Genomic DNA, 57,671 nt, shown 5'->3' on the forward strand with positions numbered 1-57,671 from the left:
GTAACCCAAAGCAACCTGCCCGACGAAGACAGCCTGTATGCAGCGATTCCGCATACCCCCGAAGCGCAACAAAAAGCCCGCTCCAGGGTGGAAGAAGGCCTGTTTAGTCTCGGTAAGGCCTATTACACTTACCTTGAGGATTATGGCAATGCGGTTAAGACTTTCGATACGCTCGAACGGCGGTTCCCCGAACATAAACACCAGGCGGAGGTACTGTATACCCGTTACCTGATGGCTATGCGTCAGAACCATCCGAGCGCCGCACAGGAATTGAATAATACCCTGCAGAGCCGCTACCCCGATTCGGAATGGGCCAGGCTGCTGAAGGGCGCTGCGGCCTCGCGGGAAGACGATAAGCATTCGGCCTGGGCCAATGCTTCCACTTCGGGCCAAACTATTTCGGGACATTACGACGAGACCTATAACCTGCTGATGCAACGGCAGTACAACGATGTGCTGAACCGGGTGGATGAGGCCGATAAGACCTTTAAAGACCAGGGCGCCTATAAAAAGAAATATACCCTGATGAAGGCGATTGCCGTGGCCGGTATGGGCCGTTACCCCGAGGCCGATACCATGCTGCGCCAGTTTATTGCATCTAACCCTAACGACAGCCTGACGGGTTGGGCCAATACGGTGCTGGATTATATCGGTAAAAACAAACCGGCTGTAACACAGGCGCCGCCTGCGGCAGGCGTACAGCCATCGGTTCCGGCGACCAATGCGGCAGATACCGCTGCAGCGGCCCAATACACCTATCAGCCGGGCGGTGTACACTATGTTATTCTTTCCGGGCAGCAGGACGCCCGCTTCTCCGGTCTGAAATCGGGACTGTCGGATTATAACCTGATGAAAGAAGGCAATGGCGCCCTGACGGTTACCATGACCTCGCTGGATGCGGGCCGCAGCCTCATTATCTGCAAGGAGTTCCCGACGGCCGCGGCCGCACGCAAATATGTGAACGAGATCCGGAATGTAAAACTGCTGTTCAGGGAGTATAATAATCCTGCCGATTACGATATCCTGCTGATCTCGGCCGATAACTTCCCCAAATTATTTATGAAGAAAGATTATGCCCGTTACAAGGCATTCTACAGTAAAAATTATAAATAACAACTCCGGGCATTTGCTGCAAATTTCTGTACTGAAACAATACCCCGGCCACGAGGCCGGGGTATTGTTTTATGAAGCGGTTAAATATAACCGGTTGGTGCATGTCCTATGTTTTGGATACACATAAATTTAGTTATCTTCAAATCCTCATTTTTAAGCATCACTATGGAAACACCCCGCTATCACCAGCTGAAGGAAAAGTATGAACTGGCCGCGACGGAAAAAGAAAAGATAGACCTGCTGGTGGATATGACGCTCGAGATCCGTAACGACGATGCGGAACGGGCTATGGTTATGGCCGAAGAGATTATCGAACGGTCCGAGACGATCCATTACTCGGCAGGTATCGGTAACGGGTTTAACCATAAAGGTGCCTGCTATTGGCTGATGGGCGAATACGAAGACGGGCTGGACGAGCTTACCGCGGCCTATTCCATTGCCGAAGAGATCGGTGATCGTAACCTGAAGGCCAAAGTGCTGAACAACTTTGGCCGTATCTACCGCAGTCTTGGCGACCTCTCGAACGCCCTGCGCGATTTCGAAGCGGCCCTGGAGATCAACGAAGCCATGGGCAACGAGATCAACCAGACGATCAACCTCATGAACATTTCCAACCTGTATTATGATCTCGGCGATTATGATACCGCCCTGGAATATGCCTTAAAATGCCAGCCTATTTTCGAAAAGTACGACGATATAAGCCGGCTGATCACCATTTATTACAGCCTGGGCGATATCTATTTTAAGAAAGGTTATTTTGACGAAGCCCTTAAATATTTCCAGAAAAACCAGAAACTGACCGAAGAAGATACCCATGGCCGCTCGATGGCCGATAGCGGGGTAGGTAAGGTGTATTACAAACTGAACGACTTTGAGAATGCAAAAAAATACCTCGACAAGGCATTGATCCAGGCCAAGCTGCTGAACAATCCCGAAGCCGAGATCGTTGCGGAGTTCTACATTGGTCGCCTGTACCTTAACCAGGGCAATTACCGCGATGCGCTCGATTCGCTGGAGCATGCTTACGAGCTGGCCAAAGACTCGCTGCGCCGCCACGACCTGATGAGCATACACGAATTCCTGTCTGATCTCTACGACAGGATGGGTAATATTCCCAAAGCATTCTATCACCTGAAAGCTTATGAAAAGCTGAAGGAAGCCATATTCCAGCAGGCTACGCTCAACAAGCTGCGCAACCTGCAGATCAAGAACCAGATCGAGGTAGCTAAAAAAGAAAAGGAAGTAGCCGAACGTACGGCCCGCCTGAAACAACAGTTTATGGCCAATATGAGCCATGAGATCCGCACGCCGATGAATGCCATTACCGGCATTACCCGCCTGCTGCTCGATAAAGATCCCAAACCCGAACAGGTAAAATACCTGAACGTGATCCGCCAGGCTTCAGACAACCTGCTGGTGATCATCAACGATATCCTCGACCTGTCGAAGATCGAAGCCGGTAAGATCATTATCGAACATATCGACTTTTCGCTGCGCGAGCTGATCCAGGGCATATACGAGGTAATGGTACTGAAAGCGGAGCAGAAGAGCCTGGAATTTAAAGTGTCGATCGAGGAAGGCTTGCCCGACAAACTGGTCGGCGATCCTACGCGCCTCAACCAGATCCTGATCAACCTTATCGGCAACGCGGTCAAGTTTACCGACCGGGGGTATATAGCGCTCAGCTGCAAAGCCATTAAAATGGAAGCAGAACAACTGGAACTCGAATTTACCGTATCCGATACCGGTATCGGTATTTCGAAAGATTATGTAGGTCGCATATTTGAAAGCTTTACACAAGCCGGTACCGATACGGCCCGCAGATTTGGTGGCACCGGCCTGGGGCTTACGATATCCAAACAACTGGTAGACCTGATGCATGGCGAGATCGGTGTGGAAAGCGAACCGGATATGGGTACTACCTTTAAGGTGATCGTACCGCTGGCCATAGCCCGGGAGCAAACGGTGCAGCTCCGCAAGAGCCTCATTACGCCGGAGATTACCGAAAGACTGAACAAACTCTCCATACTGCTCGTGGAAGACAACGAGTTTAACCAGCTGGTGGCCGAAGATACGCTGAAGAGCCTGCTGCCCGGTATCCGTATTGCCATTGCCGGTAACGGCGCCATTGCTATCGATATGCTAGCGCAAAACGATTATGACCTGGTCCTTATGGACATACAGATGCCGGTAATGAACGGGGTAGAGGCCACCATGCATATACGGCGCAAAATGCCGCCCGGTAAAAGCGATATCCGCATTATTGCCATGACGGCCAATGTGCTGCAGGAGGATGTGCTGGGTTACCTGGCGGCCGGTATGGATGGCTATATTTCCAAACCTTTCCAGACCGACGAATTATTGCTTAAAATGAATGCCGTGCTGGACCGGGATCATTCGGCCGCTGCCGCAACGCAACCTCCCGAAGCCGCCGAAGCTCAGTTGATGACCTTGCCCGACCAGGTAACGGATATGAATTTCCTCGACCAGTTTACCAAAGGCAGTGCCGAGAAAAAGAACAAATACATCGGTATGTTCCTGGAAAACGGACCGAAACTCTTGCATACGATCATAAGCTCCCTGAGAGATAAAGATTACGAGCGGCTTAAGGTGGCTGCCCATTCTATGAAGCCGCAGCTGTCGTATATGGGCGTAAAGGAAGAGGTCAGCAATATCTTCCTGATCGAGCAGACTGCGGGAGAAGTGGCGCACCGCGACCGACTGCCGGCCCTGGTGGCCCAGCTGGAACATTTGTGTACCAAGGCTTTCGAAGAGCTCCGGCAGGGAATTAGCTGACATTGCTTTGACAAATCAAAAACAATTGTTATCTTTCGCTCATAATTAATAAACTGCAATTTTAATATGGCTAGATCCTCCAAACGTTACTTATTTCTGGTTGACGACGAACCGATTCAGAACGAAATGTTGAAAGACTATCTGAACGAACGTTTTCTTTATGACGTAAAAATATTCGACAACGGGGAGGAAGCTTTGAAAAATATGTCGCTGAACCCGGAGATCGTTGTGCTGGACTACCACCTGAGTGCCCATAACCCGGATGCTAAAAACGGTGTGGAAATCCTCCGGCAGATCAAAGACGGCTACCCGGCTACCCAGGTGATCGTACTGTCCGGCCAGGACAAGATCGATGTAGCGGTAGATACGATGAAGTACGGGGCCTACGACTATGTTGTAAAAGGAGAGAGTGCCTTTTCCCGTATCGAAAATGTGATCAATAATGCCAGCGAGCTGCACAAAATGCGTACCATCAACAAGGGCTACCGCAATACCATCCTGATGCTGAGTATTGTTATCGCCCTGATTACGCTGGGCGCCATTTATTTTATCCTCGTAAAACCCAGGCTGGGCGCATAATTCCCCGCTTTTTCCATAAGCGGCAGGTTGCTCCGGCAGCCTGCCGCTTCTTTATTGCCATTCCATTCGTCCTCCTTGTTCGGCCGGCTAATTGATGAACTCCTTCGCTGGCTGCCCGTTTAATACGGCCAGCTAACGGATAAGCTCCTTCGCTGCGCTCAGGATGACAGGCTTCCTTCGGTGCTTGATGCTTTGCACGCTGATACGGCCGGCTAAGGGATAAGCTCCTTCGCTGTTTATCCCTTTAATACGGCCAGCTAACCGGTGAGATCCTTCGCGATGCTCAGGATGACAGGCTCCCTTCGGTGCTTGATGCTTTACCCTTTAATACGGCCAGCTAACCGGTGAGATCCTTCGCTGCGCTCAGGATGACATCTAACATCTAATATCTAACATCCAATATCTAATATCTCAATACTAACATCTAAATACTAATATCTAACATCTATAAAATATTTTACCATAAATATTGTAATAATTAATATAGATTTATTAATTTCATGCGAACCAAATTCAGATTGCACATGAAAAAGTTATTAACGATTGCCATGCTTTGTTTTATGGCCACCACCGTAATGGGACAGGCCAGGAGTCTTCGTGTCGATAATACGACCAGTTGTACCACCTACTATCGCATATGGGTAAGGTCTTCGCCTTGTCCTTTTGCCGGTGCGATCAGTAGTGCGCTCATCTCCTTTCCCCCGGGCACTACGGTGTACGCCAATTCGGGCGCATTAGGTCTGCCGCCCAATATGTTCTTTATTGCAGCCTATACGTATAACCAGCCGCCTACTTGTACGACACCGCTTACAACCTGGATGATCGGCGATCCCTGTACCACCTATCCGCTCGTGGTACCCATGTATTCGTTGAACACGGCTTGTGTATTATGCCAGCAGCACTTTGCCCGTTGGATACCGGCGCCGACTGCAGGCGGCCAGGCCCGGCTTATATTTCATTTATGATCATTACTTTTTTGTATGTACCCAAGGCCACCGGTGGTGGCCTTTTTTTATGTGCTCCCGGATAATGCCCCGCCTATTGCCGGGTGGCATATTATGCCACCCGGTACTGCGACCTTCGGACTTCAATTGTTCTATTTTAATTCACCGTTTTCCCGGTTAAAGGGAAGACATAAAACCAACACGCCTTTCCGATGAAGAAATTATGTTTATCACTTGCCTTTGTTGCCGGCTTTGCCGCAGTATCCTCTGCCAATACCCTGCGGATTCTGAACCTGAGCAGTTGCCCGTTTTTTGTAGGTACTATAGGTAATGGTTATGTATACGCAACACCGGGTTTCAATAACCTCTATTCCGACCCCTCAGCAGTACCCTCGTCTACAGCGCCGGCTACGGCCATCTTCTCCGAGGCTTCGGTACAGCGCGATTATTTTCCCGATGGCTTTGGGGTAAGTATTGCGCAGCCGTATCGCAGCAGTACCGACATCAATGATTATCCTGCATGTCATGGCGGCACGGCTTATGATGTTTATTGGAATTACAACCCAATAACGCTCGATGCAGTATTGCTCATCATGTAATGCATACCGGCAGCCCTGGTCGTAAAACGACCGGGGCTGTTTTGTGTCCGGCCGGTCGCTTACTGGCCGGAGATTGGCAAGGGAAGCAGGTAAAGTAGCCGGACCCGCCTTTGAATTATATAACGACTTTTATGAATTGTTTGGCTGGCCTGATAAAAAAGGGGCATACAACCAGGATAAAAAAGGGCAAATTTGGTGCTTACCAAACATTTAATCCTTTTTGTTATGAAGAAAATCCTGATGTGCGCTGCGCTGGCCGTGGCTACGGTTCATGCCCATGCAGCGCTGTTTGTAAACAATAATACCAATTGCGACGTCAGCCTGGAAGTATATGCCAGTGACGCTAACGATCCCCAGGTTTGTGCTTACTTTACCTGGTTTAAAGTGCCTTCTCATTCATCGCAGGCTTACAATAACCCTGCTGCGCTGAACTGGGCGGGCTGGCTCAAAACCGCCAATGGGCTCAATACACCGGTCGGTCCGATGCTGGCCAGCGGTACCTGGGATGCGGCCAGTGCCAACCGTTTCCCTGCTCCTCCGGAAGTGGGCAGGCCGGGCTCCTGCGCCCCGGGTACTTTGCTTACCGTGCCGGCAGGCAGTTGTGGGTACACCATTAGCTGGATCAATGTCGGCGGCGGTAACGTGCTTGTCGATATCAATTAATAAGGACGAAAAAATGATGCTTCAATAGTAACAAAGCCATCCCCCGGGATGGCTTTGTCGTGTATGGCGGGACTGGCGCCTGAATAATATAGCGGCTTTTATAAACTGTTTAGCCGGGTTGATAAAAAAGTATCCTTTAACCGGGATAAAAAAAGCATATTTGACTTTTACCAACCACTAAATCTCCTTTTTGTTATGAAGAAAATCCTGATGTGCGCAGCACTGGCGGTAGCCGCCTTTAATGCCCAGGCCGGCCTGTTTGTAAACAATAATCTTGCCTGCGATATCAGTCTTGATGTATATGCGTCTGAGCCGGGTGCGCCTACCTGTACCCACTATGTATGGTTTAAAGTACCTGCGGGTAACTCTGTTGCGTACAATAATACAGGTTCGCTTACAGCGGCCGGTTTTGTATGGCGCGATGCTGCACTGGGACCATTGACCCCCTTGCCTATTTCCAATGCCGGTATCTGGGATGCCGCCAGCCTGGATCATTATCCGACCACACCAGAAGTGGGCAGGCCCGGCGCTTGTGCACCTGGCATAATCAGCACCGGTACCTGGGCGTCTTGTCCTTCCTATACGCTTACCTGGACTGCCCTGGGTGGCAATAACGTATTGGTAGAAGTTAATCCATAAGACAACTTATTAACCTTCTTTGCCTGCAAAGCCACCCGCTAAGGGTGGCTTTGTTGTTAGCACAGGCGCGTTGCATCCTTTGCTGCGATGGGAACGGGCTGAACCGTATACCCGCTTTTATAAATTGTTTGACGCGGTTAATGAAAAAGCGCAATGCCATCAGGATATAAAATGGCATATTTGGATATTACCAACACTTAAACCGTTTTCCAATGAAAAAAATCCTGATGTGCGCAGCCCTGGCTGTAGCCACGATACCCGCTAATGCCGGGCTCTTTGTAAACAATAATCTTAGCTGTGACATCAGCCTCGATGTATATGCTTCCGAACCGGGCAGCGGCGCCAGCTGTACGCACGTGGTATGGTTTAAATTAGCTGCAAACAACTCGGTAGCGTACAACAACACGAACGCGCCCCAGTTGGTGTTTAACGTATGGCGTGACGCCGCGTTGGGACCTTTGGTGCCGCTTCCTATTTCTGCCAATGGTATCTGGGACGCTGCCAGCCTGGTACAATATCCCGGTGGTCCGGAGGTGGGCCGGTCTGGCGCTTGTGCACCTGGTACGTTCAGTAGCGGCTACTGGACAGGCACTTGTCCTACCTATACGCTTAACTGGACCAGCCTGGGTGGCAATAACGTATTAATAGACATTAATCCTTAAGACGGAGTTTTAGCGTTCTCTGTCTTTAAGCCATCCCTTGGGATGGCTTTTTTGATGCAGGCCATAGCAGCAGGCTGCCGGAGGCGGAGCTGGAGCGCCGGTGTTGAATAATATATTGACTTTTATAAACTGTTTTGCCCGCTTGATAAAAAAATGACAGGCAACCGGGATAAAAAGACCACATTTGATGTTCACCAACATTAAAACCTTTTTTATGAAAAAAATCCTGATGGTCGCCCTTGTACTCGTGGCGACGCTTAGTGCCCATGCTGCATTGTTTATAAACAATAACACGGCCTGCGACAGGAGCCTGTATATCTATGCCAGCGATGCCAACCTGCCCGGGCCCTGCTCTTATTACATCTGGCTTAAAGTACCCGCAGGTACCTCACAGGCTTACAATAATACCGGCGCGCTTAATGCCCCTGGCTATGTATGGCGCGACGCCAGTGTAGGGCCTGCCGGTTATATCACCATGCAGGCTAATGGCTCCTGGGATGCGGCCAGCTTAACGCCTTATCCCGCTACCCCGGAGGTGGGCAGGGCGGGTTCCTGTGCGCCGGGTAATATGGTTACCGTGACGGCAGGTTGTCCTTATATACTTACCTGGACCAGCCTGGGCGGCGGTAATGTATTGGTCGATATCAATTAACCACGCCTGTCTTTGCCTCCGGGCTCCATTGCGCAACAGAGGTTGCTGTGTGCCGATAGGTACCCGTTGGTGTTCATTCGTAAGACAGCGTCTTTAGCAGCTTTGTATATAAAGCCATCCCCTTGGATGGCTTTATTCATAAATCAAGCAGCATTGCTGAGGGAGGGGAGGACCGGTTTATTGCTATTCTCGGCCTTATTTAAAACCTGTAGGCAACAACATATTGGTGGATATCAATTAGGACAAAGTTTGCAGGCTTTTTATGGCCACGGGCGCAGTACCGCTGTGAGGTAAAAGAAACGGCAGCTCCTGCTGATACCGGATCAAGCGGAATTGCTGAGGGAGCCTGCTGATGTGTTCTTATGCTTATTTATTCAAGGAAAATTAATAGGGAGCACTTAAGCTATCCTGGATAGATAAATATACTGCAATACCAGGTCCTGGCGGGCGAATGTGATCCGGCGAATTTCATTTTTTCTCGCAGCGAGAAAAAAATAGAGTTAGATTAACCGAATCGCTTTGTCGGCCCCCTATGCTTCTTTGTCTTGTTGTATGATCGGATGTGTCAGTAAAAAGTGCTCTTCCCCCCGGCGTATCCTGCAAAGGACGTCGCGCTCAGCATGACGGACATGAATCTCGGCTTTAATCCATTCCTTGCTCCTGTTGCCACAGGTTATCGGCTGTTCTATTCTTTAGGGGTCAAATTTGTGAAACGTTCCCATTGTAGAAGAAATAAGATGAAATACAAGACATCTTTGATCTGCCCTCCGGCTGCTCTGCCTGATCCATGATACTTACGACAAGACTACAGCCAGCGCAATAAAAAAAGCGACAACGTTACCGTTATCGCTTTTTCCGTAGTCCAACCAGGATTCGAACCTAGACAAACAGAACCAAAATCTGTTGTGCTACCATTACACCATTGGACTGAAACCCTTGCGGGGTGCAAAGGTAATTACGATTTTTTTCAAAAACAAGAAAATGCCGGAAAAAATCAGAAATTTTATTGCCATACAAACTTGTACAATACAATCAGTACGCAAAACAATACGGAGGCCATCAATATACCCCTTACCGTAAGGTATTTCTTCCTGTTCAGGAAGAAATAAAAAGGAATAAGGTTGGAGATCATCGCCAGTGATATCGCTTTGGAAGCATTGTTCATCATGAACGAATTATTGATGCCCGTAAACATACTGATATAATTGGCGAAGGTATAATCGCCAAACCAGAAGAAATAAAGCAAAATGAGCGCCAGCAGCGGGAAAAGCAGGCCCACCAGGAAGCCTACAACGGCAACATCCGGGCCTTTTTTCTTTTTGTTTACTACCGGGTTATACGGATTCTGATCCGGGGTATGAGCCATAAAGGAATAAAAATTGAACCTCGTTAATTATAAAAGCCTACTTCTTCATTGCGGCTTCAATCTCCTCTACGGTGATCGGGATACCTTTAAAGAGGTCTTTGCTGCCGGTTTTGGTCAGCCAGTAGTTGTTTTCGATACGGATGCCCATCTGCTCTTCCTCGATATAGATACCGGGTTCGATGGTAAAGAGCATGCCTTCTTTTACCGGCTCGTTGCGTGTTCCGATGTCGTGCACATCCAGGCCCAGGTGGTGACCGATGCCATGATAGAAATATTTGCGGTAAGCCGGGTTGGCAGGATCCTGGTTTTTAAGGTCGGTCTTGGATATCAGGCCGATCGCAACCAGTTGCTTTTCCATTTCTTTATTCACCATATCGATATAGGCAGCATAGTTGATGCCGGGTTTCAGGATCGACTTGCAATAGTTGTGCACGTTCAGGCAGGCATTGTATACCTCTTTTTGCCTTTTGGTAAATTTGCCGCTTACGGGTATAGTACGGCTCAGGTCTGCATTATAATTGCCGTATTCGGCGCCAAAGTCCATCAGCAGCAGTTCGCCGGCTTTACACTCCTGGTTGTTGTCTACATAGTGCAGGGTGCGGGCACGGTCGCCGCTGGCGATAATGGCGCCGTAAGCATGACGGGTAGCGCGGTTGCGGATAAACTCATGCGTGATTTCAGCTTCGATCTCGTATTCCATTACGCCGGGCTGCACAAAACCACATACGCGCAGGAAGGCTTTATGCGTAATGTCTACAGCACGTTGTACCTGTTCCACTTCTTCCTTGGTTTTGATGGCGCGCAGTTCTTTCATGATGCGTGCGGCACGCTCGTAGCGGTGCAGCGGGTATTGCTTCATAAACGTGTGTACAAACAGCAGGTCGGTGCGGAAGGTATCGCCGCCGATGCGGTCGTTCTCATTGGTATCGAGGTATACATGGTCGGCATGGTGCATCCAGAGCTGGATTTGGGCATCGATGCTGTCTACGAACTGTATGTTGCCGATACCGCTGATCGCGGTAGCCTCGTCCTTACGCAGCAGGTGCCCGTTCCATTTTTCCAGCATTTCATCCGGGCGCTGTACCACCAGTACTTCCCTGGCCGAGGTATCGGCATTGTCGGGATACAGGATCACCATAGTCTTTTCCTGCGTTACACCCGAAAGCCAGGTCACGTCGGAGTTGGCTTTATAGGCATATACGGCATCCGAGTTTTCGGACAATACCGGGTTGGCAACGAATATAGCGATGGAATTGGGCTTCATTTGTTTGGCAAACCGGGCCCGGTTCTGTGTATATAATTTTGAACTGATGGGTTCGTATTTCATTGTTGTTCTTATTTATTGAAGGAGATCGGCAAAGTAACGAAATTTTGCAGGATTACCGTTGTACGGTATGCAGCTGCTTCATGTCGACGCGCTTCCATTGGTCGCCCACCTGGAACAGGATTGCCGTATGTTCGCCCGGTTGTTCTTTAAACGTAAGGATATAACTCCGGTCATTATCCGTATAGGTTACTTTATACAATTCGTTTTCGTAATCCGTAGCCTTCAGCACCGGGTTGGCGTAACACCACCAGGCATCAGCTTCGTTAAGTGTTACCTTCAGTTGCAGGGAATCGAGTACGGTAACATGCGCCCCGCCGTCGATATCGGCCAGGTTGTAAGCGGCCACATCATACACTTGCCCTTTTACCGATGTGCCGGTAAATACCTGCAGGTGCGGGTTAAAGTCATCTTCCGTATTGGCGATCATCATACCCACACCTTTGTAAACCGAAGGTATATTGAGCAAGACTACCGGGTCGGAATCCTGCCAGTGGAAATGGTCCAGCACGCCGTAAAAAAGTTTTGTGGTGATCCGTACATTGTGCACGGCATATAAAGTACAGCCCAGGTATACCAGGCCAAAGGCGGCTATGAGTGTACGGCGAAGCGCGCGTAACCTTGCGGGCAGGCTGTACAGGCAAGCGGCCAGGAAGATAAAGAAGAACGCGCTGGGCAGGTAAAAGTAGCGGCTGCCCCGGTAGGGGTAACCTTCGAAATACCAGCTGGGCAGGATAATCACGCAACTGGCCAGCCCAAGGGCAAACAGGGTATAAAGCAGTTGCATCCTGGCAGAGCCTTTGCGGTATTTGATAAACCCGGTAAGCGATACCACGAACAGGATGATGGCATTGATGGCTACGATTACGGGATGTGCCGCAAACGCATAGATGCGCTGCCGGATATCGAGCGGGAGGTAGTGCCCGGCAAAGAAAATATCGAAAGGATATTTAAACAGTTTACTCATCACGATGATGGGCGTCTTACCCATCACATAGGCGGCATTCACTTTCTTCGTATCTGAATTCTGGTAGCGGATCAGCACATTTCTTGAGAAGAAATATTGGGTTACAAAGTAGACGATGATCAGCAGCACCAGGGGCACTACCAGGCGAAACACTGCTTTGCTGGCGGTTTTGAGGTCGATACGCTTGGCATACCACAGGGCAAATACGACCAGGAAGATAAAGACCGGTATAAGCAGGAACAACTCCAGCATAAAGGTAGACAGGTAGAAGAGCCCGATACTCATCCAGATATACTTCGTACGGGAAGTATCGGCGAGGTAACGGAGCGACCAGTCCAGGATGGTGAAGATGATAAACGTCGCGGTCAGGTAATGAATACAGGATTTCCAGATCACAATCTCCGAAGCCTGCGGACTGATCAGGAAAAAACAGGTGGCGGTAAATACGGCCCATTGGTTGTTCTTCCAGTCGAACCAGGCCAGCAGCCGGCTGAAAAAGCGGAACACCATACCGGCATTGATCGCATGCAGGGCGGTAAACAACAACAACCAGGGCAGGGGCGCCCTGCCGAATAACGACAGCAGCCCATACAGCAGGATATGGGTGCCCTGGTACAGGTGCTTATTGATATTGCCATGAATATTGGAGAACCCGATAAAGTCGTTGTCCCGGTAATATTGGAGGATGCCATGGAAGTCTTCATAAAATCCGCCCTGGTAAGCCGGCAGGTAGATCAGTGTGGCTACGATCCAAAACAAGAAAAAACGGGCCGTTTTATGCGCCAGTAGCGGAGGAAAATTCATGGGGACGAAAATACAAGCTTATATCAAAAAAAAGCAAATGGACCGGCCTGTTTTACCGGATCAACAACGCTTTTTTTCATTTTTAGCAAAAAAAGTTGTTTATTGCAGACTCTGCATATCAATTGATTCAAGTTTAATGCGCTCCTTTTGTCTGTTCATTTTTTGCCTGCTCGGTACTGCCTTGATCTATGCACAGGGAATCCTGGGCAACTCGGGTCAGCGGCTCTACGATAAAGGGCAGGAGTACCTGAGGCGGCACAACAACGAAAAAGCAGAATCCTGTTTCCTGAAAAGTATTAAAGAAGCGCCGCAAAATATAGATGCCTATACGGCATTGAGTACTTTGTATTGCTCCCAGGCACAGTATGCCAAAGCTGCCGGTATATTCGAAAGCGCCGCACAGGCCTGCCCTAAATGTACCCATGCCTTTGCCTTACCGCTTGCTACCGCGCTTTGCCGCGCGCAGCAGTTCGACCGTGCAGGCGAGGTGCTGGCCCGCTGGCAAAAGCCCGCAGTGCTTAATCCCCGCATCAAACAGCAATACGAACAGCTACGCGCCAATATACAGTTTGGCAAATACGCGATGGCGGCCCGGCATACCGATACGCCCCGCAATATGGGCCCGATGATCAACTCCCGTTACGACGAATACTTTCCTTCGGTGAGCCGCGACGACAGCACCCTGGTCTTTACGCGGAAAACAAATGGCGTGGATGAAGATTTTTACAGCGCCCGACGCGACTCCTGCGGTGGCTGGTTTACGGCCCGCGATATGGGCACACCGCCCAATTCGCCCCAGCAGGAAGGTGCGCAGATGCTTTCGGCCGACGGGCACTACCTGTTCTTTATGCGTTGCGGCAACCGCAGTCTGAACGGCTGGGAGGCCGGTGGCTGCGATCTTTATTTTTCCTATACCGAAAAAGAGGGCTGGTCCCAGCCGGTACCTTTCGGCGCTACGATCAATACGCCGGGATACGAAGGCATGCCTTCTTTGTCGTCCGATAATAAAGAACTGTTTTTTGTAAGCGAACGCGAAGGGGGATATGGCGGTAAGGATATTTATGTGTCGCGTTTTGCAGACGGGTTGTGGCAGGTGCCCGAAAACCTGGGCCCAGAGATCAATACGCCTTACGACGAAACTGCGCCTTTTATCAGCCCGGATAATAAAACCCTGTACTTCACGTCCAACGGGCATCCCGGCCTTGGGGGCAACGACGTGTTCTTCAGCCGCCGCAGGCCCGGCGATAAATGGGAGCAACCGCAAAACCCGGGGTATCCCTTCAATACTGCATTTGACGAGGTAAGCGCCTGTATCAGCTCCGATGGTAAAAAGGCCTACCTGGCTTCCGACCGCAGCGGCGGCGAGGGCGGTATGGACCTGTACGAGGTAACCCTGCCCGAAGAGGCCCGTGCCGAACCCTTTACCTATGTACATGGCGTGGTATACGACAGTCTGGATAATACAAGGGTAACCTATGCACAGCTCGAATGGCTGGATGCCGCTACCGGTGAGCCGGTATACCATTACCAGAGCAACAGGGGCGATGGCAGTTATATGGGCGCTATTGCGCTGAGCCGGAAGTATGTGCTGCATACCTATCGTGCAGGCTTCCTGGATCGTAACGATACGCTTGAATTTACGCAAACCAATAACCTCTATCCCGATACGCTGAATATAGCCTTGCTGCCACGCGATTACCGGCCACCTCTATACGATACGATGATCCTTAAGGTATACTTTGCCAAAAGTACCGTTGCGGGCAGCGATTCGGACAAAGTGCTGCTGCAGCACCTTGCCACACCCTATATCGGGCGGGAATACACCCAATATTTTATCAATGGTTATACCGACGATTCCGGATCGCCGGTGATCAACGACGATCTTTCCTTTGCCCGGGCGCGGGGCGTGGCCGACTGGTTGCGGGAAATCGGCGTGCCGGATGAGCAGATCCATGTGCAGGGCTGGGCCGATGCCAATCCTGCGGCGCCCAACGATTCGGAGCCAAACCGCTATCTTAACCGGCGTGTGGAGGTAACCCTGCGCAAGCCCTAGGCTCAGACCATTTTGGTCTGGCTGTAGCCCCAGTCTTTAAGCCATTCGGTAACTTTGAGTTTATAGTCGCCCTGGATCAGGATCAGGCCGTCTTTAGCGCTGCCACCGGCGCCACATTTGGTTTTCAGCTTTTTGCCCAGTTCTTCAAGCGCTTCCTCGCTACCCGAGAAGCCTTCTACCAGGGTTACGGTTTTACCGGCCCGCTGTTTCCGGTCCAGTTTTACTTTCAGTTTCTGTTGCGCAGGCGGCAGGGTTTCCTGTGCTTCCGGCTCTTCTTCCCGCATCATTTCGGGGTTGGTCGAAAACACAAGCCCGCTGAAGCTGTTCAATTTTTTCTTGGTCATAAGGGTACTGATTTAAAATGCAGGGCAGGATGCCGGTATTATCCCAGCAAAGTTCTTTTAATTTTCCAGATAAGCGACCGGTGGTGGATACAATACAGGTAATACTGCCGGCTGCCGCCAAAACGCCTGAAGAAGGGTTCGATACCGGGATCCATACTGCCTTCGAAATCGAAAATGCGCAGGCCCATGCGTCGTGCCAGGCATATGGCTTCCCAGATCAGCAGGCGCACGACGCCGGGGTGGGCCGTATCTTTAGCCACGGCACTGATCAGCAGGTACATGGTATGCCCGTCCCAGAGCAGCAGCAGGCCGGCAACTACTTGCTGGTTACCGTCTTTGGCTACCAGTATCTTGCCTTGCCCTGCCCGCAGGCTGGCTTCGATCATCCGTACCAGGAATTCCCGGCTATAGGTATATTTTTTCTTTTTCCGGCTGAATGTGCCGTAATGCAGTTCCAGCAGCTCCTCCAGGTAATCCGGGCCTTCGTCGGTAGTATGCAGGGGTTGCGCCTGTTTGATCAGGTAACGGTGGTTACGGTGTACGGCCGCATAGAGCTTGGCCTCGGGTTGCCCCAGGTCGATATGATAGGTGAGCAGGCTGGTATACTTAAACCCGCGCTGGTAAAAGCTGAGGAAGTTGTCCTGGCCCGGCAGGCCCAGCACATTACAACTGTCGTAGCGGGGCAACTGGCCCAGCAGGTCTTTCAGCACGCGGTCTTCCCAGGTCGTTTTTTCCTGCGCATCCAGCTTTTCGGGATAAAAGAAAAAAGGACCGAGATAAGGGGTCATGTCCGGGTTGCGGATAATAACCAGGCCCGACTTCTTTTCCAATTGGTAAGGCATTACACCGGTTATCACGCCCTTTTCCTCCGTAAGGGCTACATCCCAGGCGCTGCATACGGTATCCAGCCACCAGGGCTGGAAAAAAAGCGGTAGCTCCTGTAGCTTTTCGAAGTTGCGGTATTGCTCTTTAGGGGTCATGGGTAAGCCTCGATCTTTGGAAAGACCGGCAATAATACAAAAAATACAGGCAAGGCGGGGCATTGGCCTTTGTTACTGTGCCTTATATTAACCCAGGAATTTCACGATCGCCTTTACCACATGTACCGCGTTAGCGCCGTAGAGCATCGTCTGGTGGTTACCGTCCACGCCCACATAATAGCAATCCTGCATCATTGCCACGGTTTCTTTGGCTTTAAAATCGGGCAGCAGGGGTTCGCCCAGGGTATACTCGTCGCAGGCGTTGATCAGTACTGCGGGTTGTTTTACCGCGGCAAAGTCCTCTTTCCAGGGTTCGCTGGCCACACCCATCGATACCTCGATAATATTGGTATAATTGGGGTAAGGGTTTACCGTGCCGTCTTCCCGGATATGACCGTCGGCGGCATAATAACTTTCCATGTCTTCATCCCAGAAGGTGTTTTGCGGCGCGGCTTTCATCGCATCCAGGTATACTTCGTACGAGGGGAAAGTCTTATCGAGGCGGCTTAGCGAAGGCATCAGCATGGCCGGTGCATTGGGGTTCATTTCGGCGGCGGCATCCAGGATCACGATCCTGCCCACCCTGCCGGGATAGTGGCTGGCCAGGTAAATGCTCAGCAGGGCGCCATACGAGTGGCCGGCCAGCCAGGCCTGTTCGATACCCAGGTGGTCGAGCAGGCCCAGTATATCGCGGGCATGCTCTTCGAGGGTATAACAAAAGGCGGGCTTGTCGCTGAGACCGCGGCCGCGCAGGTCGGGCGCAATAATGCGGTAATGGTTGTTCAGTCCTTTGGATACGAGACCGTCGAAGGCATGTGCATTGGCGGTAAGGCCGTGCAGCATGACCAGGGTAGGTTTATCTGCCGCCGGGTACTCGATATAATGGAGGTTGATGCTGTTTGTAGTAATGAAATGATCGGTCATGAAAGCTGTTTTAAAAAAAGCACCGGCGGCTCCCCCCGATGCCTGCCGGTGTTATAGGTATAAAATTCTAGTGGGCGGTCCAGCCGGCGTCCAGCGGCATGGCAATACCGGTAATAGTGGCTGCGGCTTCGCTGTCGGCCAGGTACAGGATCGTTTGTGCGATGGTGTCGGTGGTAATAAATTCCTTGATGGCATGTTCGGCCAGGAATACCTTTTCGATCACTTCTTCGCGGGTCATATTGTGGGCCTTCATCTGGTCGGGTATCTGTTTGTCCACGATGGGGGTATGTACATAACCCGGGCAGATGGCATTGGCCGTAATGCCAAACTCACCGCCTTCGAGCGCCAGTACTTTGGTAAAGCCGATAATGCCGTGTTTGGCGGCTACATAAGCGCTTTTGAACGGCGAGGCGATAAGCCCGTGCGCCGAAGAAATATTGACGATCCTGCCATATTTCTGTTCTTTCATTTTAGGCCATACGGCTTTGGTGGCGTGGAAGGCTGCGGTAAGATTGATGGCGATGATGGCATCCCATTTGTCTTCCGGGAAGTCTTCTACCGGTGCTACAAACTGGATGCCGGCATTATTGACCAGTACCTCGATGGTACCGAACTGATCGAAGGCTTGCTGTACCATCGCCCGGATCTCTTCGGGCTGCAGCATATTGGCCGGCGAAAAAATATGCCCTACATTATAAGTCTGGGCTACCTCTGCGGCTATCTCCGCGCCGTTTTCTTCCAGCCCGTTAAATACGATGTTATAACCTTTGGCTGCAAAGGCTTTGGCTGTGGCCAGGCCTATGCCGCTGGTACTGCCGGTAATTAAAGCTGTTTTTGACATAGATTATATGTTTGATGATACCCTGTAAAATTGGGATAATAAAGCTGTCGGTGCGTCCGTAACAATGTTAAGTCCTCGTCAATTAAGATTCCTAAAAGGGACTGTCGAAAGCGCTCAGCGGCGGGAACTCCTGGTCGCGGGCCGACATAACGGGCGCAGCACAGGCCCAGTCCATACCGAAGCTGTCGTACATAATACCGGCATCGTGGTCGCGGCTGTGTTCGGAAGATACCAGGTAGTAGGTTATAGTATCGTTCTCCAGGGTTTTAAAACCATGGGCAAAGCCCGGCGGTATATAAAAGGCCTGGTGATTGGCGGCGGAGAGCTCGGCGGCAAAGTATTGCCCGTAAGTGGGGCTCTGGCGGCGCAGGTCTACCAGCACATCCAGTATAGCGCCATGCGGACAGAATACGATCTTGGCATGATCGTGCGGTGGCAACTGGAAATGCATGCCCCGGATCACATCTTTATGGGAAACGGAAAAATAGCTTTCCTTCAGTTCGAAACCGATATCGCCCTGGCGGAAAAAGCTGTCCTGGAAAGTCTTTACAAAACTGCCCCGGTTATCGGCAAAGGCGGGTAGGGTGATCAGCGCAGCGCCGGTTAAAGGCAGGGATTCGAAAGCAAACATAAGGGCTTGATTTTGTTTTGGTACTTCAAAAGTACAATATCTCTTAACACATTTTTGGGAAGCCTGGTTTTAATTCCGGCTAAACTTCGGGAAGCGGTTGTCGTCTTAATAACTGTAAGCAGGTTACGAAAGCACAATGCAAAGCCGCTTGCCAGACAGGAATTCCCCGGCGCCGGAACCAGTGAATAACAGCATCTAAATTCAAACTTATGAAAAAGCACATTTTTTTTACGGCCCTGTTCGTATTATTCGGATTATTTTTTACCACAGCGGCCAATGCGCAGGGGCACGGCTGGGGACGTAACAAACATTATTACAAAGAACAGCGGCGCATGGACCGGGCCTATGCTAAAGGCTACCGGGATGGCTACCATGAGGATCGCAGGTATGTAAGAAGGCACCGCAGGGTGGCTTACTACCCGCCCGTATACCGTCCGCGTCCAAGGTATTACCGCCCGGCCCCGGTATATGCACCACCGCCACCAAGGCCATATTACCGCGGAGGCGTTTCGATCAATATCCCGCTGCCACCCTTACCACCGCATCCATAGGATTTAGTATAGTATTGTCTTTTTTAAGTGTGTATAAATTGAAAGTGTGAAAAGGGAGTGTTCCGGTGTTTTATACGCCGGAACATTTTTTTTGCAGCAAAGCAGGATGCCGGTTTTATACGGCAAAAGGTAATACCTTTCTCTATATCCCTATTACTATTTTGTTAAGCCGTATTTTCCGAATTTCTAAAAATCAGCGTAACTTTGCGTCCACATGTCAGACGCTCTAAAACACGAATGCGGGCTTGCCTACATTCGCCTGCTCAAACCGATTTCCTACTATCACCGTAAGTACGGTACCGCCTTCTACGCATTAAATAAACTGTATCTCCTGATGGAGAAGCAACACAACCGGGGCCAGGATGGCGCGGGTATTGCTACCCTTAAGCTCAATGTAGAGCCGGGCTACCAGTTTATGCACCGCCTGCGTATTGCAGGTCCGGGTGCGATCAAAGAAATTTTTGCCTCCGTACAGGATGAGGTCAAAGAGATCGAACGGATGTATCCCAACCTGCGGGAGTACCCCGGGCTTATGAAAGGCTACCTGCGTTTTATGGGTGAGGCCATGCTGGGGCACCTGCGTTACGGTACCCAGGGTAAAAACAGTGTAAAATTCTGCCATCCCTTCGTAAAATCAGATATCAATCCTGCCCGTAACCTTACGATGGCCGGTAACTTTAACCTGGTGAATACGGACGAGCTGTTTGAAATGCTGCACGAAACACCCGGTGAGACCATGCGCGAGAGCGATCTTGGCGCTATGATCGAGACCGTATATCACTTTCTCTGTGAAGAAGAAGCCAAAGCACCCGAAAATCCCGATATCGCCGAAGTACTGCGTAAAGCTACTTCCCGTTTCGACGGCGGTTATGTATGCGGCGGCCTGATCGGTAACGGCGATAGCTTCGTGATGCGGGACAAGCACGGCATCCGCCCGGCTTATTACTACAAGGACGATGAGATCGTCGTAGTCGCTTCCGAGCGTCCCGCCATCATTACCAGCTTTAACGTACCACAGGAAGAAGTAAGAGAACTGCAGCCCGGTTGTGCCGTAATTGTAAAGGCCGACGGTACCTTCAGCGAAGAACAGATCCTGGAACCTGCCGAAAAAACGGCTTGTAGCTTCGAACGGATCTACTTCAGCCGGGGCAGCGATGCCGATATCTACCGCGAACGTATCCGCCTGGGCACCAACCTGGCGCCCAAAGTACTGGAATCGCTGGATCACGACCTGAAAAATACCATCGTTTCCTTTATTCCCAATACCGCTGAGATCGCTTTCTACGGCCTGATCAAAGGCCTGGAGGATTACCTGAAGAGTATCAAGATCCAGCGGATAATCAAGAACCGGGCGGTACTTACCGATGCCGAAATCGAAGAACTGATCCACCGCAGGGTAAGGATCGAGAAGATCGCTATTAAAGATGTGAAACTGCGCACCTTCATTACCGCCGATACGGCCAGGGATGAAATGGTACAGCACGTATACGATATTACCTACGGCACTGTAAAGCCTTACCAGGACAGCCTGGTGGTGATCGACGACAGTATCGTAAGGGGCACCACGCTGCGCCAGAGCATTATCAAAATGCTCGACCGCCTGCATCCTAAAAAGATCATCGTGGTATCTTCTGCACCGCAGATCCGCTATCCCGATTGTTATGGCATCGATATGAGCCGCATGGGCGACTTTATCGCATTCCAGGCAGCCGTAGAACTGCTGAAAGACCGGGGCATGACCGATGTGATGCAGCAGGCTTATGACCGTTGCAGCGCTGCGCGCGAGCAGGACAAACTGCATGAAGAAAACTTTGTAAAAGAGATCTATGCACCGTTTACGCCCGAAGAGATCAGTAAAAAGATCGGCGAAATGTTGCGCCCCGAAGATGTGGAAGCGGAAGTAGAGATCATTTACCAGTCTATCGAAGGCCTGCACGAAGCTTGTCCGGGCAATAAGGGCGACTGGTACTTTACCGGTAACTACCCTACACCGGGTGGTAACAAGGTAGCGAACCGTGCCTTTATGAATTATATGGAAAATAAAGTGGGCAGGGGTTATTAAACACCTGCCGCCAAAATAGAACAGGGCCCCGGAATGCTTCCGGGGCCCTGTTTGCGTATGATTTATTTCGTGGTTTTGAGTGGGGCGGGCGGTGTGTCGCTGCTATCGGCCTCTTCCTGCAGTACCGGGAGGCTGGGTATGGAGTCGGGGCGGATCTTGCGGATAGAGTCTACCTTAGGTTTGATCTCGATCGGCAGGCGTTTGTCCAGGTCTTCCCTGGCCTGTTGTTCCATCTGGCCTACCTTGCGGGCTACGATGCTGTCTGCCTTCGCCTCTATTTCTTTGGGGCTCAGTTCCTTCTCTTTTTTGCCACAGGAACCGAGGGTGAGGACGCAGCCCAAAAGCACCGGGGCTATCATTTTTACTAAAGGTTTCATAACAATTTTAATCGGCGCAAAGATACAGAATGCACAGGGCATTGCCTTACCTTTGTGTTCGATTTAAGAAAATTCACGTCCGGGCGCCCGCCCATCTTCAATATTGGCCTGTGCGATCATTAGCTGTTCTCAATAAGTACTTTATAAAATACAAATGGCGGTTGTTGTCCGGCATTTTGTTTGTCAGTATTTCCAACGTTTTTGCCGTATTGCCGCCGGTTGTAGTACGTAATGTACTCGACCAGGTGTACAACAATATCAGCAAATACCACCAGCTTGCAGGTACGCCTGCCGGCACGCTCCTGCGTTCGGAAGTGATGAAGCTGGTTATGCTCAATGGCTTGTTGCTGCTGGGTTTTGCCTTGTTGCGTGGCATTTTTATGTTCTTTATGCGGCAAACCATTATCGTAATGTCGCGGCATATCGAATATGACCAGAAGAACGAAGTATTCGGCCACTACCAGGGCCTAAGTACCGCTTTTTACAAGACCCATGCTACGGGCGATCTGATGAGCCGCATCTCGGAAGACGTGTCGCGGGTGCGCATGTATACCGGCCCCGCCATCATGTATGGCATCAACCTGGTGGTGCTCGTGATCATGAGTTTTTACGGCATGTTGCGGGTAAGTCCTTCGCTCACCCTGTATGTGGTAATCCCCTTGCCTTTCCTGGCCTGGTCTATTTTTTACGTCAATAAAATTGTAAACCGCAAAAGCGAACATATCCAGGCCCAGTTGTCCGATCTGACCTCGCAGGCCCAGGAATCCTATTCCGGTATCCGGGTGATCAAATCGTTTGTGCAGGAGCAGAACGCGATCCGTAATTTTTCGAAAGTTTCCGAAACCTACCGCAAAAGCGCAACCAACCTGTCGCTTACCGAATCGATCTATTTTCCGGCCATGAACCTGTTCATAGGCCTGAGTATGCTGAGCACCGTGCTGATCGGCGGCTGGCAGGCTATACAGGGCCATGTAACGCCGGGTAACATCGCCGAATTCGTGATCTACATTAACCTGCTGATGTTCCCGATATCGGCCATAGGCTGGACGGCCAATATGATACAACGTGCCGCCGTGTCGCAACGCCGTATCAACGAATTCCTGCAGACCCAACCCGATATTACCAATGCGGCCGATGCCCGCGACCTGAAACTGAGCGGCCGTATCGAGTTTAAAGATGTTTCCTTTACCTACCCGCATACCGGCATCAAGGCGCTGAGCAACTTCTCGCTGGTAATCGAACCCGGCGACCGTGTTGCTGTAATCGGTAAAACCGGCTCCGGCAAATCGACCCTGGCCCACCTGTTATTGCGCATGTACGATGTGGATAGCGGCGAGATCCTGGTGGATGGCGTGCCGATCCGGTCGCTGAACCTGCAGCGCCTGCGCGACCAGATCAGTTATGTGCCCCAGGATGTGTTCCTCTTTTCCGATACCGTGGCCAACAATATCGGGCTCGGGCAGGAGCACAAGGACGAAGCAGCGATCGTGGATGCTGCACGGATGGCGGTAGTCGATAATGATATCCGGCAGTTGGCCGAAGGCTACGAAACCATTACCGGCGAACGGGGCGTGATGCTTTCCGGTGGCCAGAAACAGCGGATCTCTATTGCCCGTGCCCTGATCAAATCGCCGGCAGTATTGATCATGGACGAGAGCCTTTCGGCGGTTGATACGCGTACCGAAAATGCCATACAGCATAACCTGGATGAATACCTGGTCGACAGGACGGCCATCGTGATTACCCACCGTATTTTCAAGACCTGGAATTTTGATAAGATCGTGGTACTGGATGATGGCCGCATACTGGAACAAGGCACCCACGATTCGCTGATGAAACTCGATGGCAGTTATGCCAAATCCTATATTTACCAGACCCGCGTCGAAGAATAAAAAGTACTAGATTTGCTATACACTTTTTTTGTGAATTAATGTTAATCAATGTTATTTTAAATAGTTAATATTAAGTTAAAAAATAGAATATTTCCCATTTTATTAGCTTAAATTTTAACTTAAAAAGACTTGATTACATGATCATGTAGGTTTTTTGTGCCTGCCTGGTACGATCAGCCTGCCATTTATATCCCACTTTGTCAGGTATTTGTTGAATAGTCGTTCCTCTATATTTGGATCGAACAAAAGATTATTCAACATGAAGAAACTCGTACTCACGTGTGCAGCGCTCGTATCGCTGGGTTTGCATCACGTAATGGCGCAAAGCAGGCCCGTTAAAGGCCAGGTTTTAGACGATAGGGGGGAAGGAGTACCCGGTGCCAGCATCCAGGTGAAAGGAACCAAAACAGGGACCATTACCGATGCGGAAGGAAATTTTATACTTGACGTACCCGACGAAAGCAATGTATTGCTGATCAAATCGGTAGGATTCGGCGACAAGGAAGTGTCGGCCGGCGACGGCGACAAACAACTGGTCGTGACCATGAGCTCCTCCTCGCAGGCTCTCGACGACGTTATGGTCGTAGCTTACGGAACCACCAGGAAAGAGTCCTATACGGGTTCGGCCGGGGTGATTACCAGCAAGCAGATCGAGAAAATGCCGGTAACCGATGTAACCAAGGCCCTGGAAGGCTCGGTGCCCGGCCTGCAGGTAACCAACGGCGGCGGCCAGCCCGGATCGGGCGCGGCGTTGCGGATACGGGGCTTTGGCTCGATCAATGCCAGCAGCTCCCCGCTTATCGTGCTGGACGGCGCTCCCTATGATGGCGATATTACCTCGATCAACCCCATGGACATCGGGTCCATTACGCTGTTGAAAGATGCCACTGCCACTTCGTTGTATGGTGCACGCGGCGCCAATGGCGTATTGATGATTACCACCAAGAAAGGCAAGAAAGGAGAAAAACCGCAGATCTCGGTCGATGCCCGGGTGGGTATCGTAACCAGGGCCCTGCCTGAATATGACCGGGTAACCGATGAAAAGCAATACTATGAAACCGCCTGGGAATATTACCGCAATGGCCTGGTGGCCGGTGGTATGACCAAGGAGCAGGCCGGCAGGGTAGCTTCGGGGCTTACCACATCGCCCGGTATCGTAAGGGCGCTGGGGGGATATAACTCCTACAACGTACCCGATAACCAACTGATCGACCCTGTAACGGGTAAACTGAACCCGGCTGCTACGCTGAAATACCACGACGACTGGCAGAAGGAACTGATGCGTACCGGCGTGCGCCAGGACTATAACCTCAATGTGTCCGGCGGAAGCGACAAGACCGACTACTTCTTTTCTGCCGGTTACCTGAAAGAGCAGGGTTTTATCAAGTATTCCAACTACGACAGGCTGCAGGCAAGGATGAACGTGAATTCGCAGGTGACCGACTGGCTGAAAGCCGGCCTGAATATGTCGGGCGCCCTGAGCAACCAGCGTTACTTCAGCAATACCGAAGACGGATCTACCGCACCCGGCGGCAACCCCTTTTATACCTCCAGGATGATCGCCCCCATCTACCCGGTCTACTGGCGGGATAGCCTTAACCGGATGGCCATAGATCCTGCTACCGGCGAGAACAAGCTCGATTGGAGCGATGCTAAAAAAGATCCCGACTTCAGTATGGGTACCCGTCCTTTTGGCCCGGGTTCTAATATACTGGGCTCCATGGCCATGGACGACGATTCCCGTAAAATGACGAATGTAACGGCCAACAGCTACCTGGAAGCCACGTTCCTTAAAGATTTTACGTTCAGGACCAGTCTCTCCGGCAGCTATTACAATAGCAACAGCAATTCGTACCGGAATATGCTGCACGGGCAGTTTTTGAACAAAGGCGCGGGCAGCAAATCGACCAATAATATCTATTCTTATACCTTCAACCAGATACTGACCTGGCAGCACGCTTTCGACAAACACCACGTCGAAATCATGGCCGGGCACGAAAACTACCAGTTCCAGCAGAAAATGGTTTTTGCATCCAGGAGTAACTTCCCGGTGCCGGGTATCCAGGACCTGTCTATTGCTACAACGGCCGATGGATCGGGCTCGGAAACCAACCTGCAGCGTATAGAAAGTTACCTGTCAAGAGCCAATTATGATTACGACAGCAAGTACTACCTGTCTGCCAGTTTCAGAAGGGACGGTTCTTCCCGGTTCTACCGCGATGCGCGCTGGGGTAATTTCTGGTCGGTAGGCGGCGCCTGGAGGATAAGCCAGGAACGCTTTATGGCGGGTTCCAAAAACTGGCTGGATGATCTCAAGCTTAAAGTAAGTTATGGTGAGCAGGGTAACGACGCCCTTATCGATCGCGACGGCCTGTCGCCTTTCTATTACGCCTGGCAGTCGTTTTACGATGTAACCTACGCCAACGGGCAGATCCCGGGTGGCGTAGTGGCCTCGCTCGAAAACAAGGCCCTGCGTTGGGAAACCAGCAAGAACTTCAATACCGGTATCGAGTTCGGTTTGTTTAACCGCATTACCGGTTCGATCGAGTACTTTACCAAAGGCTCCAGCAACCTGTTGTTCCAGGTGCCGATGCCGGCCTCTTCGGGAGTTACTTACCGCTGGCAGAATATAGGCAGCATGGTCAACAAAGGCATAGAGGTGCAACTAAACGCCGATGTGGTAAGACAGCGGAACCTGACCTGGAATGTAGGCCTGAACGTTTCTCATTTTACCAACGAAATTACAAAGCTGCCCCCTGACCAGGACAAGATCATCGTGGGCAACAAACAGTTGATGGTCGGTAAATCGATTTACGACTTCTTCCTGCTCGACTATGCCGGCGTAGATCCCGGCAATGGCGATGCCCTGTATTATTACGATAACCCGGCCAACGGCAAAAGAGAAACCACCAACGATGCCATCGTGGCCAGGAATAACGGCGGGCGTGTATATGCCGGCTCCTCTATCCCGGATCTGTATGGCGGTATCAACAGCAGCCTGAATTATAAAGGCTTCGACTTTTCCTTCCTGTTGTCATTCGGATTGGGCGGTAAGTTTTATGATGGTACCTATGCAAGCCTCATGTCTTCCGACTTCGGGCAAACCTGGAGTAAGGATATAGAAAAGCGCTGGCAGCAACCCGGCGACGTTACCGATGTGCCCCGGTTGGAGCGCGGCAACGTGAACCTGAATGCAGCCAGCACGCGTTTCCTGACCAGCGCCAGCTACCTCAATATCCGCAATGTGAGCCTGGGTTACACCCTGCCTTCGAAATTGATGTCCCGCGCCGGTTTCAAATCGCTGAGGGCCTATGTTTCCTGTGATAACCTGTGGCTGTTTTCCAAGCGTAAGGGTATGGATCCGCAAGGTGCATTCGATGGCAATGCCGCCTATTCCTATTCCCCGGTACGGACCCTTGTGTTCGGTGTAAACGTTAAGTTGTAACCCTAAAATCAATTATTATGTTTAATAAGAAAATAGCTGTGGTATGCCTCGCCTTATCCGCTCTTACGGTGGGCTGCCAGAAAAAATACCTCGATACCAATCCTACCGACAAAATAGCGCCCGACGTCATTTTTGAAACGACGCAAAATGCCCGGGTGGCCTTGAACGGGATGCATCGCTTTATGAATACCGTGCCCTGTGTATTCGCCAATACGGACAACCACTACGACTTTGGAGAAAAGACCATCGATATCATATCGGATGTGATGGGCAACGATATGGTGAACCTGGATATCGGTTATAACTGGTACCGCTGGCTCTATAAATACCAGAACAGCCGTAACCCTACCGCAGGCGAGCCGATCCTGGTCTGGAATTTCTATTACAAGATCATCAACAATGCCAATAATATCCTGGCCCATATAGACGGCGCCCAGGGCGCCCAGGCCGATAAGGATGATATTAAGGGGCAGGCCTATGTATACCGTGCCTGGGCCTACTTCGGGCTGATCCAGTTTTACCAGTTTACTTATAAGGGGCATGAAAGCGCTCCCGGCCTGCCCATCAGTACGGTGGCCACCACCTCCACCACGCCATCCAACAAGCGTTCTACGGTGCAGGAAGTATACACCCAGATTACGAGCGACCTGGATGCTGCCCTGCTGCTGCTGCCCGGGGGCGGGTTGCGCGGCGATAAGTCGCAGCTCGACGGTTCTGTGGCCAAAGGCGTTTACGCCAGGGTAGCCCTGGTTATGAACGATTGGGAGAAAGCAGCAACCATGGCCCGCGAAGCGCGGACCGGCTATAAACTGATGAGTGCATCGGAATATGGCGCGGGCTTTAAGCTAACCAACAACGAATGGATGTGGAACTCGAATATATCGGAGGAGCAATCCAACGGCATGAATATCAGCTCGTTTTTCTCGCATATGGATATTACCGCTGCCGGTTATGCCGGTGCCGGTGCATTCCGGTGTATCACCAAGGAGCTCTACGATAAGATACCGGACGGCGACGTGCGTAAAACGCTTTTCGCAGACGAGGAGACGGCAACGGCCAACGAGATCCCGGAATACACCCAGTTGAAGTTCCGGTTGGAATCGACCTCTTCCTGGTTCTCGAACCTGCTGTACATGCGTGCTGGAGAGATGTACCTGATAGAAGCCGAAGCACAGGCGCATGGTGCGTCGGGTAATGCTGTGGCGACGCTCGAAGAGCTGGTTAAGTCCCGGTTCCCGGCCTATACGGCGCCCGCCGGTGGCCAGGCCCTGCTGGATGAAATCTACCTGCAGCGCCGTATAGAGCTCTGGGGCGAAGGTTTCAGCTTTACCGACATCCATCGCCTCAAAACCGGTCTGAACCGGCCCACCGGCCCCGGTAACCATGAACCGGCCGCCACGGGTGGGGTTTTGAAGCTCGATGCCAATTCGCCTTCATTGTTATTTAAGATACCGCAATCTGAAATGGACGCCAACAAGGCCTTTACGGCTGCCGATCAGAATCCCTAAGCGGTAACTCCCAGCCCTTTTATACTTTATCACCAACCGGGAAAGCGATCTGTGCCTCGTGCACAGGTCGCTTTTTTTGTTTTTTATGCGGCTGAGGCCTATATGGTTGATAGGTCAGCTATTTTTTCCGGTGCGCAACCAGCCCCGACTACCGATAAATGTAACTGTTAATAAGAACGAATTGATTTTAAATATTATGCTAAATAAAACATATGCTATTGTCAATTAGCACAGTATTTATTTTCTATGCAGATAAATTTATGTAATTTAAATTATGCATTGTCATAATGTTCATGTGTTTAGTTTTGATAAAAAAATGTTATCTCCGGTTGTGTTCCGCGGGGCGGAATAGCAGTTATCCGTGTAAAATCTATAGATTTTGCTGATAATTGTTAACGATAGATTTTCATTAACTTTATTATAAGTTAAAATTATAACTGTTTATGGGCCTTTGTGCACGTATAAAATGTTGATTTTCTGTTTTAATGTGCATTTTATGGATTTGTAATAATTATTATTCGTACTTGCGATCAATTATTTGAATAGTTTTTGTAGAAAATAATAAAGCGTTTTCTATATTTGGTAAACTAAATATATTCAATGCATGAAAAAACTATTACTTACGTGTGCGGCCCTGCTATCGCTGGGGCTGCATGTAGCCATGGGCCAGACCAGGCCGGTTAGAGGACAGGTATTGGATGATAAGGGCGAAGGTGTTCCCGGGGCCAGCGTACAGGTTAAGGGTTCCAAAACCGGGACCATAACCGATGCGGACGGCAACTTCTCGCTCGATGTCCCGGATGATGATAATACGCTTGTGATTAAAGCAGTTGGCTTTGCTGCGCAGGAAGTTGCAGCGGGCGATGGCGATAACGCGATCAATGTTAAATTAAACGCTTCAGCCCAATTGCTCGGCGAAACGGTAGTGACCGCATTGGGTATCAAAAAAGAGAAAAAAGCACTCGGTTATTCCGTGAGCGAAGTAGGAGCCGACCAGATCGAAAGGTCCGGGGAGCGTAATGCCATCCAGTCGCTGGCTGCAAAAGCCCCCGGTGTACAGGTGGTGTCCAGCGCAGGTACGCCCGGCGCTTCTACCAAAATATTGCTCAGGGGCAACTCTACCTTTACGGGTAACAATGCTCCCCTGATCATTGTGGACGGAATTCCCATCGATAACGGTTCTACCAATGTTTCCAACCAGTCGTCGCCGGCCGATAATCCCTTTAACCAGAACCTGCAGGGTGTTAACGAATCCAACAGGGCCCTCGACATCAACCCCGACGATATCGAATCGGTGTCTGTACTGAAAGGACCTGCCGCCGCTGCCCTGTACGGCGCCAACGGTGGTAACGGCGCTATCGTTATTACGACCAAAAAAGGGAAATATGGCCAGGGCAAGACCCTCGGTATTACCTTTAATTCTTCTTTAGAGATCAACAAAGTAAGCAAGCTGCCTAAAACCCAGAGCATCTATGCGCAGGGTAACAACGGCAAGTTTATTACCGGCACTACGCCCCTGAGCTGGGGGCCTAAGATCGGTACCGACCCGAATGCAATGACCGCTTACGATAACTTTGCTAACTTTTTCCAGACCGGCGTGGGTTACAACAACTCCCTGTCGCTGAATGGTGGTAATGATAATGCGATCTTCCGCGTAAGTATCGGTAACTATAACACCAAGGGTATTATTCCCAACTCCAAGCTGAACCGTACCAACCTGACGGCGAACGGCGAAGCCAAACTGTCGAGCTGGTTGACTATGGGCGCTACCGCCAACTATGTCCATACCGAAACCCGCATGGTGCAGAATGGTAGTAACGTATCCGGGCCGATGCTGTCGCTGTTCCGTATGCCGGTCTCCTATGATGTAACGAAAAACTACTTCGACCCCATTACCAATACCGGCGAGAATTATATTAACGCCTACGATAACCCGCTGTTTTCCGTATACCGCAACCCTTACAACAGTTATATCGACAGGGTATACGGTAATACCTACTTTACCGCCAATATTCTTAAGGAGCTGGTGCTGACTTATAAGATCGGTGTGGATGCCTATGGCAAACAGGATGTCCAGATCTTCGATATCAACTCTAAGGGTAACAATACCAACGGCTTGGGCCAGGTCAATAAATCTTCGACCAATTACCTGCAGGTCTATTCCGACCTTATCCTGCGCTATAATAAGAAATTCGGCGACTTCGATTTCGGCGCTATGGCCGGTTACAACTATTGGTATACCGAAAGCCGTACCAGCTTTATCAGGGGTACCAACCTGTATGTACCTAACTTTTATAACCTGGACAACGCTGCCGATCTATATGCCAGTAATGCCGACGCTTATCAGCGTTCGCAGGCCATTTACGGGGAGCTTAACTTTGGCTACCGCTCTTTCCTGTACCTGAACCTTACCGGAAGAAACGAATGGAATACAGCATTTGGTAAAGGAGGTCCTTCCTTCTTCTATCCTACGGCTAACGTGTCGTGGATCTTCTCGGAGCATATCCCGCAGAACGATATCCTCTCTTATGGTAAGTTGAGGCTGGCGATATCCAAAGCCGGTATCCCGCCGATCCAGTATGTAGACATGAACTATTATGCCCGGCCGTTCCTTACCGATGGTTCTACCAATGGTAACGGATTCCCTTATCTTGGCCAGGGCGGTTATATGCCGCTTAACGTAAACCACCCCGGTGGGCTGAAGCCTGAAACCGTTACGGGTAAAGAGATCGGCCTGGAATTCAGGTTCTGGAGAAACAAGATCAGCTTTGAAGCGACCTACTATCATCAAACCAGTAACAGCCTGTTGCTTTTCCGCCCGGTTGCACCGAGCTCCGGTTATGTATCTGAATACGTAAATGCAGGTAAAATGCAGAACCAGGGTGTGGAACTGGCCTTAAATTTTGAGATATTCAAAAACAAAGACTGGAATATCAGCGTAGGTGGTAACTGGGCCAAGAACGTATCCAAAGTACTGGAGCTGGCGCCCGGCGTTACCGAACTGTCGCTCGAATCGGGCTTTACCGCAATGGGATCTTATGCCATCGTGGGCCAGCCTTATGGCGCATTTTACGGAACCGTATGGGAGCGCAATGCATCCGGTCAGTTGATTATCGACCAGGACGGTTACCCGATCGTTGCCCAGAAAAGCGGCAACCTGGGTAATCCGAATCCCGATTGGCTGATGGGCCTGAATGGCAATTTCTCCTGGAAAGGGCTGACCCTGTCTATGCTTTGGGATATCCGCCATGGCGGTAAGGTTTGGAACGGTACCTGGGCCAGGTTGAACAACGTGGGCCGTACCGACGAATCTGCAGACAGGGAGCATGACTACGTAGTTGCCGGTGTGCATGAAGATGGTACGCCCAATACCACCGCGATCCCGGCTAAGGATTATTTCCAGTATGTTCAGGGCGACGCGGGTGGCGCAGCTGAAAACTCCATCCAGGATGGTGGCTGGATCAGGCTGCGTTCTATCGGCTTAAGCTACCGGTATACGTTCCAGAAAACAGGAAAATCTTCCAACCCGTTCCAGTATGTGGAAGTGGGCTTTACCGGAAGGAACCTGTTCCTGCACACCAATTACAAAGGTGTAGATCCTGAAACCAGCCTTACCGGCTCCGGTTCCAATATTGGTGGCTGGGATTACTTCAATAACCCCGGTTCCAAATCTTACATCTTCAATCTTAAATTCGGTCTCTAAAAATATTCTTGTATGAAATCTAATATAAAACTACTTATCATAGCGATGGCTACCCTGTCTATGGGGGTCATGACAGGCTGTAAGCGGGGAGACGATTTTTTTATCAGTCCTAATAATCCGTCAAAGGTTACGCCTGCACTGTTGCTGACGGCTATCGAAGTCTCTACCTACAACTCTTACGAAGGCATGCTGGTAAAAAACGCCTCGGTACTCGTTCAGCAGAATGCCGGAGTAGACGGGCAGATGCTGCCGATCAATAACTACCTGCTTGCCGAAAATGAATTCGACAACCAATGGGGCCAGAACTACCAGGCCTTGTTTTCCTGCAAACAACTGCAGGACCAGTTCGGAGCGGCAAACCCTTATTATTCCGGCATAGCCGATGTATTGGCTGCCATGAACTGGGGTATCGTATCCGATCTTTGGGGCGACATACCTTTCTCCGAAGCCTTACAGGGACAAGACAACTATACGGCAAAATACGACGGGCAGGAGCAGGTGTTCAAAGGCATCATCGCCTTGCTGGACGATGCCATTACCAAGTTGAGCATGAATGCGAGTGCCAATGAGTTGTTGCCAGGCGCCGACGATATTACCTTTGGCGGCGATGTTACCCTTTGGACGAAAACGGCCTATGCGCTGAAAGCGCGTTACCTGAACCGGTTAAGCAACAAAGCATCCTATAGCCCCTCCGATATCCTGGCCAGCCTGCAAAAAGGTATGCAGAGCTCCGGTGATGACTTTATCACCAAACACGGCGATGCAGCGACTGAGCGCAACCAGTGGTACGATTTCCAGCAGGGCAGGGCTAACTATGCGCTGGCCAGCCAACCCTTCGTAGATTCGATCAAGCTGCGCCCAACCGATAAAAGGTTAACCGCCTACTTCAACACCTTCGATACTACAGGCCAGGTAATCGGCAGTCCTATTGCCACGCCTTCGTCCGAAGCTTCCGATTGGGGCCCTTATCTTGCAGGTGGTAATACTACCGGCGTAAGGCTGATCTCCTTTACCGAAGCCAAATTTATCGAAGCAGAAGTGAAAGCACGCCAGGGAGATGCCCCAGGTGCCGCCGCCGCATTGAACGCCGCGATTAAAGAGTCTTGCTCTACCGTTACCAATGGCGCATACGATGGCGCCGACATCGCCATCTATACCGCAGCCAATGTGGACCTGAGTCGCGTGATCTACGAAAAATGGATCGCCATGTTCGGAAGTGTGGAACCTTATAACGACTATCGCAAGACCGGTTTCCCCAAATTGGTGGTAAATCCTAACGGCCGTCTGCCCGTTATTCCTACCCGCTTCCCAACACCTCAGGCCGAAAGGGTTTCCAATCCTAACGCCCCCGTGCCAACCCTGACCACCCCGGTTTGGTTTGCCCAGAATTAAGACAGCATCCTATTCCAGTATACAAGTACAAAAGGAACCACATCGATGTGGTTCCTTTTGTTTATAAATTATAGTTACTTTCGCTGCCGCTTACTATATCCTATGAAAAAAATTATGTACCTCCTTTGCTGCCTGGCGGCGGGGGCTGCGCATGCGCAAAGCAATTACCAGCCAAGTACCGTGGTCACTACCGGTAGCGATACCCTCCGGGGCTGGATCGACTATAAAGAATGGGATCAGAACCCCGTGTCCTTCAAATTTGCAGATAATCCCGAAGGGCGCAATCCCAGGGTGTATACGGTAAAAGAGGTGGCTGCATTTACGATCAAAGACAAAGACTACTTTGAAAGAGCCGTGGTCAGCAAAAGCATGGATAAAACGGAACCGCTGGAAGAACTGTCGCTGGGGGCAGACCGCAGTACCGTACAGGATACCCTCTGGCTGCGCCTGGAATATACCGGTCGCAGGCTGCGGCTTTACGGCTACCAGGACAGGCTAAAGACCCGTTATTATATGCGGGAAAAGGAAAGCCCGGTATACACCGAGTTGGCATACCGGCGATATTATACAGACGGGGCTTCCGGGGCCCGCAAACTGGTTACCGACTACCACTACCGCGAGCAACTGATGACGATAGCCGGTAAAATAAGAGGACTGAATACCGCGACATTGTCTGAAATGCTGTATACCACCGAATATTCAGAGAAAAGCCTGGGCAGGGTCATTGCTTTTATCAACGGCAATGAAAAGCCCGTACGGGCTTCGCGGGCAAAATCAAAATGGGAGTATTATGCCGGGCTGGCGCTTACGGGAAGCCGGGCCAGCTATAGCGGTACGCACGAATTGGCGAACAATGCTTCGAGCCGGTTGTCCTGCCTGCCCGGGGTATCGGCAGGTGTCGATTTCCTGGCCAATCCTTATGTCAAAAAAGTGCTGGTACGCCTCGACCTGTCGCTGTCGATGGCACAGGCCGACATCTCCAAGCCGATGGGTATCGATGGCAATGGTTATATAAAGCACCGTTTCGACCAGTACAACATTGCGCTCAGCCCCATGTTTATTTATAACCTGTATAATAAAGAACAGCTGAAATTAAACCTGGGAGCGGGTCTTAGCTTTAACTACGCGATATACAGTAATAATGTATACGAACAGAAATATAACCTTGGCGGACCGGGCGGAAGTTATAACTACAAGGAATCAGTGAAAATGGAACCTGCCTGGCTGGGTATACCCGTAAGGGCCGGGCTTATCCTGCGGCGGCATATCGATATCTATGTGCAATATCATGTGATTACCTCCACGGTCGCAAGTTTTGCCGATCATTCGATCGGGATACAGAGTTTCAGGGTAGGGGTCAATTATCTTTTGCCCTGAGTGCTCTATCATAATTTTGTAAAAAGGCCGGCCATAAACCGGCCTTTTTCTATTTACTTGCCGGTGAGATATTACCTTTGTCCTTCAATACAGCATATGCCCCAGTCCTACAGTCAGTTTAAAGCCTTTGGCGCGATCACCAAAGCGGCCTTCCGGTCTATCGCCAAGAGTCCGTCTTCCGTTGTTTTTACCATCGCGTTCCCGCTTATTTTTATCCTTGTATTCGGCTTCCTGGGTGGTGGCGGCGCCAAGGCCGTTAAGGTAACCCTGGCGCCCGGCGCCGACACGGCCAACGCGCTCTATGCCGCCCTGCAACATATCGACCTCGTAAAAATACAGCCGCAGGCGCCCGGCAAGACCCTGGAGCAACGCTTGTCGAAAGGAGAGGTCAATGCCGTGCTCGATATCCGTAAAACCGGGGGCACGCCGGCTTACCGGATCGGTATCCGCACCATGACTGCCGATGCCGATAAGGCAGCCCAACTGGCAGCTGTGCTGGAAAGGGTCGCACTGAGCCAGGATGCCGATGCCGCGCGGCGTATCAGCGAGCTGATCGCTGTCGAAAAAACCACGATACAAAGCCGTAAGTTCAATACCATAGACTTTATCCTGCCCGGGCAATTGGGCTTTTCCCTGCTGGCCTCGAGCGTGTTCGGTACCGCCTTCGTGTTTTTTAACCTGCGCCAGTCGCTGGTGCTGAAGCGCTTTTTTGCCACACCGGTACGCCGCGAATTCATTATCCTGGCCGAGGGCTGCGCCCGTATGATCTTCCAATTGCTGGGCGCGGCTTTGATTATCCTCGTCGGCCGTTTTTTCCTGGGCTTTACCCTGGTGCACGAGGTAGTTACCGTTATCAATATGCTGCTCATCTGTGCGCTGGGCCTGCTGGTGTTTATGAGTTTCGGTTTTATCATCAGCGGTATTGCCCGCAGCGAGGCTACTATCCCGCCTTTGTCTAACCTCATCACCTTGCCGCAGTTCCTGCTTGCCGGCACCTTTTTCTCCATCGATGCCTTCCCCGCATGGATGCAGCCGGTTTCCAGGGCTTTGCCGCTTACCTATCTCAATGATGCCTTGCGCCAGGTGGCCTTCGACGGGGCTTCGCTCTGGGATGTAAAAATGGATATCGGTATCCTGCTGCTTTGGGGTGTTATCGGTTACTTCGCGGCATCGCGGGTGTTTAAATGGGAATAATACACCGGTTTATGGGATCAAGCGAAAAAGTTGGGGGACTCCGGTATACTTACCCTGTTTTTTTATTCTTCTTTGTCTTGATACAAAGAAGCAAAAATCAAGACTGTAGAAAAAGTGCTAAAAATGCCTTGTAAGCCTAAAAGAAATAAGCCCGGGCAGTAGTAAAAATTGGACACAGGAATGACGAATGAACTAAAGTACAGGGCCAGACTGTGGGAACTGTATTTCTTTCTATACGGCGTCCTGCAGCATTTATTCGCTGTGTTTTTTATTTTCCTATTGGTGCTCATGAGCGCTACGCGGTTTATTAACGCCCTTTTTCTAAAGGTCGATATGTTTGGTTGTTTCCTGGTTTGACGTCCCGGCAGTGTATGTAACGGGTGTTGAGCAAAGCATGCCTACGCGATTGGTGGCCAGATGTTACGACCAATATGCACCCGTTCGCTGCGTCGCCGTATCGCTGCGAGAAAAAATGAAATTCGCGGGATCCTATTCGCCGCCAGGGCCTGGTATTGCAGTATATTTATCTATCCTGGATAGCTTAAGTGCTCCCTATTAATTTACCTTGAATAAATAATAGAGGAACAGATCTGCAGGTTCGATTTTTAATCCCCCCCAGAAATTCTGCCTGATCCGGTTTATGTTGTCCATCATTATGCTAAAAAAAGGGTTATAAAAAAGAAGAGAGCAGCTTTACAAGCTGCTCTCTTTCGTTGAAGGGGATTCCGTAATTTATTTAGATCACCAGCATGGCATCGCCATAGCTGAAGAAATTGTATTTCTCTTTAATCGCTACCTGGTAAGCTTCCATCGTAAGATCGTAACCGGCAAAGGCCGCTACCATGATCAGCAGGCTGGTCTTAGGCAAGTGGAAATTCGTTACCAGCGAATTGGCAATCGAAAAGTTATGGGGCGGGTGGATAAACAGGTTGGTCCAGCCGTCTTTGGGTTTCAGCAGGCCACGTGCGGTAACAGAGCTTTCCAGGGCGCGGATGGTAGTGGTACCTACCGAGCAGATACGCCTTTTTTCCTCGATACCTTTATTCACGATATCGCAGGCATACTCGCCTACTTCGAAGAACTCCGCATCCATTTTATGCTTGCTCAGGTCTTCTACCTCGATAGGGCGGAAGGTACCCAGGCCGGTGTGCAGGGTTACCTCGGCAAACTTAACGCCTTTGATCTCCATGCGTTTGATCAGCTCGCGGCTGAAGTGCATACCGGCTGTAGGAGCAGCTACCGCACCTTCATACTTGGCGTATACGGTCTGGTACCTTTCTTTATCCTCTTCGTCGGGTTTGCGTTTAATGTATTTGGGCAGTGGCGTTTCGCCCATGCTGTCCAGTACGGCTTTAAATTCTGTTTCCGTGCCATCGAAGAGGAAACGGATCGTACGGCCGCGGGAGGTGGTGTTGTCGATTACTTCCGCTACCAGCTCGTCATTATCGCCAAAGTACAACTTGTTACCTACCCTTATCTTACGGGCAGGATCTACGATCACGTCCCAGAGCCTGTTCTGCCTGCTCAGTTCGCGCAGCAGGAACACTTCGATACGGGCGCCGGTTTTTTCCTTGCGGCCATACAGGCGTGCAGGAAATACTTTTGTGTTATTCACGACCATCACATCCTTGTCATCGAAATAGCTCATGATGTCCTTAAACACTTTGTGTTCGATTTTACCGGTGTCGCGGTGTACGACCATCAGGCGGCTCTCGTCACGTTGTTTGGAAGGATGCTGGGCAATCAGGTTAATAGGGAGGTCAAACTTAAATTGGGATAATTTCATATCTTACAGGATATGGGGATTGAATTTTGTGAGTAAAAAAGTGTGCAAAGATAAGACAAAATAAATAAATGCCGTTTTATTTGTTCCCTAAATTATATGTACTAAATTAAACGCGCCGCCCGGGCTGTTACGTATCCGATATCCCTAAAAAAAATATACCTGTTTTTTCTGAAATTGAATTACTTTTGTGCCTTCTTGAAATGATGCTTTTTTCCATGGAAAATCAACACCACCAACTTACAGAGAACGAACTGGACATTAAAACTTCCAAACCTTCTACCTCCAGGTTTTTCTTTTTACTGGGCTTTTTCGGCATTTTCATCTTTGCCTGGGCCGGTTGTTTTAACCTGTATCAGCACTCCTACAAAGGCGCCGAAGATGTTCCGGTAAACGAAAGTTCCCTGATCACCGGTCCTAAATATAAATAAGCCGTACCGCTTCCGCCAATGATGGTCTGCCAACAGGATACTGCAGTCGTTATACTCAGTTATAACAGCAGGAAATGGCATGAGTTATTCTTGCCGGAGATCGTAGCCCAGGCTGCCGCCGGCTACGAAGTCTACGTGGTCGACCACGCTTCCCCTGACGATACTTACAAATATGTATCCCGGAATTACCCCGGGGTGCACCTTATACGGCTTACCGAAAATCATGGTTTTGCCTGGGGATATGCCGAGGCGCTGAAACAGATCAGCGCCAAATATTATGTCCTGCTCAGCTCCGATTTCGAAGTAACCGAGGGCTGGTTTCCGCCTATCTACAAGGCTATGGAAGCCAATCCAGTCATGTCGGCTTGCCAACCCAAGATCCGCTACTACCGCGATAAAGCCTATTTCGAATATGCCGGCGCAGCCGGTGGCTTCATGGACAAGTGGGGCTACCTGTTTTGCCGCGGCCGTATTTTCTCCACGCTCGAACAGGACCAGGGACAATACGACCAACCTGCCGAATTGTTCTGGGCCTCGGGTGGTTGTTTCGTAGTAAGGGCAGAGGTATACCATCGCCTGGGCGGCCTCGACCCCGACCTGTTTGCCCATATGGAAGAGATCGACGTATGCTGGCGTATGAAAAACGCCGGGTATACCATCGGTTATGTGCCGGACAGTACGGTATTCCACGTTGGTGGCAGTGTCATCACTTATGGCAGCCCGCAAAAAACATTCTATAATTTCCGGAACAGTCTTGTGCTCCTGTTGAAGAACGAGCAGGCGGGTAAACTGGTTTGGCTGATGCCGCTGCGCCTGTTGCTCGATGGGCTGGCCGCCCTGCAATTCCTGGCCTCCGGGCAGTTCCGCAATATCTGGGCCATTGTAAGGGCGCACTGGAGTTTCTTCCTGGCCTTCGGCAAATGGTATAAAAAGCGAAAGGCCGTACAACCTTTGGCTACCAACCGCAACCGTAAGGGTATTTACAGGAAAAGCATTATTTTCCAGTATTTCCTCGGTGGCAAAAAGAAATTCAGCGACCTGGCTCCCGGCGATTTCATAACCTGATCCCGCTCCTTCCCCCTGTACATTGTTATTTTAGATACTGGTATAAGCCGGTGCTGCTGCTATTTTGCTACCTTTGCATTTTGCAAATCAATTTTTTTAAAGGAGTATGAGCCGCAAGGGTAGAGTTTTAGTAGCCATGAGTGGCGGTATCGATAGCACGGTTACCGCTTTGATGCTGCATGAGCAGGGATATGAAGTTGTGGGCATTACCATGAAGACCTGGGACTATGCCGCTGCCGGTGGCAGCAAAAAAGAAACCGGCTGCTGTAACCTGGATTCTTTTAATGATGCGCGCCAGGCCGCCGTACAGCACGGTTTCCCGCATTATGTGCTGGATATCCGCGAGGAGTTCGGCGGAGCAGTAATCGAAAATTTTGTTGAAGAATATATTGCAGGCCGTACGCCTAATCCCTGTGTATTGTGTAATACGCACATTAAATGGTCGGCCCTGCTGAAACGTGCCGATGCGCTGGATTGCGAGTTTATATCGACCGGGCACTATGTAAAAGTGCGCGAGGAAAACGGCCGTCATGTATTGTCAAAAGCCAAAGACCTGACTAAAGACCAGAGTTATGTGTTGTGGGGCCTGGGCCAGGACGCCCTGAGCCGCAGCATATACCCGCTGGGTGATTACCTGAAAACCGAAGTACGCCAGATCGCACTCGATATGGGTTATCCCGAACTGTCTAAAAAAGCCGAAAGCTACGAAATCTGCTTTGTGCCCGATAACGACTACCGCAGCTTCCTGAAAAGGAATGTAGACGGCCTGGAAGAAAGGGTGAACGGCGGTAATTTTGTACTGGCCGATGGCAGTATTGTGGGTAAACATAAAGGTTACCCCTTCTATACGATCGGGCAGCGCAAAGGGCTCGATATCGCTATGGGGCGCCCGGTGTTTGTAACTAAGATCATACCCGAAACCAATACCGTAGTGCTGGGCGATGCCGACGAGCTCGAACAGAACATTATGACGGTAGGCGGGCTGAATATGGTAAAGTATGCCGCTATTCCCGAAGGCTTCGAAGCCACCACCAAAATCCGGTACAAAGACGCCGGTACTTTAAGCCATTTACACAACGATGGCGATAAGGTGGATGTGCATTTCTACGAGCACGTTAAAGGTATTGCACCGGGCCAGTCGGCCGTGTTTTACGAAGGCGACGATGTGGTTGCCGGCGGCATTATCCGCTCTTCGGCAAAGGTGCCCGGACTGTAATCGTAACAATAATTTTATGCCCCGGATTGCCCCTTTTTGAAAAGGGGCAATTTTTTTTATAAAATGGTGGCAAATATGCTTAAATGAGAAAATAATTTCTATCTTACGTCCGTTTTAATGCACCAACGGGCATTGGAACCTTCTGTAAAAATACCCAGTTACTTTATGCGTAAACTTTTATTCCCATTACTCGCGGTAGCAGCGTTTTCGGCCACATTGGTGTCTTGTAAAAAAGACAAGGAAGATCTTTCTGAAATTGCACAGGGGCACAAATACGGCGGTGTCTATGTAGATGGCGGAGCCTATAGCCTTGGTAAGTATATCCTGTATAACGTCGATTCCACTTATTGGGACGATTTCCTGGGCGTATCTGTTCCTACGCACTGCCAGCTGCGTTACAACGTTGTAGACACTTTCCGCGACGATCAGAACCGCCTGTCTTACGTGATCGATATCCTGTACCGCAAAACCTCCCAGGATCCTTTTGTTCCGGCTGATGTAGCGTATGTTACCCCAACGGCTACGGGACTGGAATTCTCCCAGCGTAATATCAAATTCCTGAAACTGGTCTTCCCGGTATCCGAAGGCAAGAGCTGGAACGGCAATACCTTTATCCCGCTGGGTGATGAAGATTACGCTGAATACGATAATAACAAATGGAATTATACCTATGCCAATGTAGACCAGCCTTTCGATCCGGGCAATAACCTGTACGAGCATACCGTAACTGTAAACCAGATCGACGATGCGCTCAATAATCCGGATGTGGATTCTACGGTATACGCCTATCGTAACTACTCCCAGGAGATTTATGCCTATAACGTGGGTATGGTTTACCGGGAGCGTATTTACTGGGTATACCAGCCTACTATCGGCGCCCGTAAAGGATATGAAGTCGTTATGAAAGCGGTAGAAAGCAACTAAGCCGGTACCGTTCTGAACATAGTAAACAGGCATTGCTGCAAAGCGATGCCTGTTTTTTTGTGTATTGTTTTTACAGGTTCAGGTAGAACGGCTGTAATAAGTTGTGCAGGGAAGCAGTGTAGACCCCGGGAGCCTTATAGATAACCAGCTCTTCTGTTGCCGGCTGTGTTTGTGGCTGTTGGCTATACCAGCCGATCACCCGGTTGCAGGCTTTGCTGGGCATGGGTATTACCCGCAGCGTACGTTGTGCATACAGGTTATAGCGGCCTGCGGTTTCGTGCCAGGCTTCCCATTCGCTTGCCGGGTACATAATACAGGCGGCGCCTGTAGCTGTCAGCAGGCGGTACAGGTTTTGCGCCAGTGTTTCCTTGTCGAGGGTAATGCTGTGCCTCGCCTGGTTGCGTTGTTGCTGCGGCGCCTGTAACTGGTTGTGAAAAAAAGGAGGATTACACACAATGAAGTCGTACAACGCGTCAGCGGGGGGGACAAAATCCTGCAGGGAAGTATGCCATAGTCGGATGTTCGCTGCCCAGGGGCTTTGCCGGCAATTGTCGCCCGCCTGTTGCCAGGCATCAGCATCCAGTTCCAGCGCGTCTATGTAGAGCTGTGGGTTTTGCTGGGCCATCATGAGCGAAAGCAGGCCGGTGCCCGCGCCTATATCCAGGGCCCGGCCGGTAGCACAGCTGCCGGCGGCAAGCGCGCCTTGTATACAGGCATCGGTCGATACCTTCATGGCGCAGCGGTCCTGGTAGATCGTAAACTGCTTGAACCGGAACCAGTCGTTAGCCATTCTGGTCCCATTGTGTGCGGGCAGAAGGTACAGCGCTGAGGTCTGTAAACTGCTGCAACAGCATTTTGTAATAAGCCGTAATGCCGATCATGGCGGCATTGTCGGTGCAGTATTCAAACTTGGGCAGGTATACCTTCCAGCCATTTTTAGCGCCATAGGCTTCCAGTGCGGCGCGTAAGCCGCTATTGGCCGATACGCCGCCCGCGATGCCTATTTCTTTGATCTTCAGGTGGCGGGCCGCTTTCTCCAGTTTTTTCATCAGGGTCTTTACGATCGTATGCTGTACCGAGGCACAGATATCGGCCAGGTTTTCGGCTACGAATTCCGGGTTTTCTTTTACCTGTTTCTGCAGGAAGTACAATACGGAGGTTTTGATACCGCTGAAGCTGAAGTCATATTCCCGGATCTCCGGTATGGGGAAGGCAAACCGTTCGGGGTTACCTGTTTTGGCATATTTGTCGACCAGCGGACCTCCGGGGTAGGGCAGTTGCAGCATTTTGGCTATCTTGTCGAAAGCCTCGCCAGCAGCATCGTCCAGGGTTTCGCCGATAATTTCCATGTCCAGGTGGGAGCGGCAAAGCACAATCTGGGTATGGCCACCGGATACGGTAAGACAGAGAAAGGGAAATGCGGGTTTCGGATCTTCGATCCAGTGGGCCAGTACATGCGCCTGCATATGATGCACGGCAATGAGCGGTACGTTAAGCGATTGCGCAAAGGCTTTGGCAAAACCACTGCCGACCAATAAGGAACCGATGAGGCCCGGCGCCTGGGTAAAGGCAACGGCGGTAATCGCATCTTTAGCGATACCGGCGGTTTTGATGGCCTGGTCCACTACGGGTACAATATGCTGCAGGTGGGCCCTGGAGGCCAGCTCCGGCACCACGCCGCCGTATTGTTCGTGTACTTTCTGGGTCGCAATAATATTACTCTGTACCTGGCCGTCGCAGACTATGGCAGCCGAGGTTTCATCGCAGGACGATTCTATGGCAAGAATCACGTTTGGGGCATTATTCATAAACAGGATGCAAAAATATAAGAATTTCTACACTTCATTTTGCTGAATTGAAAAATATATCTATCTTTGCAGTCCCAAATAAAGAAAAAAAGGGGGTATCATACTATGCTTATTTTAGATGCAAAAGATTGCGAAAACATAGACAAAGCGCTTAAGAAGTACAAGAAGAAATTCGAAAAATCACGTACTCTGAATCAATTACGTGCTCGTCAGGCTTTCACAAAACCTTCCGTATCACGCCGTAAAGAAATCTTGAAAGCGGCTTACCGTCAGCAGATTCTTGCAGGTAAAGTAGAGCTTTAAGGATTAAAGCACTGATCCGGCAACGCAATGTTATAACATTTGTGGCTGGTTCGCTTATCATATTTTTACCGAAAGGGAATGTAATCACATTACATTCCCTTTTTGTGCTGCCCGGTGATGTAGCCAACCCTGCTCGTAGCGTCCCGATACGAGCAGGGTTTACTTTTATGGCGGATCAAGTAGAATTTCTGGGCGATTAATAAAAGCCTTGTTCTTAAATCGAATCATCATTTGCCAAACCCGTATTTATTTGCTTAGCTATTCGTAGTGTCTCGCTACGAATTTACCTGGCCTGGAAGCTACTACTATTTGCAACAGTAGAATACGCGTTTTTTTTCTCGCGGCGACGCAGCGAAGGGGTGTATATTGGTCGTAACATCTGGTTACCAACCGCGTAGGAATGCTTTGCCCAACGCCCATTACATGCACTGCCGGGACATCAAGCCAGGAAACAACCAAACATACCGGCCTTTAGAAAAAGGGCGTTAATAAACCGCGTAGCGCTCATGAGCACCAATAGGAAAATAAAAAACACAGCGAATAAATGCTGCAGGACGCCGTATAGAAAGAAATACAGTTCCCACAGTCTGGAACTGTACTTTAGTTCGTTCGTCATTCCTTGTCCATTTTTTTACTACCGCCCGGAATATTTCTTTTAGGCGTACAAGGCATTTTTAGCAATTTTCTACAGTCTTGATTTTTGCTTCTTTGTATCAAGACAAAGAAGAATAAAAAATCAGGGTAAGTATACCGGAGCCCCCAGTATTCCGCTTGATCCTTTATGGTCCCGCCTCTTTTGTCCCATTTTAAATTTATTTTTTAAACTGCGGTTGTATTTGCTAATTGTTTTTTCATTAAATTTGAATCAACAAAACAATCCCGCAGTACGGTTTGGTATTCGCTGAAATTATACCCGAATTCTTACGCTATATACGCTTCGAAAAGCGCATGTCGGATCATACTTTTTTAGCCTATCAAAACGATCTCACTTCCTTTTTTACTTTCCTGGAGTCCCAGTACGAACTAACCGGTATCGGGGAGGTAAAACATACGCATATCCGGTCCTGGCTGGCCGGGCTTAAGGAGGCGCAATGCAGCGAACGTACCCTGCAACGCAAGATATCGGCTGTGAAATCGCTGTATAAATACCTGTTGCGTACCGGTGCGGTTACCGTTAATCCGACACGGCTGGTACTCACGCCCAAAGCGCCGGCCCGTTTGCCGGTGTTCCTGGAAGAACAGCAGACCGAACTGATCGGTGGCGGGGCAACCGCTTTTGCCGAAGGCTTTGAAGGGGTTACCGAATACCTTATTCTTGAACTGTTGTACCAGACCGGTATGCGCCGGGCAGAGCTGGTACAGCTTAAAGAAGCTGATGTAGAGTACAGCAGGCAACAGATACGGGTATTGGGTAAACGCAATAAGGAGCGCATGGTGCCCGCAGGCGATGCGCTGCTGGCTGAACTCAAAGCGTATACAGAACTTAAAAGAAAAAATTTCAACCAAGCGGAACCGTTTTTGTTATGCTTAAAAACAGGCAAGCGGTTATATGCGCAATATGTATACCGGGTGGTGCAAAAGCACCTGAAGGGGGTAACTACCCTCACTAAAAAAAGCCCGCACGTACTGCGACATACCTTTGCCACCCATATGCTGAACAACGGCGCAGAGCTGAATGCCATTAAAGAAATGCTGGGCCACAGCAGCCTGGCCGCAACACAGGTTTACACGCACAATAATATCGAACGCCTCAAAGAGGTTTATCGCAAAGCACACCCTAAAAGCTAAAATCCTTTCTTATGATCTAAATCGACCCATAGCCAGCCCGCTGCGGGCTGGAATGATGACCCAGAATAATTATTGTTTACTTTTAAAATGACAAAAGATGAATGTACAAATTCAAACCGTTCATTTTGATGCAGACGAAAGGCTGCTTGAACACGTTCAGAAAAGATTGGATAAACTCAAAACCTTCCATGACCGGATAACGGGGGTGGAAGTATACCTCAGGCTGGAAAACTTATCGCAGAAAGTAAGAGATAAAGTGGCTGAAATAAAAGTATTTATTCCAAAGCATGCTTTGTTTGCCAAACACGAGTCTAAGGTTTTTGAAGAGTCTTTTGACGAAGCGTTCGATTCTATGGTGTCGCAGATAAAAAGACAAAAAGAAAAAATGATTGTATAAATCAGTCTAAAAATAGAAATTACCGGAAAAGCTGCACAACTTTGTGCAGCTTTTTTGCACCCGTCAATGTATACGTATGAATAAAGAAACCCAAACCTTAGGCAAACTCTACCTGATACCCGTACCCCTGGCCGAAAATGCCCTGTATACCATACCGGAAGCCGTAAAGGAACTGAGCTGCCGGCTCAAACATTATTTTGCAGAGCAAATACGCACTACCCGGCGTTACCTGAAAAGTATCGATAAAAGCGTGGTGATCGACGAGATCCTGTTTTCGGAGATCAATAACCAGCAGCCGCCGGATAAGGCGCTGTTGCGGCAATGGCTGAAGGCCGGGCACGATGTGGGTGTAATGAGCGAAGCGGGTTGTCCGGGTATGGCCGATCCGGGGAGCGAACTGGCAGCCGTGGCCCACGAGCTGGGCGCTACTGTAATACCGCTTACCGGTCCGAGCTCGCTGTTGCTGGCGCTTATGGCTTCGGGTTTTAACGGGCAGGGCTTCCGTTTTGCCGGTTACCTGCCGGTAAAAGAACCGATGCGGGGCAAAGCCTTAAAAGAACTGGAGGCACTGTCGCGCGAGCGCAACGAGACCCAGATCTTTATCGAAACGCCTTACCGCAATAACCAGATGATGCAGGATATTGTACGGCATTGCCGGCATACGACACGCGTATGTGTGGCTGCCGATATTACCGGCGATACCGAGATGGTCAGAACCCTGCCGGTAGCTACCTGGGCCCAGCAAATGCCCGATCTGCATAAAAGGCCCACCATCTTCCTGGTGCATGCCTCTTAATACTCCAGCTCTATGTCGCCGCCTACCGGGAAGCCCTGGCAGGTGAGCACCAGGCCCTGTTCCAGCTCGCGGTCGGTAAGCACTTCGTTATAGGCGATCCATACCCGGCCGCGGGTGCAGCGGGCCAGGCAGCTGCCGCATTGCCCCGACTCGCAGCTGTAAGGAATGTGTATGCCCTCTTTTTTGGCCTGTTGCAGGATGGATACCGGGTATTGTACCTGCATGCTGTAGGTCTTGCCATCAAGCTGTATGCTCACGGTATGCGGATCGGTATCGGGCGGTGTTTCCGTAATCTCGGGCACATAACTCACGAAATTTTCGGTACGGATATTTTGTTTGGGCACACCCTCGGTAAGCAGGGTGATGCTGACGGTATCCATATAGTCGACCGGGCCGCAGATATAACAAAGCATCGTATCGCGGGAGGTCTGTTCGCGTTCGGCCAGCATGGCGGTCAGCAAACTATTGTTGAGCCTGGATTTCAGGATGTTGTTGGAGCTGCTGAACAGGAAATCGATGATCAGCCTGCCCTTGCTTTGTTCGGCCAGGTGGATCAGTTGCCGGTAGAAAATAGTATCGGATGCGCTGCGGTTGCTGTAGATCAGTACAACCGATAGTGTTTCGTGCGCGGCAAGTATGGTTTTGATCAGGGAGAACACGGGTGTGATACCGCTCCCGGCTACGAAGAAGAATACCTGCCGGTAAGGGCTGAGGTCCTCGGGCAGGGTAAACAGCCCGCCCACACCGGTACAAAGCAGTTCGTCGCCCTTCTGGGCATGGTCTATAAAGTACCGCGAATATTCCCCGTTCTCTACCCGTTTTACCGTTATGGAGAGGGGCTCGCTGCATTCCGGCGAGGAAGAGATGGAGTAGGAGCGGCGTTGTTCGCCCGATGGTTTTGGAAAAGCAAAGGTGAGGAATTGACCGGAGCGGTAACGGTAAGGTGTGCCGTCCTGTTGCTGCAATACAAAAGTGCGCGCGTCCTGGGTTTCAGTAATGATCTGCTGTATCTTAAGCCGTTGATATGTTGGGTGCTCCTGCATGAATGGATATCTGGAAGTCAAACTTACGAACTTTACCATAAAACGATCTTTGTTCTTATTTTTACCAGATGAAAAAGATCCTGATCCACCTTTGCCTGGCAGCAGCCTTTCCCGCCTTTGCACAGCATAACGACTCGCTTAATTTACGTCAACTCTCCGATGAAATTATGTTGCATGGCACCTGTTATGATAACCTGCGGGTGCTTACCAAAGAGATCGGTCACCGGCTGAGCGGATCACCTGAGGCCGCGCGTGCGGTAAGCTGGGGCGAGGCTGCATTGAAGCAGGCCGGCGCCGACAAGGTATGGCTGCAACCGGTGCTGGTGCCTTTGTGGGTAAGGGGCAGCGAGTCGCTTATGGTACAGCTGAAGGGTAAGGAATTTGAACCGCTCCATATGCTCTCGCTGGGCAATACCGAGGGGACTGCCGGTAAAGTGCTGGAACGGACCCTTATTTGTGTGCCCGACCTGGCGGCTTTCGACAAGCTATCCGACGCCGAGGTAAAAGACAAGATCGTTTTTTTTGATTATAAATTCCGCCAGGAACTCATCAGTACATTCGAAGGGTATGGCGATGCGGTAAAATACCGCTGGGTAGCTGTAAACAAAGCGGCCCAGCGCGGTGCTGCAGCGGTGATTATCCGTTCGGTAAGCACGGCTCCCGACGATGTGCCGCACACCGGGGCCTCGCGCTACGAAGACGATGCGCCACATATACCTGCTATTGCCATCGGCAATACGGGGGCGGATAAGCTTGCAGCTGCCTGCAAAAAGCGGGTTATAAAAGCGCGCCTGACTTCCGATTGCGGCATGAAAGGTGTGATGCCCTCCTATAACGTGATCGGCGAGATCAGGGGGGCTGATGAGCCGGAGTCGGTAATTGTTGTAGGCGGGCACCTCGACTCCTGGGATGTAGGCGAAGGCGCGCATGACGATGGCGCCGGCTGTGTACAGGCCATAGAAGTGATCAGGACCTTTAAAGCACTTCATATCAAACCCAAACATACGGTACGCGCCGTGTTGTTTATGAACGAAGAGAACGGGGTAAAGGGCGGCAATGCTTATGCCGATTCGGCAAAGGCAAAGGGCGAGCGCCATATACTGGCCATGGAAAGCGATGCCGGCGGCTTTACGCCCAGGGGTATAGGCCTGGAAATGCCAGAGCTGCTCAAACAAAAGGTAAAGAGCTGGTCCCCTTTGTTCCTGCCTTACGGCGTATACGATTTTGACCAGGAAGAGGGCGGTGTAGACATTGGCCCGCTCAAAAAGCAATTGGGCGTACCGCTTGCGGGCCTCCTGCCCGACTCGCAACGTTATTTCGACCTGCACCACAGCCGCAACGATGTGTTCGAGACAGTAAGCCATCGTGAACTCAAGCTGGGCGCCTGGACCATGGCGGCGATGGTGTACCTGGCCGACCGCTACTTTTAGAAAGCAAATCCTGTTGCGGTGGCATTTAATGCCCCTCTTAATGTGGCGCTTATTTATACTGTTGTTTGATGATTTGATCTGTTTTTGAGTGGTTTACTTTTGTAATTTATATATATGTGTTTGCTTCGTAATTCCTGCTTAAACGCAACCGTTAATTTCTTGTCACAGGACAATAAATTATCTTCATACACCTAAACGAAAAGCATTTTTATGAAAACGGTAAAAATCACCTTCGCTGCACTGGCGCTGCTGTTGAGCGCCGGAGCTATGGCCCAGCAAACTACCAATGTAGTTTTGGGTAAAGCAACAGGTAACAGCCAGGTTGTGGCGCCGGTACAACCGGTAGAACCTGTAAGGCCGGCGCCGGCACCGGTTAATTACACCGAAAAGGCACGGAAATCGGAAACTGCGGGCGCTAACGGCATGTACAACAATCCAAGTTTTGACCGGTCTGTTAGTAATACAACTCCCGGACAAGGCAGGCCTGTAGGGCACGATCTGAAAAATGCGGAAGGCATGATCCGGATCGACTTCGGCGTTGCTATGGAAGGCGCTACGGTAAACACGTTCTTCCCCTTCAACATCGTTACGCTTCAGAACGAAGAAACCGAGGTAACCCCCGTTATCCAGCGGTCGGATTATATCCGCTACACCCCGCTCAGCAGGGAGACCGGCGTTACCGATGTTAAGCTGGCCAATGGCATGAAGTTTCGCCGTGGCGTAAGCGCAATGTCGGGCAACGGCTTCGACCTGGCTTACCTGGCCAGCAAACCGGGCGCGGTGGACGAAGTGGTGCAGGTTTACACCAAAAAAGGCAATATCATGTACCGGCTTACCGGTTATGTAGCTGCCAAAGGTACTTCGGTAAGCGTCAGGTAATTCCTGGTTGCCAGCTAACTGATATAAACAAAGGCTATCCGGGAAGGATAGCCTTTGTTTATGGTACCTGCAAGGATGCAGGGAAAATTAATAAGTTTTATTCCAGCCCCAGGATTCGGTTTTTTTACCGATACCGAAAAATTTATTCAGCTGGAAGCTAAGCCCGAGCTCGTTGTACGCGCCGGCCGAAGCATAGTAGGATCTGCCATAACGCACCACCAGTTTGTTGAGGTCTACACCCGCTCCGAAAGAGAAGCCGGCCATGCCTTTTACATCTTTTGCACCCAGTTCGCTCCTGCGGATATGGTTATAGGCCGCCGTTACCGTAACACGTTTACCCAGGATCAGCTCTGCGCCGAAATTAAGGTGACGGAACAGTTTGTCGGCAAAATAACTTTTGTCCTTTTCCGGCTCGCCTTGCTGCCCAAATATCGTATTGTCCACGATATCTGCGGGGTTGTTGTACCGCACATCCCATTCGTAGAGGTGATGCGCTACCATAAACAGGCGCAGCGGCAGGTTTTTCAGCTGTTTGGTAATACCCAGTTGGAGGTCGAAGGGCAGGGGTTCTGCGGTATTCTGCGGGTTATATTTTTTGAGCGTAACCCCCATATTCTTGGCCACGATACCAATGGTCCACAGGTTGGCGGTATCGGTATATACCACGCCCACATCGGCCAATACGGCTATGGCAGAACGGTCTGCGAGTGAAGAGCCGGCCCATTTAAGGGTAACACCGTAGCGCCAGTGTTGCAGGTATTGCCGGGAGGCGCTGAAGTTTACCGAATAATCGGCGGCCTTTACATCGCCCATGCTGTTGCCATAGATATCCCTGCCCGGGAAGGTACCGTAGTTAAAGTATTGCACACCCAGCGAGAAATCCGTTTTCAGCGGTTCTACATGATAGGCGTATTGCAGGTTAGCCACGCCGATGCCGGCATAGTAGATATTGTACCCTACAGCCAGTTGGTTATGAAAAGAAGGGTTCAGCAATCCCGGGTTCTGTAAGGTAAGCGACACATCTTTATCGGGGTTGGCGGGGGCATAACCGCCCAGTGCAGAGATATGCGGGCTGTTACTCATGCGCAGGAACTCAAATGCATGCTGCCCGCCGGTTACCTGTGCCTGCGCAGTGGTACCGTAGGCGCAAAGCGCCAGGCCACTGAGCGTTATCCGAATAAATTTAGTCATAAGGATGAAACGGGATGAGCTGTTGAAATATTGTATAAAATTTCCTGCAGTGCCTGGTTACAGGGGGCCGGGCCCGGTTGTGCAGCCGGCACTGCAGGAAGGGATCACATCCCGTACTGTTTGTTTACTGGTTGAATCTTTCTACTACGCCTTCGCTTACACCGGTAAAGGAGAAGCCACCATCGTGGAAGAGGTTTTGCATGGTTACCATGCGGGTCAGGTCGCTGAACAGGGTGATGCAATAGTTGGCGCAATCAGCTGCGCTGGCATTACCCAGGGGCGACATTTTCTCGGCATAACCATAGAAGCCGTCGAAGCCTGCTACACCCGAGCCGGCTGTAGTGGGTACCGGTGACTGGGAAATGGTGTTCACCCTTACTTTTTTGGCAAAGCCATAGGAGTAACCGAAGCTGCGTGCAATGCTTTCCAGCAGCGCTTTGGCATCGCCCATGTCGTTATAGCCGGGGAAAGTGCGTTGTGCCGCGATATAGCTCAGGGCCAGCACGGAAGCCCACTCGTTCAGGGCGTCCAGCTTTTTGGCGGTCTGCATTACTTTATGGAAGGATAAAGCGGAAATATCGAGTGTTTTCAGGAAGTTGTCGTAGTTAGTGCCATCGTAAGCAAAACCTTTACGTACATTGGGCGACATGCCTATGGAGTGCAATACGAAATCGATCTTGCCTCCGAAATGTTCTGTAGCCTGGTTAAACAGGTTTTCGAGATCGGGAATTGATGTGGCATCTGCGCCGATCACCGGGGCGTTGTTGCACTGGGCAGCCAGCTCTTTAATGGTACCCATGCGCAATGCTACGGGAGCATTGGACAGTACGATCTCCGCTCCTTCTTCGACTGCACGTAAAGCCACCTTCCAGGCGATGGAACGCTCGTCCAGTGCACCGAAAATAATTCCTTTCTTACCAGATAATAATTGGTTTGCCATAGTAATGCTATAAATAATTTGTGGCGGTAAAGATAAAGAAAAATGGATAATGTAAGGGTTATGTAACCTTGTCTTTGCCGGAGCGTTGCGCCGGCCGGTTTACCGTAAAAGAGAAACGCGTCCCGGAGGCCGGGGCGCGTTTCCTGTAGTATAGCCTGCAGGCGCGGCTGCGGCTATTCTTTAGTTACTTTTTTGGTAATATCCTGGTTGTCATCTTTGTACTGCACCAGGTATTGTCCCGGCTGCATTTTGCTCATATCGAATACCGTCATCACGGTATTGTCCGGGTCCGGAACCTTTGTCTGTATTGTTTTTCCGTTAATGTCGACCAGTTCTATAACGGCGTTTTTGCCGATCCTGCCGGCGATATGGATGTTCAGCTTATCCTTTACCGGGTTGGGATGCAGGTGCAGCTGCAGGTCGTTTTCGCCTTTCAGGGCAAGGAACACAACATTGGAGTAACTGCCCTTGCCGTCGAGGTCTACCTGGCGCAGCCGGTAAAATGCCCGTTCCACGATGGGCGAGGGGTCAGTAAACCGGTAGTCATGCTTTTGGGTACTGTTGCCGCCGGGGGCCTGCGAGGGCAGCTGGCCAGCCTGTGCAAAGGCGAAGCCGTCGGCCGAGCGCTGTATTTCAAAATGCCGGTTCTGTTCTTCGGAATATGTGGTCCAGGCAAGCGCTGCACGGCCCTGGGCGTCGATCTTAGACGTAAGGTCGCCCATTTTTACCGGGGTTGGTGCGGTTACCGTAAAGGTGCCCGCCATGCCCGGTGCATGTGGGTTGCACTGGTAGTTGTAGGCGCCAAGCTGTGAGGGCTTGTAGGTATAGGTCGTGCTGGAGGAGGTCATGGGCTGGTTCCAGGCGGTAGCGCCGCCGGGTATGCCCAGGCTGGTGGTGGTATGCGTGCCCGCAGCCCACTGCCAGCGCACGGTATCGCCCAGCACGATGGTCGCGCTGGAAGGGGTAAAGGAATTGGAGCTGCCGCCTACCTGTATGGTCAGTATGGTAGCCCGGGCGCCGGTTGCGGCCAGCAGCAGTAATGCGGCCGCAAGGTGTGTGTACAATTTGGAGCTCATCTTCGTTCGATTTTGGTTATGGAATGATGGTGGCGGGCAGTTATCTGCAACCGCTGCCTTAAATCTACGACCCGCTATTGCCAAAAGAAATTTAAAAAAGGTTGAAGCGGTATTTTCATCATCCGAAGCCGTAATACATTCAGTCGAATGCGTATTTATTTCAATAACATGCAGATTGTCGCATTTGGCGTGTCATTAAGTCATTTTGAATGAAGTAAATATGCTTATTTTTCATGTTGTATTGCAGGTGGCTGAATTTTAGTCATTTTTCGCGACAGGGGACTGCCGCTTTTTCTGCCTGCCGTTTTTGGATTGCTTTTTGTACCCTTATCTGCATGCTGTGCTGTTGCCACAAGGCACAACAATAATAAGCGTGCCGCTGTTATGTGTTGCAATCGGAGCAGTATAACCTAAAAAAGGAGCAACGAACAATGAACTTAAATAATTTCACAATCAAAGCGCAGGAAACCCTGCAACAGGCGCAACAGGCGGCGTTCAATAATGGCAATCCCACTATTGAATCGAACCACATCCTGCAGGCCCTGGTAGACGATAAAGATGGCCCTATTGAATTTCTGCTGAAGAAAAGCAATGCCAGTCTTAACCTGATCCATTCCCGGCTCGAAGAGAGCATAGCCAAACTACCCAAACAAAGCGGCGGCGATGCCGGCCAGATGATCGGGCGCGATGCCAATAACGTGATCCTGCGTGCCGGTGCGGCACTGAAGGAATTTGGCGACGAATTTGTAAGCGTAGAGCACTTGTTGCTGGCCATACTGAGGGGCAGCGACGATGCCTCCAAGATATTAAAAGACGCAGGTCTTACCGAAAAGGCATTGATCACTTCGATCAAAGAACTGCGTAAAGGCAATACCGTGAATTCGCAAACGGCAGATACCACGTATAACGCGCTGCAACGGTATGCCAAGAACCTGAACGATATGGCGCAGAACGGCAAGCTCGACCCGGTTATCGGCCGTGATGAAGAGATACGCCGTACCCTGCACATACTCTCGCGCCGTACCAAGAACAACCCCATCCTGGTGGGCGAACCCGGTGTAGGTAAAACCGCTATCATCGAAGGCTTGGCGCACCGAATCATCAACGGTGATGTGCCTGAAAACCTGAAATCTAAAATTATCTACTCGCTCGATATGGGCCTGCTGATTGCAGGCGCCAAGTATAAAGGCGAATTTGAAGAACGCCTGAAATCGGTGATCAAAGAAGTAACCGACAGCGACGGCGCCATTATCCTCTTTATCGACGAGATCCATACCCTGGTAGGCGCCGGCGGTGGTGGCGAAGGCGCTATGGATGCGGCCAATATCCTGAAGCCGGCCCTGGCCCGCGGCGAACTCCGCGCTATCGGCGCTACCACGCTCAATGAATACCAGCGTTATTTCGAAAAAGACAAAGCGCTCGAACGCCGTTTCCAAAAAGTCATGGTCGACGAACCCAGCGAAGAAGATGCGATCTCCATCCTGCGTGGCCTCAAGGACCGCTACGAGGCGCATCACCATGTGCGAATCAAGGATGAGGCCATCATTGCCGCGGTAGAACTTTCGGTACGTTATATCTCCGACCGCTTCCTGCCCGATAAGGCCATCGACCTGATCGACGAAAGCGCAGCCAAGTTAAAACTCGAGATGAACTCCATGCCCGAAGAGCTGGATGAAATGAACCGCCGGATACGCCAGTTGGAAATCGAAAGAGAAGCCATCAAACGTGAAAACGACGAGGAGAAAGTAAAAGCATTATCTACCGATATTGCCAACCTCGCAGTAGAGCGCGATACGCTTAAGGCCAAGTGGACCGAAGAGAAAGAACATGCCGAGAAAATACAGAGCGCCAAGGCGAAGATCGAAGAGCTGAAGCTGGAAGCCGAAAAGGCGGAAAGAGATGGGGAGTATGGCAGGGTAGCCGAGATCCGCTATGGTAAGATACAGGAACAGGAAAAAATTATAGCCGACCTGTCTAAAGATACCGATCACTTTACCGAAAAGCGATTGCTGAAAGAAGAGGTAGACGCGGAAGACATTGCAGAGAACGTAGCCAAAGCAACCGGTATACCGGTGCAGAAAATGCTGCACAGCGAGCGCGATAAACTACTGCATCTCGAAGAAGAGTTGCACAAAAGAGTGGTGGGCCAGGACGAAGCCATCGAGGCCGTAGCCGATGCCATACGCCGCAGCCGTGCCGGTTTGCAGGACACCAAAAGACCGATCGGTTCCTTCATCTTCCTGGGTACAACCGGTGTGGGTAAGACCGAGCTGGCCAAAGCCCTTGCCGATAGCCTGTTTGACGACGAAAGCATGATGACCCGTATCGATATGAGCGAATACCAGGAGAAACACAGCGTAAGCCGTTTGCTGGGCTCGCCTCCGGGTTATGTGGGATATGAAGAAGGCGGACAGCTTACCGAAGCCGTACGGCGCAAACCTTACTCCGTAGTGCTGCTCGACGAGATCGAAAAAGCGCATCCCGATGTGTTCAACATCATGCTGCAGGTGCTCGACGATGGCCGCCTTACCGATAACAAAGGCCGCGTGGTCAACTTCCGCAATACGATCATCATCATGACCAGTAACCTGGGCAGCCACCTGATCCAGGAAAACTTCGACGACCTGAAAGAAACCGATGATGTGGACGAAGTGGTAGAACGTACCAAAGCGGCGGTAATGGGCTTGCTGCGCCAGACGCTGCGTCCCGAGTTCCTGAACCGTATCGACGAGGTAATCATGTTCCACCCGCTGATGAAGAAAGAGATCAAAGGTATTATCCGCATACAGCTCGAAGACCTCAAGCATCGTGTAGCCAAACAAGGCATACAGCTCGACTTCTCCGACTATGCCATGGATTACTTTGCCGAACAGGGCTTTGATCCGCAGTTCGGCGCCCGTCCCTTAAAACGCCTGATCCAGAAAGACATCATCAACCTGCTGAGTAAAAAGATCATCGCCGGCGAACTGGATAAAGCACGCCCGGTACTGATCGATGTATTCGATGGTGTGGTAGTGGTACGCAACGAAGCGGTAACGCAGGAGCATGCCTGAAACTAATCAAGACCACTGTATGGTGGTGCTGTATACAAAACAAAAGTTGCCCTTTACCGGGCAACTTTTTTCTTTTCAACCAACCGGAAAAGCGGATGCGCTTAGATAATGAAGAATTCGTAAACACCCAGGCCTGTCTTTTGGATCAGGAGGGTATTGGTGCCGTTGCCCTGGACATAAAAACCGGCGGTGGCATCTACTGCCGACTTGTTGACAAAGAAGCCGCCGGTACCGAAGCCGATCACGAAATTAACGACATCGTTGGGGGCCATGGCAAAGGTATGGCTGCCGGGCGCCGGGTAGTTAACCGGTACCAGGCATATGGATATGGAACAAAGGCTGACAGAGGCATTGCCTGCAGCGCCGCCTGCAACGCGGGTTACGGTAGTGCCACGCAAGAATTGGGCGTGTGTAACGTGAGCGAAAATGAGGCTTAGGGCAAGGAATAAGCCCAGGAATTTCAGTTTTTTCATACGTGTTTGTTTTTGTGGGTTGCGTATTGGATTTTGAGTTTTTGTTCCGGTGATTGTAAGATATTGCTAAAATAATAATTTTTATTCTATTATATGCTAAAATGAAATGCATGTAAATTTTGAATGGAGCAAATGCAAGACTGCTGTGTGCCATAAAAAAAGGACCACCTGGTACAGGTGGTCCTTATCGCTTTAAAACCCGGGTATTTATTTTAAATAATGAAGAATTCGTACTGGCCTGCCGATACCCTGCGGATCAGCAGGGTGTTGGTGCCGTTGGATATGGAATAGAAACCGGCTGTGCCATCTACCGTGGTTCTCAGCAGATCGAAATTACCGGTATAATAACCGATAACGATATGGATCACATTGCTGGTCGCCATGGCAAAAGTATGGCTGCCGGGGGCCGGGTAGTTCCAGGGCGCCAGGCAGATCCAGTTGTCACACAGGCTTGCTGTGGCTGCATTGGTGGTGCCGCCTGCGATCCGGGTTATCGTAGTGCTGGTTTGGGCTTGGGTAAAGTTTACGAAAATGAGGCTTAAAGCTAAGAGCAAGCCCAGGAATTTCATTTTTTTCATAAGGGATGTTTTTCGGTTTGTGAATTTTGGTTTGGTTGTGTCCGGTGATTTAAAGTGATATTACGAATATACTCATTTTATTTATTTTTATCATGCTTTGGTGCCCTGCATATTT

General features: G+C 50.5%; 49 protein-coding genes and 1 tRNA gene (1 of these 50 cut by a window edge). 30 read left to right on the forward strand and 20 right to left on the reverse strand.

Going from position 1 to position 57,671, the window contains the following annotated elements; genetic code table 11:
* The 8 genes from porW to B0I18_RS06600 form a co-directional block, all read left to right on the forward strand.
* Nucleotides 1-1,113: the final stretch of a type IX secretion system periplasmic lipoprotein PorW/SprE gene (gene porW, locus B0I18_RS06565; RefSeq protein ID WP_106521833.1), read on the forward strand. The gene continues 2,400 nt to the left of window position 1, outside the view; 1,113 of the gene's 3,513 nt are visible here — the last part of the coding sequence; its start codon lies off the left edge, out of view; it ends in the stop codon at nt 1,111-1,113.
* 165 nt (nt 1,114-1,278) lie between these two features.
* Nucleotides 1,279-3,909 (forward strand): tetratricopeptide repeat protein, encoded by a 2,631-nt coding sequence (locus tag B0I18_RS06570; RefSeq protein ID WP_181358354.1) that lies wholly within the window; start codon nt 1,279-1,281, stop codon nt 3,907-3,909.
* Nucleotides 3,910-3,975: 66 nt separating this feature from the next.
* Nucleotides 3,976-4,488, forward strand: a complete 513-nt coding sequence (locus B0I18_RS06575) for a response regulator (RefSeq protein ID WP_106521835.1) — start codon at nt 3,976-3,978, stop codon at nt 4,486-4,488.
* A 524-nt stretch (nt 4,489-5,012) separates the two neighbouring features.
* Nucleotides 5,013-5,453: a hypothetical protein gene (locus B0I18_RS06580; protein ID WP_146146670.1), complete on the forward strand. Its 441-nt coding sequence runs from the start codon at nt 5,013-5,015 to the stop codon at nt 5,451-5,453.
* A gap of 191 nt (nt 5,454-5,644) precedes the next feature.
* Nucleotides 5,645-6,031 (forward strand): hypothetical protein, encoded by a 387-nt coding sequence (locus B0I18_RS06585; protein ID WP_106521837.1) that lies wholly within the window; start codon nt 5,645-5,647, stop codon nt 6,029-6,031.
* Nucleotides 6,032-6,256: 225 nt separating this feature from the next.
* A complete protein-coding gene (locus B0I18_RS06590; protein WP_146146671.1) occupies nt 6,257-6,694 on the forward strand; it encodes a hypothetical protein in 438 nt (145 codons plus the stop codon).
* Between the two features lie 195 nt (nt 6,695-6,889).
* Nucleotides 6,890-7,333 carry a hypothetical protein gene (locus tag B0I18_RS06595; protein WP_106521839.1) on the forward strand — a complete coding sequence of 148 codons (444 nt, stop codon included), beginning with the start codon at nt 6,890-6,892 and terminating at the stop codon, nt 7,331-7,333.
* Nucleotides 7,334-7,545: 212 nt separating this feature from the next.
* A complete protein-coding gene (locus B0I18_RS06600) occupies nt 7,546-7,995 on the forward strand; it encodes a hypothetical protein (protein ID WP_106521840.1) in 450 nt (149 codons plus the stop codon).
* Nucleotides 7,996-8,004: 9 nt separating this feature from the next.
* Here the strand turns inward: B0I18_RS06600 and B0I18_RS24910 are convergent, their stop codons facing one another.
* The gene (locus B0I18_RS24910; protein WP_146146672.1) at nt 8,005-8,196 is read right to left on the reverse strand and encodes a hypothetical protein; all 192 of its coding nucleotides are present in this window, start codon (nt 8,194-8,196) and stop codon (nt 8,005-8,007) included.
* A gap of 13 nt (nt 8,197-8,209) precedes the next feature.
* On the opposite strand from B0I18_RS24910, the gene B0I18_RS06605 reads away from it, so the two are divergent.
* On the forward strand, nt 8,210-8,647 hold the full coding sequence (locus B0I18_RS06605) for a hypothetical protein (RefSeq protein ID WP_146146673.1): 438 nt from the start codon (nt 8,210-8,212) through the stop codon (nt 8,645-8,647).
* A gap of 858 nt (nt 8,648-9,505) precedes the next feature.
* Here B0I18_RS06605 and B0I18_RS06610 read toward each other — a convergent pair.
* The 4 genes from B0I18_RS06610 to B0I18_RS06625 form a co-directional block, all read right to left on the reverse strand.
* Nucleotides 9,506-9,576 (reverse strand) — tRNA-Gln (locus B0I18_RS06610).
* Nucleotides 9,577-9,650: 74 nt separating this feature from the next.
* A complete protein-coding gene (locus B0I18_RS06615) occupies nt 9,651-10,013 on the reverse strand; it encodes a hypothetical protein (RefSeq protein ID WP_106521842.1) in 363 nt (120 codons plus the stop codon).
* A 37-nt stretch (nt 10,014-10,050) separates the two neighbouring features.
* Nucleotides 10,051-11,340: an aminopeptidase P family protein gene (locus tag B0I18_RS06620; protein WP_106521843.1), complete on the reverse strand. Its 1,290-nt coding sequence runs from the start codon at nt 11,338-11,340 to the stop codon at nt 10,051-10,053.
* Nucleotides 11,341-11,392: 52 nt separating this feature from the next.
* Nucleotides 11,393-13,108: a hypothetical protein gene (locus B0I18_RS06625; RefSeq protein ID WP_106521844.1), complete on the reverse strand. Its 1,716-nt coding sequence runs from the start codon at nt 13,106-13,108 to the stop codon at nt 11,393-11,395.
* 136 nt (nt 13,109-13,244) lie between these two features.
* Here B0I18_RS06625 and B0I18_RS06630 point away from each other — a divergent pair, with 136 nt between their 5' ends.
* Nucleotides 13,245-15,161, forward strand: coding sequence for an OmpA family protein (locus B0I18_RS06630; RefSeq protein ID WP_181358355.1), 1,917 nt, complete (start codon nt 13,245-13,247; stop codon nt 15,159-15,161).
* Nucleotides 15,162-15,163: 2 nt separating this feature from the next.
* On the opposite strand, the gene B0I18_RS06635 is transcribed toward B0I18_RS06630, so the two are convergent.
* From B0I18_RS06635 to B0I18_RS06655, 5 genes are all read right to left on the reverse strand, one after another.
* Complete coding sequence (locus tag B0I18_RS06635) at nt 15,164-15,505, reverse strand: translation initiation factor (RefSeq protein WP_106521846.1); 342 nt, start codon at nt 15,503-15,505, stop codon at nt 15,164-15,166.
* 38 nt (nt 15,506-15,543) lie between these two features.
* Nucleotides 15,544-16,485: a GNAT family N-acetyltransferase gene (locus tag B0I18_RS06640; protein ID WP_181358356.1), complete on the reverse strand. Its 942-nt coding sequence runs from the start codon at nt 16,483-16,485 to the stop codon at nt 15,544-15,546.
* A gap of 87 nt (nt 16,486-16,572) precedes the next feature.
* A complete protein-coding gene (locus tag B0I18_RS06645) occupies nt 16,573-17,409 on the reverse strand; it encodes an alpha/beta fold hydrolase (RefSeq protein WP_106521848.1) in 837 nt (278 codons plus the stop codon).
* A 67-nt stretch (nt 17,410-17,476) separates the two neighbouring features.
* Entirely contained in the window at nt 17,477-18,250 is a 774-nt protein-coding gene (locus tag B0I18_RS06650) for a 3-hydroxybutyrate dehydrogenase (protein WP_106521849.1), read from the reverse strand.
* A 91-nt stretch (nt 18,251-18,341) separates the two neighbouring features.
* Nucleotides 18,342-18,881, reverse strand: a complete 540-nt coding sequence (locus tag B0I18_RS06655; protein ID WP_106521850.1) for a dTDP-4-dehydrorhamnose 3,5-epimerase family protein — start codon at nt 18,879-18,881, stop codon at nt 18,342-18,344.
* 209 nt (nt 18,882-19,090) lie between these two features.
* On the opposite strand from B0I18_RS06655, the gene B0I18_RS06660 reads away from it, so the two are divergent.
* Nucleotides 19,091-19,432, forward strand: a complete 342-nt coding sequence (locus B0I18_RS06660; protein ID WP_106521851.1) for a hypothetical protein — start codon at nt 19,091-19,093, stop codon at nt 19,430-19,432.
* Between the two features lie 214 nt (nt 19,433-19,646).
* Nucleotides 19,647-21,494, forward strand: coding sequence for an amidophosphoribosyltransferase (locus tag B0I18_RS06665; protein ID WP_106521852.1), 1,848 nt, complete (start codon nt 19,647-19,649; stop codon nt 21,492-21,494).
* Nucleotides 21,495-21,556: 62 nt separating this feature from the next.
* Here B0I18_RS06665 and B0I18_RS06670 read toward each other — a convergent pair whose 3' ends face one another.
* Entirely contained in the window at nt 21,557-21,871 is a 315-nt protein-coding gene (locus tag B0I18_RS06670; protein ID WP_106521853.1) for a hypothetical protein, read from the reverse strand.
* Nucleotides 21,872-22,035: 164 nt separating this feature from the next.
* On the opposite strand from B0I18_RS06670, the gene B0I18_RS06675 reads away from it, so the two are divergent.
* From B0I18_RS06675 to B0I18_RS06705, 7 genes are all read left to right on the forward strand, one after another.
* The gene (locus B0I18_RS06675) at nt 22,036-23,763 is read left to right on the forward strand and encodes an ABC transporter ATP-binding protein (protein ID WP_245882059.1); all 1,728 of its coding nucleotides are present in this window, start codon (nt 22,036-22,038) and stop codon (nt 23,761-23,763) included.
* A 259-nt stretch (nt 23,764-24,022) separates the two neighbouring features.
* Nucleotides 24,023-27,208: a SusC/RagA family TonB-linked outer membrane protein gene (locus tag B0I18_RS06680; protein WP_106521855.1), complete on the forward strand. Its 3,186-nt coding sequence runs from the start codon at nt 24,023-24,025 to the stop codon at nt 27,206-27,208.
* Nucleotides 27,209-27,225: 17 nt separating this feature from the next.
* Nucleotides 27,226-28,716 (forward strand): RagB/SusD family nutrient uptake outer membrane protein, encoded by a 1,491-nt coding sequence (locus tag B0I18_RS06685; RefSeq protein WP_106521856.1) that lies wholly within the window; start codon nt 27,226-27,228, stop codon nt 28,714-28,716.
* 604 nt (nt 28,717-29,320) lie between these two features.
* Entirely contained in the window at nt 29,321-32,419 is a 3,099-nt protein-coding gene (locus tag B0I18_RS06690) for a SusC/RagA family TonB-linked outer membrane protein (protein WP_106521857.1), read from the forward strand.
* A 12-nt stretch (nt 32,420-32,431) separates the two neighbouring features.
* A complete protein-coding gene (locus B0I18_RS06695) occupies nt 32,432-33,811 on the forward strand; it encodes a SusD/RagB family nutrient-binding outer membrane lipoprotein (RefSeq protein WP_106521858.1) in 1,380 nt (459 codons plus the stop codon).
* Between the two features lie 102 nt (nt 33,812-33,913).
* Nucleotides 33,914-35,188 carry a hypothetical protein gene (locus B0I18_RS06700; protein ID WP_106521859.1) on the forward strand — a complete coding sequence of 425 codons (1,275 nt, stop codon included), beginning with the start codon at nt 33,914-33,916 and terminating at the stop codon, nt 35,186-35,188.
* 96 nt (nt 35,189-35,284) lie between these two features.
* Complete coding sequence (locus B0I18_RS06705; protein WP_106521860.1) at nt 35,285-36,382, forward strand: ABC transporter permease; 1,098 nt, start codon at nt 35,285-35,287, stop codon at nt 36,380-36,382.
* Nucleotides 36,383-37,118: 736 nt separating this feature from the next.
* On the opposite strand, the gene queA is transcribed toward B0I18_RS06705, so the two are convergent.
* The gene (queA, locus tag B0I18_RS06710) at nt 37,119-38,168 is read right to left on the reverse strand and encodes a tRNA preQ1(34) S-adenosylmethionine ribosyltransferase-isomerase QueA (RefSeq protein WP_106521861.1); all 1,050 of its coding nucleotides are present in this window, start codon (nt 38,166-38,168) and stop codon (nt 37,119-37,121) included.
* A 215-nt stretch (nt 38,169-38,383) separates the two neighbouring features.
* Between queA and B0I18_RS06715 the strand changes: the two genes are divergently transcribed.
* The 4 genes from B0I18_RS06715 (at nt 38,384) to B0I18_RS06730 (ending at nt 41,801) form a co-directional block, all read left to right on the forward strand.
* Complete coding sequence (locus tag B0I18_RS06715) at nt 38,384-38,596, forward strand: hypothetical protein (RefSeq protein WP_146146674.1); 213 nt, start codon at nt 38,384-38,386, stop codon at nt 38,594-38,596.
* A gap of 18 nt (nt 38,597-38,614) precedes the next feature.
* Nucleotides 38,615-39,661, forward strand: coding sequence for a glycosyltransferase family 2 protein (locus tag B0I18_RS06720; RefSeq protein ID WP_219905912.1), 1,047 nt, complete (start codon nt 38,615-38,617; stop codon nt 39,659-39,661).
* Between the two features lie 106 nt (nt 39,662-39,767).
* Nucleotides 39,768-40,877, forward strand: a complete 1,110-nt coding sequence (gene mnmA, locus B0I18_RS06725; protein ID WP_106521863.1) for a tRNA 2-thiouridine(34) synthase MnmA — start codon at nt 39,768-39,770, stop codon at nt 40,875-40,877.
* A gap of 165 nt (nt 40,878-41,042) precedes the next feature.
* Nucleotides 41,043-41,801: a hypothetical protein gene (locus tag B0I18_RS06730; RefSeq protein ID WP_106521864.1), complete on the forward strand. Its 759-nt coding sequence runs from the start codon at nt 41,043-41,045 to the stop codon at nt 41,799-41,801.
* Between the two features lie 70 nt (nt 41,802-41,871).
* Here the strand turns inward: B0I18_RS06730 and B0I18_RS06735 are convergent, their stop codons facing one another.
* Both B0I18_RS06735 and tsaD read right to left on the reverse strand, forming a co-directional pair.
* A complete protein-coding gene (locus B0I18_RS06735) occupies nt 41,872-42,591 on the reverse strand; it encodes a tRNA1(Val) (adenine(37)-N6)-methyltransferase (protein WP_106521865.1) in 720 nt (239 codons plus the stop codon).
* Complete coding sequence (gene tsaD / locus B0I18_RS06740; RefSeq protein WP_106521866.1) at nt 42,584-43,609, reverse strand: tRNA (adenosine(37)-N6)-threonylcarbamoyltransferase complex transferase subunit TsaD; 1,026 nt, start codon at nt 43,607-43,609, stop codon at nt 42,584-42,586. Before tsaD ends, B0I18_RS06735 begins: the two co-directional genes overlap by 8 nt.
* A gap of 105 nt (nt 43,610-43,714) precedes the next feature.
* On the opposite strand from tsaD, the gene rpsU reads away from it, so the two are divergent.
* The 4 genes from rpsU (at nt 43,715) to B0I18_RS06760 (ending at nt 46,893) form a co-directional block, all read left to right on the forward strand.
* Nucleotides 43,715-43,912: a 30S ribosomal protein S21 gene (rpsU, locus tag B0I18_RS06745; protein ID WP_106522060.1), complete on the forward strand. Its 198-nt coding sequence runs from the start codon at nt 43,715-43,717 to the stop codon at nt 43,910-43,912.
* 891 nt (nt 43,913-44,803) lie between these two features.
* Nucleotides 44,804-45,700, forward strand: coding sequence for a tyrosine-type recombinase/integrase (locus B0I18_RS06750; protein WP_245882060.1), 897 nt, complete (start codon nt 44,804-44,806; stop codon nt 45,698-45,700).
* 97 nt (nt 45,701-45,797) lie between these two features.
* The gene (gene hpf / locus B0I18_RS06755) at nt 45,798-46,097 is read left to right on the forward strand and encodes a ribosome hibernation-promoting factor, HPF/YfiA family (protein WP_106521867.1); all 300 of its coding nucleotides are present in this window, start codon (nt 45,798-45,800) and stop codon (nt 46,095-46,097) included.
* A 76-nt stretch (nt 46,098-46,173) separates the two neighbouring features.
* Nucleotides 46,174-46,893, forward strand: coding sequence for an SAM-dependent methyltransferase (locus tag B0I18_RS06760; protein ID WP_106521868.1), 720 nt, complete (start codon nt 46,174-46,176; stop codon nt 46,891-46,893).
* Here the strand turns inward: B0I18_RS06760 and B0I18_RS06765 are convergent.
* On the reverse strand, nt 46,890-47,957 hold the full coding sequence (locus B0I18_RS06765) for a ferredoxin--NADP reductase (protein ID WP_245882061.1): 1,068 nt from the start codon (nt 47,955-47,957) through the stop codon (nt 46,890-46,892). The two genes, B0I18_RS06760 and B0I18_RS06765, sit on opposite strands and share 4 nt — an antisense overlap.
* 47 nt (nt 47,958-48,004) lie before the next feature.
* Here B0I18_RS06765 and B0I18_RS06770 point away from each other — a divergent pair, with 47 nt between their 5' ends.
* Nucleotides 48,005-49,366: a M20/M25/M40 family metallo-hydrolase gene (locus B0I18_RS06770; RefSeq protein WP_181358357.1), complete on the forward strand. Its 1,362-nt coding sequence runs from the start codon at nt 48,005-48,007 to the stop codon at nt 49,364-49,366.
* Nucleotides 49,367-49,576: 210 nt separating this feature from the next.
* Nucleotides 49,577-50,245 (forward strand): hypothetical protein, encoded by a 669-nt coding sequence (locus B0I18_RS06775; RefSeq protein WP_106521869.1) that lies wholly within the window; start codon nt 49,577-49,579, stop codon nt 50,243-50,245.
* An 87-nt stretch (nt 50,246-50,332) separates the two neighbouring features.
* Here B0I18_RS06775 and porQ read toward each other — a convergent pair whose 3' ends face one another.
* The 3 genes from porQ to B0I18_RS06790 form a co-directional block, all read right to left on the reverse strand.
* On the reverse strand, nt 50,333-51,436 hold the full coding sequence (gene porQ / locus B0I18_RS06780) for a type IX secretion system protein PorQ (protein ID WP_106521870.1): 1,104 nt from the start codon (nt 51,434-51,436) through the stop codon (nt 50,333-50,335).
* A 124-nt stretch (nt 51,437-51,560) separates the two neighbouring features.
* The gene (locus tag B0I18_RS06785; RefSeq protein WP_106521871.1) at nt 51,561-52,376 is read right to left on the reverse strand and encodes an enoyl-ACP reductase FabI; all 816 of its coding nucleotides are present in this window, start codon (nt 52,374-52,376) and stop codon (nt 51,561-51,563) included.
* A gap of 173 nt (nt 52,377-52,549) precedes the next feature.
* Nucleotides 52,550-53,452 carry a T9SS type A sorting domain-containing protein gene (locus tag B0I18_RS06790; RefSeq protein ID WP_106521872.1) on the reverse strand — a complete coding sequence of 301 codons (903 nt, stop codon included), beginning with the start codon at nt 53,450-53,452 and terminating at the stop codon, nt 52,550-52,552.
* A 431-nt stretch (nt 53,453-53,883) separates the two neighbouring features.
* On the opposite strand from B0I18_RS06790, the gene clpB reads away from it, so the two are divergent.
* A complete protein-coding gene (gene clpB, locus B0I18_RS06795) occupies nt 53,884-56,505 on the forward strand; it encodes an ATP-dependent chaperone ClpB (protein ID WP_106521873.1) in 2,622 nt (873 codons plus the stop codon).
* Between the two features lie 101 nt (nt 56,506-56,606).
* Here clpB and B0I18_RS06800 read toward each other — a convergent pair whose 3' ends face one another.
* Entirely contained in the window at nt 56,607-56,978 is a 372-nt protein-coding gene (locus B0I18_RS06800) for a hypothetical protein (protein ID WP_106521874.1), read from the reverse strand.
* Between the two features lie 212 nt (nt 56,979-57,190).
* Complete coding sequence (locus tag B0I18_RS06805) at nt 57,191-57,556, reverse strand: hypothetical protein (protein ID WP_106521875.1); 366 nt, start codon at nt 57,554-57,556, stop codon at nt 57,191-57,193.
* Nucleotides 57,557-57,671: the final 115 nt, after the last annotated feature.

Source organism: Taibaiella chishuiensis, assembly GCF_003014535.1.
Taxonomy (GTDB): Bacteria; Bacteroidota; Bacteroidia; order Chitinophagales; family Chitinophagaceae; genus Taibaiella; species Taibaiella chishuiensis.

Bases quoted from the DNA above. Each gene is read 5' to 3' on its own strand.
- B0I18_RS06570 (WP_181358354.1), top strand. From the start codon at position 1,279: ATGGAAACACCCCGCTATCACCAGCTGAAGGAAAAGTATGAACTGGCC.
- B0I18_RS06575 (WP_106521835.1), top strand. From the start codon at position 3,976: ATGGCTAGATCCTCCAAACGTTACTTATTTCTGGTTGACGACGAACCG.
- B0I18_RS06580 (WP_146146670.1), top strand. From the start codon at position 5,013: ATGAAAAAGTTATTAACGATTGCCATGCTTTGTTTTATGGCCACCACC.
- B0I18_RS06585 (WP_106521837.1), top strand. From the start codon at position 5,645: ATGAAGAAATTATGTTTATCACTTGCCTTTGTTGCCGGCTTTGCCGCA.
- B0I18_RS06590 (WP_146146671.1), top strand. From the start codon at position 6,257: ATGAAGAAAATCCTGATGTGCGCTGCGCTGGCCGTGGCTACGGTTCAT.
- B0I18_RS06595 (WP_106521839.1), top strand. From the start codon at position 6,890: ATGAAGAAAATCCTGATGTGCGCAGCACTGGCGGTAGCCGCCTTTAAT.
- B0I18_RS06600 (WP_106521840.1), top strand. From the start codon at position 7,546: ATGAAAAAAATCCTGATGTGCGCAGCCCTGGCTGTAGCCACGATACCC.
- B0I18_RS24910 (WP_146146672.1), bottom strand. From the start codon at position 8,196: ATGTTGGTGAACATCAAATGTGGTCTTTTTATCCCGGTTGCCTGTCAT.
- B0I18_RS06605 (WP_146146673.1), top strand. From the start codon at position 8,210: ATGAAAAAAATCCTGATGGTCGCCCTTGTACTCGTGGCGACGCTTAGT.
- B0I18_RS06615 (WP_106521842.1), bottom strand. From the start codon at position 10,013: ATGGCTCATACCCCGGATCAGAATCCGTATAACCCGGTAGTAAACAAA.
- B0I18_RS06620 (WP_106521843.1), bottom strand. From the start codon at position 11,340: ATGAAATACGAACCCATCAGTTCAAAATTATATACACAGAACCGGGCC.
- B0I18_RS06625 (WP_106521844.1), bottom strand. From the start codon at position 13,108: ATGAATTTTCCTCCGCTACTGGCGCATAAAACGGCCCGTTTTTTCTTG.
- B0I18_RS06630 (WP_181358355.1), top strand. From the start codon at position 13,245: ATGCGCTCCTTTTGTCTGTTCATTTTTTGCCTGCTCGGTACTGCCTTG.
- B0I18_RS06635 (WP_106521846.1), bottom strand. From the start codon at position 15,505: ATGACCAAGAAAAAATTGAACAGCTTCAGCGGGCTTGTGTTTTCGACC.
- B0I18_RS06640 (WP_181358356.1), bottom strand. From the start codon at position 16,485: ATGACCCCTAAAGAGCAATACCGCAACTTCGAAAAGCTACAGGAGCTA.
- B0I18_RS06645 (WP_106521848.1), bottom strand. From the start codon at position 17,409: ATGACCGATCATTTCATTACTACAAACAGCATCAACCTCCATTATATC.
- B0I18_RS06650 (WP_106521849.1), bottom strand. From the start codon at position 18,250: ATGTCAAAAACAGCTTTAATTACCGGCAGTACCAGCGGCATAGGCCTG.
- B0I18_RS06655 (WP_106521850.1), bottom strand. From the start codon at position 18,881: ATGTTTGCTTTCGAATCCCTGCCTTTAACCGGCGCTGCGCTGATCACC.
- B0I18_RS06660 (WP_106521851.1), top strand. From the start codon at position 19,091: ATGAAAAAGCACATTTTTTTTACGGCCCTGTTCGTATTATTCGGATTA.
- B0I18_RS06665 (WP_106521852.1), top strand. From the start codon at position 19,647: ATGTCAGACGCTCTAAAACACGAATGCGGGCTTGCCTACATTCGCCTG.
- B0I18_RS06670 (WP_106521853.1), bottom strand. From the start codon at position 21,871: ATGAAACCTTTAGTAAAAATGATAGCCCCGGTGCTTTTGGGCTGCGTC.
- B0I18_RS06680 (WP_106521855.1), top strand. From the start codon at position 24,023: ATGAAGAAACTCGTACTCACGTGTGCAGCGCTCGTATCGCTGGGTTTG.
- B0I18_RS06685 (WP_106521856.1), top strand. From the start codon at position 27,226: ATGTTTAATAAGAAAATAGCTGTGGTATGCCTCGCCTTATCCGCTCTT.
- B0I18_RS06690 (WP_106521857.1), top strand. From the start codon at position 29,321: ATGAAAAAACTATTACTTACGTGTGCGGCCCTGCTATCGCTGGGGCTG.
- B0I18_RS06695 (WP_106521858.1), top strand. From the start codon at position 32,432: ATGAAATCTAATATAAAACTACTTATCATAGCGATGGCTACCCTGTCT.
- B0I18_RS06700 (WP_106521859.1), top strand. From the start codon at position 33,914: ATGAAAAAAATTATGTACCTCCTTTGCTGCCTGGCGGCGGGGGCTGCG.
- B0I18_RS06705 (WP_106521860.1), top strand. From the start codon at position 35,285: ATGCCCCAGTCCTACAGTCAGTTTAAAGCCTTTGGCGCGATCACCAAA.
- queA (WP_106521861.1), bottom strand. From the start codon at position 38,168: ATGAAATTATCCCAATTTAAGTTTGACCTCCCTATTAACCTGATTGCC.
- B0I18_RS06715 (WP_146146674.1), top strand. From the start codon at position 38,384: ATGGAAAATCAACACCACCAACTTACAGAGAACGAACTGGACATTAAA.
- B0I18_RS06720 (WP_219905912.1), top strand. From the start codon at position 38,615: ATGATGGTCTGCCAACAGGATACTGCAGTCGTTATACTCAGTTATAAC.
- mnmA (WP_106521863.1), top strand. From the start codon at position 39,768: ATGAGCCGCAAGGGTAGAGTTTTAGTAGCCATGAGTGGCGGTATCGAT.
- B0I18_RS06730 (WP_106521864.1), top strand. From the start codon at position 41,043: ATGCGTAAACTTTTATTCCCATTACTCGCGGTAGCAGCGTTTTCGGCC.
- B0I18_RS06735 (WP_106521865.1), bottom strand. From the start codon at position 42,591: ATGGCTAACGACTGGTTCCGGTTCAAGCAGTTTACGATCTACCAGGAC.
- tsaD (WP_106521866.1), bottom strand. From the start codon at position 43,609: ATGAATAATGCCCCAAACGTGATTCTTGCCATAGAATCGTCCTGCGAT.
- rpsU (WP_106522060.1), top strand. From the start codon at position 43,715: ATGCTTATTTTAGATGCAAAAGATTGCGAAAACATAGACAAAGCGCTT.
- hpf (WP_106521867.1), top strand. From the start codon at position 45,798: ATGAATGTACAAATTCAAACCGTTCATTTTGATGCAGACGAAAGGCTG.
- B0I18_RS06760 (WP_106521868.1), top strand. From the start codon at position 46,174: ATGAATAAAGAAACCCAAACCTTAGGCAAACTCTACCTGATACCCGTA.
- B0I18_RS06770 (WP_181358357.1), top strand. From the start codon at position 48,005: ATGAAAAAGATCCTGATCCACCTTTGCCTGGCAGCAGCCTTTCCCGCC.
- B0I18_RS06775 (WP_106521869.1), top strand. From the start codon at position 49,577: ATGAAAACGGTAAAAATCACCTTCGCTGCACTGGCGCTGCTGTTGAGC.
- porQ (WP_106521870.1), bottom strand. From the start codon at position 51,436: ATGACTAAATTTATTCGGATAACGCTCAGTGGCCTGGCGCTTTGCGCC.
- B0I18_RS06785 (WP_106521871.1), bottom strand. From the start codon at position 52,376: ATGGCAAACCAATTATTATCTGGTAAGAAAGGAATTATTTTCGGTGCA.
- B0I18_RS06790 (WP_106521872.1), bottom strand. From the start codon at position 53,452: ATGAGCTCCAAATTGTACACACACCTTGCGGCCGCATTACTGCTGCTG.
- clpB (WP_106521873.1), top strand. From the start codon at position 53,884: ATGAACTTAAATAATTTCACAATCAAAGCGCAGGAAACCCTGCAACAG.
- B0I18_RS06800 (WP_106521874.1), bottom strand. From the start codon at position 56,978: ATGAAAAAACTGAAATTCCTGGGCTTATTCCTTGCCCTAAGCCTCATT.
- B0I18_RS06805 (WP_106521875.1), bottom strand. From the start codon at position 57,556: ATGAAAAAAATGAAATTCCTGGGCTTGCTCTTAGCTTTAAGCCTCATT.